This window comes from Bradyrhizobium sp. (assembly GCF_035309285.1).
Taxonomy (GTDB): Bacteria; Pseudomonadota; Alphaproteobacteria; order Rhizobiales; family Xanthobacteraceae; genus Bradyrhizobium.
Genome location: NZ_DATGFH010000167.1, coordinates 1 through 54,936 on the forward strand (window position 1 = coordinate 1; position 54,936 = coordinate 54,936).

General features: G+C 62.6%; 59 protein-coding genes, 1 tRNA gene and 1 riboswitch (1 of these 61 only partly in view). Of the genes, 34 read left to right on the forward strand and 26 right to left on the reverse strand.

Translation table 11 applies throughout. The features are described from left to right. Positions 1–73 precede the first annotated feature (73 nt). Positions 74–1,471 carry an MFS transporter gene (locus VKR55_RS29305; protein ID WP_324408885.1) on the reverse strand — a complete coding sequence of 466 codons (1,398 nt, stop codon included), beginning with the start codon at positions 1,469–1,471 and terminating at the stop codon, positions 74–76. Positions 1,472–1,862: 391 nt separating this feature from the next. On the opposite strand from VKR55_RS29305, the gene VKR55_RS29310 reads away from it, so the two are divergent. The 8 genes from VKR55_RS29310 to phoB all read left to right on the forward strand — a co-directional run bounded on the left by VKR55_RS29310 (position 1,863) and on the right by phoB (position 9,786). After that, complete coding sequence (locus VKR55_RS29310; protein WP_324408886.1) at positions 1,863–2,918, forward strand: putative bifunctional lysylphosphatidylglycerol flippase/synthetase; 1,056 nt, start codon at positions 1,863–1,865, stop codon at positions 2,916–2,918. Between the two features lie 50 nt (positions 2,919–2,968). After that, entirely contained in the window at positions 2,969–4,273 is a 1,305-nt protein-coding gene (locus VKR55_RS29315) for an ATP-binding protein (protein ID WP_324408887.1), read from the forward strand. Positions 4,274–4,413: 140 nt separating this feature from the next. Next, positions 4,414–5,424 carry a phosphate ABC transporter substrate-binding protein PstS gene (gene pstS / locus VKR55_RS29320; protein WP_324408888.1) on the forward strand — a complete coding sequence of 337 codons (1,011 nt, stop codon included), beginning with the start codon at positions 4,414–4,416 and terminating at the stop codon, positions 5,422–5,424. Between the two features lie 242 nt (positions 5,425–5,666). Continuing rightward, entirely contained in the window at positions 5,667–6,665 is a 999-nt protein-coding gene (gene pstC / locus VKR55_RS29325) for a phosphate ABC transporter permease subunit PstC (RefSeq protein ID WP_324408889.1), read from the forward strand. A gap of 1 nt (position 6,666) precedes the next feature. Further along, positions 6,667–7,518, forward strand: coding sequence for a phosphate ABC transporter permease PstA (pstA, locus tag VKR55_RS29330; protein ID WP_324408890.1), 852 nt, complete (start codon positions 6,667–6,669; stop codon positions 7,516–7,518). Next, entirely contained in the window at positions 7,515–8,327 is an 813-nt protein-coding gene (gene pstB / locus VKR55_RS29335) for a phosphate ABC transporter ATP-binding protein PstB (RefSeq protein WP_324408891.1), read from the forward strand. The genes pstA and pstB overlap by 4 nt, the downstream gene beginning before the upstream one ends. Before the next feature lie 11 nt (positions 8,328–8,338). Continuing rightward, complete coding sequence (gene phoU, locus VKR55_RS29340) at positions 8,339–9,055, forward strand: phosphate signaling complex protein PhoU (protein ID WP_324408892.1); 717 nt, start codon at positions 8,339–8,341, stop codon at positions 9,053–9,055. Between the two features lie 29 nt (positions 9,056–9,084). Then, positions 9,085–9,786: a phosphate regulon transcriptional regulator PhoB gene (phoB, locus tag VKR55_RS29345; protein ID WP_324408893.1), complete on the forward strand. Its 702-nt coding sequence runs from the start codon at positions 9,085–9,087 to the stop codon at positions 9,784–9,786. Between the two features lie 86 nt (positions 9,787–9,872). Here phoB and VKR55_RS29350 read toward each other — a convergent pair whose 3' ends face one another. After that, positions 9,873–10,388, reverse strand: a complete 516-nt coding sequence (locus VKR55_RS29350; RefSeq protein WP_324408894.1) for a GcrA family cell cycle regulator — start codon at positions 10,386–10,388, stop codon at positions 9,873–9,875. Positions 10,389–10,877: 489 nt separating this feature from the next. Here VKR55_RS29350 and VKR55_RS29355 point away from each other — a divergent pair, with 489 nt between their 5' ends. The 3 genes from VKR55_RS29355 to VKR55_RS29365 all read left to right on the forward strand — a co-directional run bounded on the left by VKR55_RS29355 (position 10,878) and on the right by VKR55_RS29365 (position 14,214). Further along, entirely contained in the window at positions 10,878–12,083 is a 1,206-nt protein-coding gene (locus VKR55_RS29355) for an aspartate aminotransferase family protein (RefSeq protein ID WP_324408895.1), read from the forward strand. After that, complete coding sequence (argF, locus tag VKR55_RS29360) at positions 12,083–13,018, forward strand: ornithine carbamoyltransferase (protein ID WP_324408896.1); 936 nt, start codon at positions 12,083–12,085, stop codon at positions 13,016–13,018. Before VKR55_RS29355 ends, argF begins: the two co-directional genes overlap by 1 nt. A gap of 188 nt (positions 13,019–13,206) precedes the next feature. After that, the gene (locus tag VKR55_RS29365; protein WP_324408897.1) at positions 13,207–14,214 is read left to right on the forward strand and encodes an Hsp33 family molecular chaperone; all 1,008 of its coding nucleotides are present in this window, start codon (positions 13,207–13,209) and stop codon (positions 14,212–14,214) included. A gap of 107 nt (positions 14,215–14,321) precedes the next feature. On the opposite strand, the gene apaG is transcribed toward VKR55_RS29365, so the two are convergent. Further along, the gene (apaG, locus tag VKR55_RS29370; RefSeq protein WP_324408898.1) at positions 14,322–14,714 is read right to left on the reverse strand and encodes a Co2+/Mg2+ efflux protein ApaG; all 393 of its coding nucleotides are present in this window, start codon (positions 14,712–14,714) and stop codon (positions 14,322–14,324) included. Between the two features lie 220 nt (positions 14,715–14,934). On the opposite strand from apaG, the gene VKR55_RS29375 reads away from it, so the two are divergent. Genes VKR55_RS29375 through VKR55_RS29385 form a run of 3 tightly spaced genes read left to right on the forward strand, consistent with a single transcriptional unit; the run spans position 14,935 to position 18,028 of the window. Continuing rightward, positions 14,935–16,176 (forward strand): OpgC domain-containing protein, encoded by a 1,242-nt coding sequence (locus VKR55_RS29375; RefSeq protein WP_324409040.1) that lies wholly within the window; start codon positions 14,935–14,937, stop codon positions 16,174–16,176. Then, complete coding sequence (locus VKR55_RS29380) at positions 16,176–16,934, forward strand: SGNH/GDSL hydrolase family protein (RefSeq protein ID WP_324408899.1); 759 nt, start codon at positions 16,176–16,178, stop codon at positions 16,932–16,934. The genes VKR55_RS29375 and VKR55_RS29380 overlap by 1 nt, the downstream gene beginning before the upstream one ends. A gap of 11 nt (positions 16,935–16,945) precedes the next feature. Continuing rightward, positions 16,946–18,028, forward strand: coding sequence for an SGNH/GDSL hydrolase family protein (locus VKR55_RS29385; RefSeq protein WP_414642487.1), 1,083 nt, complete (start codon positions 16,946–16,948; stop codon positions 18,026–18,028). A gap of 735 nt (positions 18,029–18,763) precedes the next feature. Here the strand turns inward: VKR55_RS29385 and VKR55_RS29390 are convergent. Together VKR55_RS29390 and VKR55_RS29395 are read right to left on the reverse strand one after the other, a co-directional pair. Continuing rightward, positions 18,764–19,099: a GIY-YIG nuclease family protein gene (locus VKR55_RS29390; RefSeq protein ID WP_324408900.1), complete on the reverse strand. Its 336-nt coding sequence runs from the start codon at positions 19,097–19,099 to the stop codon at positions 18,764–18,766. 45 nt (positions 19,100–19,144) lie between these two features. Continuing rightward, a complete protein-coding gene (locus tag VKR55_RS29395; RefSeq protein ID WP_324408901.1) occupies positions 19,145–20,347 on the reverse strand; it encodes an O-succinylhomoserine sulfhydrylase in 1,203 nt (400 codons plus the stop codon). Positions 20,348–20,419: 72 nt separating this feature from the next. Continuing rightward, a riboswitch (SAM riboswitch) is annotated at positions 20,420–20,499 on the reverse strand. Positions 20,500–20,699: 200 nt separating this feature from the next. On the opposite strand from VKR55_RS29395, the gene VKR55_RS29400 reads away from it, so the two are divergent. From VKR55_RS29400 to VKR55_RS29415, 4 genes are all read left to right on the forward strand, one after another. After that, positions 20,700–21,806, forward strand: a complete 1,107-nt coding sequence (locus tag VKR55_RS29400) for a 2'-deoxycytidine 5'-triphosphate deaminase (protein ID WP_324408902.1) — start codon at positions 20,700–20,702, stop codon at positions 21,804–21,806. A 6-nt stretch (positions 21,807–21,812) separates the two neighbouring features. After that, a complete protein-coding gene (locus VKR55_RS29405) occupies positions 21,813–22,928 on the forward strand; it encodes a hypothetical protein (protein WP_324408903.1) in 1,116 nt (371 codons plus the stop codon). 148 nt (positions 22,929–23,076) lie between these two features. Next, the gene (locus tag VKR55_RS29410) at positions 23,077–24,129 is read left to right on the forward strand and encodes a hypothetical protein (RefSeq protein WP_324408904.1); all 1,053 of its coding nucleotides are present in this window, start codon (positions 23,077–23,079) and stop codon (positions 24,127–24,129) included. Between the two features lie 84 nt (positions 24,130–24,213). Beyond that, positions 24,214–25,668: an MATE family efflux transporter gene (locus VKR55_RS29415; RefSeq protein ID WP_324408905.1), complete on the forward strand. Its 1,455-nt coding sequence runs from the start codon at positions 24,214–24,216 to the stop codon at positions 25,666–25,668. An 11-nt stretch (positions 25,669–25,679) separates the two neighbouring features. Here the strand turns inward: VKR55_RS29415 and VKR55_RS29420 are convergent, their stop codons facing one another. From VKR55_RS29420 to VKR55_RS29440, 5 genes are all read right to left on the reverse strand, one after another. Then, the gene (locus VKR55_RS29420; protein WP_324408906.1) at positions 25,680–26,141 is read right to left on the reverse strand and encodes a hypothetical protein; all 462 of its coding nucleotides are present in this window, start codon (positions 26,139–26,141) and stop codon (positions 25,680–25,682) included. A 144-nt stretch (positions 26,142–26,285) separates the two neighbouring features. Then, the gene (locus VKR55_RS29425) at positions 26,286–26,687 is read right to left on the reverse strand and encodes an SRPBCC family protein (protein WP_324408907.1); all 402 of its coding nucleotides are present in this window, start codon (positions 26,685–26,687) and stop codon (positions 26,286–26,288) included. 120 nt (positions 26,688–26,807) lie between these two features. Then, complete coding sequence (locus VKR55_RS29430; RefSeq protein ID WP_324408908.1) at positions 26,808–27,167, reverse strand: VOC family protein; 360 nt, start codon at positions 27,165–27,167, stop codon at positions 26,808–26,810. A 51-nt stretch (positions 27,168–27,218) separates the two neighbouring features. Continuing rightward, complete coding sequence (locus tag VKR55_RS29435; protein ID WP_324408909.1) at positions 27,219–28,058, reverse strand: helix-turn-helix transcriptional regulator; 840 nt, start codon at positions 28,056–28,058, stop codon at positions 27,219–27,221. A gap of 9 nt (positions 28,059–28,067) precedes the next feature. Further along, positions 28,068–28,643, reverse strand: a complete 576-nt coding sequence (locus tag VKR55_RS29440; RefSeq protein WP_324408910.1) for a methylated-DNA--[protein]-cysteine S-methyltransferase — start codon at positions 28,641–28,643, stop codon at positions 28,068–28,070. Positions 28,644–28,922: 279 nt separating this feature from the next. On the opposite strand from VKR55_RS29440, the gene VKR55_RS29445 reads away from it, so the two are divergent. After that, the gene (locus VKR55_RS29445) at positions 28,923–30,458 is read left to right on the forward strand and encodes an integrase family protein (protein WP_324408911.1); all 1,536 of its coding nucleotides are present in this window, start codon (positions 28,923–28,925) and stop codon (positions 30,456–30,458) included. Between the two features lie 99 nt (positions 30,459–30,557). Next, complete coding sequence (locus VKR55_RS29450) at positions 30,558–31,097, forward strand: DUF2441 domain-containing protein (RefSeq protein ID WP_324408912.1); 540 nt, start codon at positions 30,558–30,560, stop codon at positions 31,095–31,097. 79 nt (positions 31,098–31,176) lie between these two features. Here VKR55_RS29450 and VKR55_RS29455 read toward each other — a convergent pair whose 3' ends face one another. The 7 genes from VKR55_RS29455 to VKR55_RS29485 all read right to left on the reverse strand — a co-directional run bounded on the left by VKR55_RS29455 (position 31,177) and on the right by VKR55_RS29485 (position 35,111). Then, entirely contained in the window at positions 31,177–32,175 is a 999-nt protein-coding gene (locus VKR55_RS29455; protein WP_324408913.1) for a hypothetical protein, read from the reverse strand. 129 nt (positions 32,176–32,304) lie between these two features. Further along, positions 32,305–32,547: a hypothetical protein gene (locus VKR55_RS29460; RefSeq protein WP_324408914.1), complete on the reverse strand. Its 243-nt coding sequence runs from the start codon at positions 32,545–32,547 to the stop codon at positions 32,305–32,307. 46 nt (positions 32,548–32,593) lie between these two features. After that, positions 32,594–32,992, reverse strand: a complete 399-nt coding sequence (locus VKR55_RS29465; RefSeq protein WP_324408915.1) for a hypothetical protein — start codon at positions 32,990–32,992, stop codon at positions 32,594–32,596. A 112-nt stretch (positions 32,993–33,104) separates the two neighbouring features. Beyond that, positions 33,105–33,509, reverse strand: a complete 405-nt coding sequence (locus VKR55_RS29470) for a hypothetical protein (protein ID WP_324408916.1) — start codon at positions 33,507–33,509, stop codon at positions 33,105–33,107. A gap of 102 nt (positions 33,510–33,611) precedes the next feature. Then, positions 33,612–34,247, reverse strand: coding sequence for a hypothetical protein (locus tag VKR55_RS29475; protein WP_324408917.1), 636 nt, complete (start codon positions 34,245–34,247; stop codon positions 33,612–33,614). After that, the gene (locus VKR55_RS29480; protein ID WP_324408918.1) at positions 34,237–34,476 is read right to left on the reverse strand and encodes a helix-turn-helix domain-containing protein; all 240 of its coding nucleotides are present in this window, start codon (positions 34,474–34,476) and stop codon (positions 34,237–34,239) included. The genes VKR55_RS29475 and VKR55_RS29480 overlap by 11 nt, the downstream gene beginning before the upstream one ends. Positions 34,477–34,661: 185 nt before the next feature. Beyond that, a complete protein-coding gene (locus VKR55_RS29485; RefSeq protein WP_324408919.1) occupies positions 34,662–35,111 on the reverse strand; it encodes a hypothetical protein in 450 nt (149 codons plus the stop codon). A gap of 85 nt (positions 35,112–35,196) precedes the next feature. Between VKR55_RS29485 and VKR55_RS29490 the strand changes: the two genes are divergently transcribed. The 4 genes from VKR55_RS29490 to VKR55_RS29505 all read left to right on the forward strand — a co-directional run bounded on the left by VKR55_RS29490 (position 35,197) and on the right by VKR55_RS29505 (position 38,428). Continuing rightward, positions 35,197–35,466: a hypothetical protein gene (locus VKR55_RS29490; RefSeq protein ID WP_324408920.1), complete on the forward strand. Its 270-nt coding sequence runs from the start codon at positions 35,197–35,199 to the stop codon at positions 35,464–35,466. A gap of 101 nt (positions 35,467–35,567) precedes the next feature. After that, on the forward strand, positions 35,568–36,464 hold the full coding sequence (locus tag VKR55_RS29495) for a GIY-YIG nuclease family protein (protein WP_324408921.1): 897 nt from the start codon (positions 35,568–35,570) through the stop codon (positions 36,462–36,464). Positions 36,465–36,651: 187 nt separating this feature from the next. After that, positions 36,652–36,725, forward strand: a tRNA-Gly gene (locus tag VKR55_RS29500). A gap of 179 nt (positions 36,726–36,904) precedes the next feature. Then, positions 36,905–38,428: an FAD-dependent oxidoreductase gene (locus tag VKR55_RS29505; RefSeq protein ID WP_324408922.1), complete on the forward strand. Its 1,524-nt coding sequence runs from the start codon at positions 36,905–36,907 to the stop codon at positions 38,426–38,428. 10 nt (positions 38,429–38,438) lie between these two features. Here the strand turns inward: VKR55_RS29505 and VKR55_RS29510 are convergent, their stop codons facing one another. Then, positions 38,439–38,822 carry a nuclear transport factor 2 family protein gene (locus tag VKR55_RS29510; RefSeq protein WP_324408923.1) on the reverse strand — a complete coding sequence of 128 codons (384 nt, stop codon included), beginning with the start codon at positions 38,820–38,822 and terminating at the stop codon, positions 38,439–38,441. Positions 38,823–39,165: 343 nt separating this feature from the next. Here VKR55_RS29510 and VKR55_RS29515 point away from each other — a divergent pair, with 343 nt between their 5' ends. Continuing rightward, the gene (locus VKR55_RS29515) at positions 39,166–41,052 is read left to right on the forward strand and encodes an aconitate hydratase (RefSeq protein WP_475387382.1); all 1,887 of its coding nucleotides are present in this window, start codon (positions 39,166–39,168) and stop codon (positions 41,050–41,052) included. 95 nt (positions 41,053–41,147) lie between these two features. On the opposite strand, the gene VKR55_RS29520 is transcribed toward VKR55_RS29515, so the two are convergent. From VKR55_RS29520 to VKR55_RS29540, 5 genes are all read right to left on the reverse strand, one after another. Next, positions 41,148–41,513 (reverse strand): nuclear transport factor 2 family protein, encoded by a 366-nt coding sequence (locus VKR55_RS29520; protein WP_324408925.1) that lies wholly within the window; start codon positions 41,511–41,513, stop codon positions 41,148–41,150. Positions 41,514–41,607: 94 nt separating this feature from the next. Next, positions 41,608–41,925, reverse strand: coding sequence for a cupredoxin domain-containing protein (locus VKR55_RS29525; RefSeq protein ID WP_324408926.1), 318 nt, complete (start codon positions 41,923–41,925; stop codon positions 41,608–41,610). Positions 41,926–41,935: 10 nt separating this feature from the next. After that, the gene (locus VKR55_RS29530) at positions 41,936–42,457 is read right to left on the reverse strand and encodes a DUF4142 domain-containing protein (protein ID WP_324408927.1); all 522 of its coding nucleotides are present in this window, start codon (positions 42,455–42,457) and stop codon (positions 41,936–41,938) included. Between the two features lie 84 nt (positions 42,458–42,541). Continuing rightward, entirely contained in the window at positions 42,542–43,231 is a 690-nt protein-coding gene (locus VKR55_RS29535; RefSeq protein WP_324408928.1) for an RNA polymerase sigma factor, read from the reverse strand. A 77-nt stretch (positions 43,232–43,308) separates the two neighbouring features. Next, positions 43,309–44,229 (reverse strand): LysR family transcriptional regulator, encoded by a 921-nt coding sequence (locus tag VKR55_RS29540; protein ID WP_324408929.1) that lies wholly within the window; start codon positions 44,227–44,229, stop codon positions 43,309–43,311. Positions 44,230–44,329: 100 nt separating this feature from the next. Here VKR55_RS29540 and VKR55_RS29545 point away from each other — a divergent pair, with 100 nt between their 5' ends. Then, a complete protein-coding gene (locus VKR55_RS29545) occupies positions 44,330–45,394 on the forward strand; it encodes an aromatic ring-hydroxylating dioxygenase subunit alpha (RefSeq protein ID WP_324408930.1) in 1,065 nt (354 codons plus the stop codon). Positions 45,395–45,486: 92 nt separating this feature from the next. Here VKR55_RS29545 and VKR55_RS29550 read toward each other — a convergent pair whose 3' ends face one another. Next, positions 45,487–45,837 (reverse strand): RidA family protein, encoded by a 351-nt coding sequence (locus tag VKR55_RS29550; RefSeq protein WP_324408931.1) that lies wholly within the window; start codon positions 45,835–45,837, stop codon positions 45,487–45,489. Positions 45,838–46,488: 651 nt separating this feature from the next. Between VKR55_RS29550 and VKR55_RS29555 the strand changes: the two genes are divergently transcribed. From VKR55_RS29555 to VKR55_RS29580, 6 genes are all read left to right on the forward strand, one after another. After that, on the forward strand, positions 46,489–47,028 hold the full coding sequence (locus VKR55_RS29555; protein WP_324408932.1) for a hypothetical protein: 540 nt from the start codon (positions 46,489–46,491) through the stop codon (positions 47,026–47,028). Positions 47,029–47,116: 88 nt separating this feature from the next. Continuing rightward, the gene (locus VKR55_RS29560) at positions 47,117–47,311 is read left to right on the forward strand and encodes a hypothetical protein (RefSeq protein ID WP_324408933.1); all 195 of its coding nucleotides are present in this window, start codon (positions 47,117–47,119) and stop codon (positions 47,309–47,311) included. Positions 47,312–47,329: 18 nt separating this feature from the next. Then, the gene (locus VKR55_RS29565; RefSeq protein ID WP_324408934.1) at positions 47,330–47,920 is read left to right on the forward strand and encodes an SCO family protein; all 591 of its coding nucleotides are present in this window, start codon (positions 47,330–47,332) and stop codon (positions 47,918–47,920) included. Positions 47,921–48,024: 104 nt separating this feature from the next. Next, positions 48,025–48,978: a transporter substrate-binding domain-containing protein gene (locus VKR55_RS29570; RefSeq protein ID WP_414642490.1), complete on the forward strand. Its 954-nt coding sequence runs from the start codon at positions 48,025–48,027 to the stop codon at positions 48,976–48,978. A 124-nt stretch (positions 48,979–49,102) separates the two neighbouring features. Beyond that, positions 49,103–50,743 (forward strand): lysine--tRNA ligase, encoded by a 1,641-nt coding sequence (locus VKR55_RS29575; RefSeq protein ID WP_324408935.1) that lies wholly within the window; start codon positions 49,103–49,105, stop codon positions 50,741–50,743. A gap of 220 nt (positions 50,744–50,963) precedes the next feature. After that, a complete protein-coding gene (locus VKR55_RS29580; RefSeq protein ID WP_324408936.1) occupies positions 50,964–51,749 on the forward strand; it encodes a class II aldolase/adducin family protein in 786 nt (261 codons plus the stop codon). A 186-nt stretch (positions 51,750–51,935) separates the two neighbouring features. Here the strand turns inward: VKR55_RS29580 and VKR55_RS29585 are convergent, their stop codons facing one another. Beyond that, complete coding sequence (locus VKR55_RS29585; RefSeq protein ID WP_324408937.1) at positions 51,936–52,688, reverse strand: carbonic anhydrase; 753 nt, start codon at positions 52,686–52,688, stop codon at positions 51,936–51,938. A 99-nt stretch (positions 52,689–52,787) separates the two neighbouring features. After that, positions 52,788–53,441, reverse strand: a complete 654-nt coding sequence (locus tag VKR55_RS29590) for a S24 family peptidase (RefSeq protein WP_324408938.1) — start codon at positions 53,439–53,441, stop codon at positions 52,788–52,790. Between the two features lie 196 nt (positions 53,442–53,637). Here VKR55_RS29590 and VKR55_RS29595 point away from each other — a divergent pair, with 196 nt between their 5' ends. Both VKR55_RS29595 and VKR55_RS29600 read left to right on the forward strand, forming a co-directional pair. Continuing rightward, positions 53,638–53,982, forward strand: a complete 345-nt coding sequence (locus VKR55_RS29595) for a DUF952 domain-containing protein (RefSeq protein ID WP_324408939.1) — start codon at positions 53,638–53,640, stop codon at positions 53,980–53,982. Further along, positions 53,979–54,936, forward strand: the 5' portion of a protein-coding gene (locus VKR55_RS29600) for a quinone-dependent dihydroorotate dehydrogenase (protein ID WP_324408940.1). Its footprint extends 137 nt past the window's final position; only the first 958 of its 1,095 coding nucleotides appear in the window; its start codon is at positions 53,979–53,981; its stop codon lies beyond the right edge, outside the window. The genes VKR55_RS29595 and VKR55_RS29600 overlap by 4 nt, the downstream gene beginning before the upstream one ends.

Below are 54,936 nucleotides of genomic sequence, written 5' to 3' on the forward strand. Positions count from 1 at the left end.
ATCTTCGAAAACCCCGTGAAAGCCCATGCGAACGGATATCTGCGGGATGCCTGAGTCAAAAGAAGGAATCAGCTCAGCAGCGCAACCGGCGCAAGCGCAAGCCCGCCAGCGCCGCGAGCAACGCCGGCACGACGAAGCTTGCGGGCACGAACGAGGCGGCGCGAAGCATGCCGTCATCTGCGGTCGCGCCCGATAGACCGCAGGCATTGCCAATCAAGCCAGCAACCGCGGCGCCAAGCGCGAAGCCGGTTTGCTGAATCGTCGGCACTGACGAGGCCGCAACGATCTCGTTGCCAATCCTTGCGCCCTGCATGATGCGGTGCGCGACGAAGGGCCAGCATTGGCCGATGCCGGCGCCCAGCAAGGCGATGGAGGGAATCAGCAGCCATAAAGTGGCGTGCGGTGTCAGGGCCGCGATCGCGATCAGGCCGAGGCCCATGATCAGCGGGCCTGTCAGCATCAGCCGCTCCGGCCAGGGCGTAGCGATCCCAGCCGTTGCAATGGAAGCGGTTGACCACGCCAGCGAGGCACTCGCGACCGCAAAGCCCGCAGCAAGCGGATCGAGGCCATGCAGCTCCTGCAGGAAGATCGGCACGTAGACCTGGAGCGGAGCGAAGCTGATGCAAAGCATCAGAGCCAGCCACGATCCGACGCCCGTCTGCGTCCACCAGGAGAACGCGTCTCTGGGCAATAGCGGAGCCTTTGCCGAACGATTGAGCCGCAGCATCAGCGCGAGACAGGCGATGGCGGCGCCGATCAGCCCCAGTTTGAGGAGCGCCGATGCGACCACCGACGCAAAGGACGTCGCGGCGATGGCGAGGCAGATCAGCGCGACGCGTCCGAACGGCACGCGCGGAGCCGGACCGCGAGAAGCCGCCTCGACTGCGGGCAGGGTCAAGAAGGCGGCTATCGCCAGCGCGCCGGCAGCGGCCGCGGAAGCAAGGAAAGCATGACGCCAACTGCCGAAATGGGCGAACAATCCGCCAACCAGCGGCCCCAACAGGACCGATACGCTCCAGCTCGTGGACATCATTGCGATGGTCCGGGGCCAGACCTGCTCCGGAAAGGTCCGGCGTATCAGCACATAAGCAACTGCCGCCTCCAGCCCGCCGCCAAATCCCTGCAGGAGCCGGCCTGCCACGATCCAGCCCATCGCAGGAGCTTGCGAGCAGATCAGCGCGGCGAGACCGAACGTCGTCACCCCGATGCAATAGACGGTCCGCGCGCCGGCCGCCGACGCCAGCATGCCGGCACAACTTGCGGCGACGATCGAGGAGGCGAGATAGGCCGTCGTCGGCCAGCTCAGCATGGTGACCCCGCCCAGCTCGCCGACGATGGATGGCAGCACGGTCGCCAGCATCAGTACATTCATCGACTGCAGCAGCACGCCGCCGAGCAGCACCGCAAGCGTCGGAAGCCATTCCCGCCTGAGCAGCGATGACCATCCCGGAGGGATCGCGCCCTGTTCCACCTGAGCAACCTCCCTCCGGTTCAAGCGCCGCATTTGCCGGCGATCCACATTCTGGCAGGCGCCCGTCGCTGTGCCTATCGCGTCGTCGCACCGACAAACGGTCGCGAACCGGAGGCTCCCGGTCGGTGGCTGAAGAGCACGCGAAAGCGCGAAAAACGGCAATCCGGAACGGGCCTGACGTTGCGCTCTGCCGCGTCAAATGAGCGCGGTTCGGCGAAAGCGGAACCAATGCGCCAAACCCGTCCATTGAGGTGTCATCTGCTCCGCCTAATATATTGAAGCGGCGCGTCTTTATTCCCACTTAACGAATTCCACTCAGGCTCAAAACGCGCTACCACGTCCACCCCGGGAACATGCCTGGCGGTCGCGAACGCTTTAAACGGGGCACTCGATGCTGGAAGCCATACGCAGAGCAATCTTGGTTCTGCGCCAGAAGCAAATCCTGCACCGGATGGGAGTTGCCATCAGCGTCACCGTGATCGGGATCGCCTGCTATGTGCTGTTTCACATCCTTCGCGGCATCGACGTCTTCGAGGTGCTGGAAGCCATCAAGAGCACCGAGACGCACCAGATCGCGCTTGCCGCGCTGTTCGTAGCCGCCGGCTATTTCACCCTGACATTCTATGACTGGTTCGCGGTGCGCGCGATCGGCCACGGCGAGCTGGCCTACCGCGTCAACGCGTTCGCCGCCTTTACCTCCTATTCGATCGGTCACAATGTCGGCGCCAGCGTTTTCACCGGCGGCGCGGTGCGCTACCGCATCTATTCCGCCTATGGGCTGAACGCGATCGACGTCGCAAAAATCTGCTTTCTTGCCGGTCTTACCTTCTGGCTCGGCAACGCCGCTGTACTGGGGCTCGGGATCACCGTTCACCCTGAGGCCGCCGCCTGGATCGACCAGCTTCCTGTCTGGCTCAACCGTCTGCTTGCGATCGCAATCATCCTGGCGCTGGTGGGCTATGTGATCTGGGTCTCGGCGGAGCCGCGTCATGTCGGCCGCGGTCCCTGGACCGTCGAGCTGCCGGGCGGCGCGCTGACGCTGTTGCAGATTGCGATCGGCATCGTCGACCTCGGCTTTTGCGCGCTTGCCATGTACGTGCTGGTGCCGGACGAGCCCAATCTCGGCTTTGTCGTGGTCGCCGTGATCTTCGTCTCGGCGACGCTGCTCGGCTTTGCGAGCCACTCCCCCGGCGGGCTCGGGGTGTTCGATGCCGCCATGCTGGTCGGCCTCTGGCAAATGGACCGCGAGGAGCTGCTCGCCGGCATGCTGCTGTTCCGCCTCCTGTATTATATTGTTCCCTTTGTCATATCTGTAATCTTGCTGACGTTTCGGGAAGTTATCCTCGGCGCCCGGTCGAAGCGCCTGCACCAGGCAGCGCTCGGGCTGGAAGCAGGTCCGGCGCGCGAAGCCGCCTATGTGCGAGAGCGCGGAGATACGGGCGCCTGACAAGACTTGAGACCGAAGAGGTTTGGGACCGAACCAGGGACGCTGCCGAGATGGCTGTAGAAGCTCCTTCATCGTCATCTTCGTTCTTTTCGCCGTGGCCGGACCGGTTGCGGCACTCCGCCTTCATTTTGGCGGTGGCCGCGGTCGCGCTCGCGGTGCTGGTTGTGTCCCAGGAATTGACGCCGTTGCGCGCCGCCGTGGTGTTTGTCTGCCTTGCCGCCGCCGCGCTGGTCCCCTGGCGCCTCAGTACGGAGGCTGCCTCGCGCGACGATGTCCGCGGTGCCAATCCGGTTGAAACGGCGGCAGTGAGCGCCGTCGTCGCCGGCATGCCGGATCCCGCGGTGCTGCTTGACCGCGCCGGCCGCGTTGTCCATCTCAATGCCGAAGCAGCGCAGCTTGCGCCGGCGCTGCGCAAGAACGAGCTCGCGCAATTTGCGCTGCGCTCGCCCGAGATCATCACCGCCCTGCGCGAGGCGATCGCAACAGGCGAGCCGCGCCGCGCCACCTATCTCGATCACGTTCCGGTCGACCGCTGGATGGAACTGATCATCACGCCGGTGCCGGTGCCGAGCGCCTTCGGCGGCAGCGAGAAATGCATGCTGATGACCTTCCACGACCAGACGCCGCTGCGCCGGGTCGAGGAAATGCGCGCCGACTTCGTCGCCAATGCGAGCCACGAATTGCGCACGCCGCTCGCCGCGCTGTCCGGCTTCATCGACACCCTGCAGGGCCCGGCCAAGGACGATGCCAAGGCGCGCGAGCGCTTTCTCACCATCATGCACGCGCAGGCCACGCGCATGGCGCGCCTGATCGACGATCTGTTGTCGCTGTCACGGGTCGAATTGTCGGCCCATGTGCGGCCCGACACCTCGATCGACATCGTTCCCATCATTCGCCAGGTCGCCGACGGGCTCGAGCCGCTTGCGCGCGAGCGCGGCGTGGTTGTCGAGATCGACCTGCCGGAGCGACCGGTCGCGATCGCCGGCGACCGCGAGGAGCTGCTCCGCCTGTTCGAGAATCTGATCGAGAACGCGCTGAAATACGGCGCCTCCGGCGGCAGGGTGATCGTCTCCCTGACCTCAACCATGACCAGCGAGGGCGCGCCCGAGATCCGTGTCATGGTGCGCGATTTCGGCCCCGGGATTGCGCCGGAACATTTGCCGCGGCTGACCGAGCGCTTCTATCGGGTGGACGTCGGCGACAGCCGCTCGCAGGGTGGAACCGGGCTCGGATTATCGCTGGTGAAACATATCCTTAACCGTCACCGCGGCCGGCTTTTGATCGAAAGCGTGCCCGAGCATGGCGCGACCTTCACCGCCTGCTTTCCCCAGCCAAAAGCCGCCCTTTTGGCCTAAACTATAGTCGAATCAATACATTAGTACTGTCATCCGACTGTCATCCAACCTTCGTAAAAGGAAAACCGACCGCTCCTAAACGGACCGGCGTGGGCGCGATCGGGCGTAAACGACGCTTCGCCCACCAGATGGAGATCAAGATGAAATTCGTTAAGGCAATCGTGGCTGCCGGTCTGGTAGCCGTGGCGACGCCGGCTTTCGCAGCGGACATCACGGGCGCGGGCTCGACCTTTATTTTCCCCGTCCTGTCCAAGTGGGCCGACTCCTACAAGAAGGATTCGGGCAACGGCGTGAACTACCAGTCGATCGGTTCTGGCGCCGGCATCAAGCAGATCCAGGCCAAGACCGTGACCTTCGGTGCGACGGACGCGCCGCTCAAGGTCGACCAGCTCCAGAAGGACGGCCTCGCTCAATGGCCGATGATCATGGGCGCGATCGTGCCGGTGGTGAACATCGACGGCGTGAAGGCCGGCGATATGGTGCTGGACGGTCCGACGCTCGCCGAGATCTATCTCGGCAAGATCAACAAGTGGGATGATCCCGCGATCAAGAAGCTCAATCCGAACGTGAAGCTCCCCTCGGCTGCGATCTCGGTCGTGCATCGCGCCGACGCTTCGGGCACCTCCTTCAACTTTACCGACTATCTCTCCAAGGTCAGCGCCGACTGGAAGAGCAAGGTCGGTAGGGGAACCGCCGTCGAGTGGCCGGTCGGCGTCGGCGCCAAGGGCAACGAAGGCGTTTCCGGCAACATCGCCCAGGCCAAGAACTCGATCGGCTATGTCGAGTACGCCTATGCCAAGCAGAACAAGCTGCCCTACACCGCGCTCATCAACAAGGCCGGCAAGACCATTCAGCCGACCAACGAAGCGTTCCAGGCGGCCGCTTCGAACGCTGACTGGACTCATGCGCCCGGCTACTACCTGATCCTCACCGACCAGCCCGGCGACAAGTCCTGGCCGATCGTCGCCTCGACCTTCATCCTGATGCACAAGGACTCGGTCGACAAGGCGGCGTCGCAGGAAGCACTCAAGTTCTTCAAGTTCGCCTTCGAGAAAGGCAGCAAGAGCGCCGAGGATCTCGACTACATCCCGATGCCCGACAACGTCGTCAAGCTGATCGAGAAAACCTGGTCGGCGGACATCAAGAGCTGAGCTCTTCTGTGACCGACGAAAACTCGACCTTCCCCCGAACCGGGGGAAGGTCTCGGACTTAACCTTGGGAAGCAGCTCGTTGAGTTGATTGATTCCACGACTCCGGGCATGCGGCTTCCTGGAAGCGCAAGCCGGCGTGCCGGGCCTCCCGCCGATAACAGGGAGGATAACCAGAAAGCGGGCTCACCGAACGCGGCCCGGATAGCGTAAGCCAGGGTAGACAGGGGATTGGCGTGGCAGACATGGCCGTTGAGACCAACGCGGGCGAAATGCTCGAAGCCGCCGGACCTTATGATCGCGCCAAGGCGCTGAGCGCGTTCAAGGCCGGTGACGTCACCTTCTACTGGATCACCCGCCTCTCGGCGATCTCGGTGCTGCTGATCCTCGGCGGCATCATCATCTCGCTGATCATCGGCGCATGGCCGGCGATGAAGGAATTCGGCTTTGCATTCCTGTGGACGGAGCGCTGGGCGCCCGAGGCCGATCCGCCGGTGCTCGGCGCGCTCGGCCCCGTCTATGGCACGCTGGTCACCTCCTTCATTGCGATGCTGATCGCGATCCCCGTCGGGCTCGGGGTGGCGATTTTCCTCACGGAGCTTTGTCCGCAATGGCTGCGGCGGCCGATCGGGATTGCGATCGAACTCCTCGCCGGCATCCCCTCCATCATCTACGGTATGTGGGGCTTCTTCGTGCTGGGTCCGTTCCTGGCCTATACGTTCCAGCCGTTCATGATCGGTCTGTTCGCCGACGTGCCCGGGCTCAACGTGGTGTTCGCGGGTCCGCCCTCCTATCTCAGCCTGTTCAACGCCTCGCTGATTCTCGCGATCATGGTGTTGCCCTTCATCACCGCGATCTCGGTCGACGTGTTCAAGACCGTGCCGCCGGTCTTGAAAGAGGCGGCCTACGGTGTCGGTTGCACCACCTGGGAGGTCGTCCGCAGTGTCGTCATCCCCTATACGCGCGTTGGCGTCATCGGCGGCGTCATGCTGGCGCTTGGCCGCGCGCTTGGCGAGACCATGGCGGTCACCTTCATCATCGGCAATGCGTTCCGCATCAACGGCTCGATCTTCTCGCCGGGCACTACGATCTCGGCCGCGATCGCCTCCGAATTTGCCGAGAGCGACGGATTGCATCAATCCTCCCTGATCCTGCTCGGTCTCTTGCTGTTCGTGCTGACCTTCTTCGTGCTGTCCGCCGCGCGGCTGATGCTGCTGCACCTCGAACAGAAGGCGGGGAAGTAAGATGAGCGTCAATCCGATCTATGCCCGTCGTCGCCGCAAGGACATCTTCGTACGCTGGCTTTGCCTCGGCGCCGCCCTGTTCGGCGTGACCTGGCTAGCATCGATCCTGGTCACGCTGCTTTACCACGGGCTGACCGCACTCAGTCTTCAGCTCTTCACCGCGGATACCCCGCCGCCGGGTTCGACCTCGGGCGGCCTGCGCAACGCGATCATCGGCTCGGTCATCATGACCGTCATGGGCGTGGGCATCGGCGCGCCGCTCGGGCTGTTCGCCGGCACCTACCTCGCCGAATACGGCAAGCACGACAAGCTCACGTCGGTGATCCGCTTCATCAATGACATCCTGCTCTCGGCGCCGTCGATCATCATCGGCCTCTTCATTTACGGCTTCATCGTGGTGCCGATGGGCGGCTTCTCCGCGATCGCAGGCTCGCTCGCGCTCGCCGTGATCGTGATCCCGGTCGTGCTTCGCACCACCGAGGACATGCTGGCGCTGGTGCCCAATCCGTTGCGCGAAGCGGCGAGCGCGCTCGGGCTGCCGCGTTCGCTCGTCATCAAGCGCATCGCCTACCGCGCGGCGCGCTCCGGCCTGATCACCGGCGTGCTGCTCGCGACCGCGCGCGTCGCCGGCGAGACCGCGCCGCTGTTGTTCACCGCGCTTTCCAATCAGTTCTTCAGCCTCGACCTGACCAAGACGATGGCCAATCTTCCGGTCACCATCAACAACTTCGTCCAAAGCCCCTACACCTATTGGCAGGAGCTCGCCTGGAGTGGCGCGCTCCTGATCACCATGACCGTGCTCGCACTGAACATCGGCGCGCGCGTGCTCGGCGCCGAGAGGAGCGCAAAATGAACGACCTGTCCGTTTCCGTAAGTCATCCCGCCGCGCAAGCGCCCCTTCCCGAGGCTTCCGCGAAAGTTACCGCGCGCAACCTCAATTTCTATTACGGCGAGCATCAGGCGCTGAAGAACATCAACCTGACGCTCGGCACCAACCGCGTCACCGCCTTCATCGGTCCGTCGGGTTGCGGCAAGTCGACGCTGTTGCGCATCTTCAACCGCATGTACGACCTCTATCCAGGCCAGCGTGCGGTCGGCCAGCTCATGCTAGACAACACCAACATCCTCGACCCCAAGCTCGACCTCAACCTGCTGCGCGCGCGGGTCGGCATGGTGTTCCAGAAGCCGACGCCGTTCCCGATGACGATCTACGAGAACATCGCCTTCGGCATCCGCCTCTATGAGAAGATCCCCAGGTCAGAAATGGACGGCCGCGTCGAGAAGGCGCTGCGCGGCGGCGCCCTGTGGAACGAGGTCAAGGACAAGCTCAACGCCTCGGGCCTGTCGCTCTCGGGCGGCCAGCAGCAGCGCCTCTGCATCGCCCGCACGGTCGCCGTGCGGCCCGAGGTGATCCTGTTCGACGAGCCCTGCTCGGCGCTCGATCCGATCTCGACCGCCAAGATCGAGGAGCTGATCCAGGAGCTGTCCGAGAACTACACGATCGCGATCGTGACCCATAACATGCAGCAGGCCGCGCGCGTCTCCGACAAGACCGCCTTCATGTATCTCGGCGAGCTGATCGAGTTCGACGAGACCAGCAGGATCTTCACGTCCCCCAGCGACCGCCGCACCCAGGACTACATCACCGGCCGCTTCGGTTAGGAGAACAGGATATGGTTTCTGAACACACCGCAAAGGCGTTCGACAGCGACTTGCAGGAGCTTACCCGCCTGGTCGCGGAGATGGGCGGGCTTGCCGAGCGCATGATCGTCGATTCCGTCGATGCGCTGGTGCGCCGCGACGTCCAGCTCGGCCAGCGCGTGGTTGCGGCCGACGCCGAGATCGACGCCCTGCAGCACACCATCGAGGAGCGCGCGGTGCTGACGATTGCCCGCCGCCAGCCGATGGCCGTCGACCTGCGCGAGATCGTCTCCGCCATGCGCGTCGCCACTGATCTGGAGCGGATCGGCGACCTCGCCAAGAACATCGGCAAGCGCGTCGCGGCGCTCGAGAGCGATTTCCATCCGCTGAAGCTGATCCGCGGGCTGGAGCACATGACCGACCTCGTGCAGTCGCAGGTCAAGACCGTGCTCGACGCCTATGCGGCGCACGACCTGCCGGCGGCGATGAGCGTCTGGAAGGGCGACGAGGAGGTTGACGCGATCTGCACCTCGCTGTTCCGCGAGCTCTTGACCTACATGATGGAGGATCCGCGCAACATCTCGTTCTGCATCCACTTGATGTTCTGCGCCAAGAACATCGAGCGGATCGGCGACCACGCCACCAACATCGCCGAGACCGTATTTTACATGATCGAAGGCCAGCAGATCCTCGACAAGCGCCCGAAAGGCGACATGACGACCTTTGCGACCACGGTTCCCGGCAATTAGGACCAGGACGATCAGGAGAAAGTGACACCATGGGCGCACGCATTATGGTGGTGGAAGACGAGGAAGCGCTGACCACGCTGTTGCGTTATAACCTCGAGACCGAAGGCTACGAGGTCGAGACGGTCACGCGCGGCGATGACGCCGATACGCGGCTGAAGGAGCGCGTGCCCGACCTCATCGTGCTCGACTGGATGCTGCCGGGCCTGTCCGGCATCGAGCTGTGTCGGCGGCTGCGCGCGCGGCCCGAGACCAGGCAGCTTCCAATCATCATGCTGACCGCGCGCGGCGAGGAGAGCGAGCGCGTGCGAGGACTGGCGACCGGCGCCGACGACTACATCGTCAAACCCTTCTCGGTGCCGGAGTTGCTCGCGCGCGTGAAGGGCCTGCTTCGCAGGGCGAGCCCGGAGCGGCTCGCCACCGTGCTCGCCTATGGCGACATCGAGCTCGACCGCGAGAAGCGCCGGGTGGCGCGAAGCGGCCGGCCGATCGATCTCGGGCCGACCGAATACCGCCTGCTCGAATTCTTCCTGGAGCATCCGGGCCGGGTGTTCTCGCGCGAGCAGCTCCTCGACAGCGTCTGGGGCCGCGACATCTATATCGATGAGCGCACCGTCGACGTGCATATCGGCCGCCTGCGCAAGCTGCTCAATCCGGGCCGCGAGCAGGACCCGATCCGCACCGTGCGCGGCGCCGGCTACGCGCTGGACGACCGGTTCGCGAAGGCGGAGTAAAGCTCCGGTACGAACAGCAATGACGACGGCTCACAAAAAAACATCCCCGCTTTCGCGGGGATGTTTTTTCATTCTCGGACTTTCGCCTACCGCTGCGCCGGCGGCTTCGCTGTCTGGCGGCGGCGATCGGCGGCCGGCTGGTAGGCGATGCGCGAGTGATGCGCGCAATAGGGCAGCCCCGGCAGCGCCTTGCCGCCGCAGAAGAAGAAATCCGGGCTCGCAGGATCGCCGACCGGCCAGTGGCAGGTGGCTTCGCTCAGTTCCTGGAGCGACAGCCGCTGGCTCATCGGCACCACATTGTCGTAGGCGATCGGATCGGGCTCGAGCTCGACCTCGAAGGCCTGGGCGAGTGCGGTATTGCCGCGCGAGATCGGGCGGGCCACCCGCATCATGTGCTGGGCGGGGCGGGCCTTGCGCGGGCGCGGCGCGGCCGAAGCCGGGCTCTTGGCGCGGCCGGAAAGCCCCAATCGGTGCACTTTGCCGATTACCGCATTTCGCGTCACATTTCCGAGCTCCGCGGCGATCTGGCTCGCGGAAAGGCCGCTCTCCCAGAGCTTCTTAAGCTGCTCGACGCGTTCGTCGGACCAGGTCAATACCGTCATCGCATTCTTCCTTCGCTTAAGCACCACCCGCGGGCGGCTGGCGGTGCTGCGATGCCAAATCTCCAAAAATCCCTGTACGCAGAATCCCTTAGCCCTCGCCGAGCGCAGAAAATGCGCCCGGACGTTTACGCATAACGACCAGAACTCCTTGGGATCAGAACTGCCGCACGAGATGTCGTACCCGACGGACAAGACGCTACAATATGGCGTGACTCTCGCGCAAGAGTCAGGGCTTGCAGTCCACATGTTCCGTTCGTCCGGTGATTGCAATGGCTTTATCCACCACACCGGTATCTCACGGACTCGACATCGGCGAGAAAGCGCTGCTGCGCAGCATTGACAGCGACTGCCTTGCGCATACAATGTTCCAACGTGCCGCCCTGAAAAGGCGGCACGTTTCGTTTTCGACCGCGGGTCATCGATGCGGCAACGCCAGTGCGCGCATCGGGGCAAGCCCAACATTCAAGTGCAACCATTAGAGTGAAGCCCATGAGCACCAGCGCCCCGTCGCATCTGCTTCCTGTTTTCGCCAGGGTCGATCTCGGCTTCACTCGCGGCGAAGGCTGCTATCTGGTCTCAACCAGCGGCGAGCGCTATCTCGACTTCACCTCGGGCGTCGCGGTGAATGCGCTCGGTCACGCGCATCCGCATCTCGTCAAGGCGCTGCAGGAGCAGGCAACGAAACTCTGGCACATGTCGAACCTGTTCAAGAGCCCGGACGGCGAGATTCTGGCCGCGCGGCTCTGTGAGCAGAGCTTTGCCGACTTCGTGTTCTTCTGCAATTCCGGCGCGGAGGCGATGGAAGGCGTGATCAAGCTGGTGCGCCATTATCACTTCTCCAGGGGGCACGGCGAACGCTACCGCATCATCACCTTCGAAGGCGCCTTCCATGGTCGCACGCTCGCCACGCTGGCTGCGACGGGATCTGCGAAATATCTCGAAGGCTTTGGTCCGCCGATGGATGGCTTCGACCAGGTGCCGCATGGCGATCTCGAAGCGGTGAAGAAGGCGATCGGCCCCAACACCGCCGGCATCCTGATCGAGCCTGTGCAGGGCGAGGGCGGCGTGCGCGGAGCGCCGGTCAGCTTCTTCAAGGCGCTGCGCCAGCTCTGCGACGAGCACGGCTTGCTGCTTGCCTTCGACGAAGTGCAGACCGGCATGGGCCGCACCGGCGATCTCTTTGCCTATCGCCGCCTCGGCGTCACCCCTGACGTGATGTCGCTTGCGAAAGCGCTCGGCGGCGGTTTTCCGATCGGCGCGGTGCTCGCGAGCGCGGAAGCGGCCAGGGGCATGGCGCCCGGCTCGCACGGCTCGACCTTCGGCGGCAACCCGCTTGCGGTCGCAGCCGCCAACGCGGTGCTCGATGTCATGCTGAAACCCGGCTTCTTCGATCACGTGCAGAAGATGTCGCTGCTGTTGAAGCAGAAGCTTGCCTCCGTCGTCGACCGCTATCCGTCGGTCTTGTCGGAAGTGCGCGGCGAGGGCTTGCTCGTCGGCGTCAAGGCCGTCGTTCCCTCCGGCGATCTCGTCACCGCGCTGCGTGAGCAGAAGCTGCTGACCGTCGGTGCCGGCGAAAACGTCGTGCGCTTCCTGGCGCCCTTGATTGTCACCGAAACCGAGATCGAGCAATCCGTGCAAGCCCTCGAGAGCGCCTGCGCCGCGCTCTCGGCAAGTCATTTGAAGGCCGCGGGGTGATGACCAAGCCGCGCCACTTCCTCGACATCAGCGAGCTGCCGCTTTCCGAGCTCCGCAACATGCTCGCCGCCGGCCGCGCCATGAAGGCGAAGCTGAAGGCTCAAGAAAAAAATGGCGAGACGGCGAAGAAGCCGCTTCAAGGCAAGACGCTGGCGATGATCTTCGAGAGGCCCTCGACGCGCACGCGGGTTTCGTTCGACGTCGGCATGCGTCAGCTCGGGGGTGAGTCGATCATGCTGACCGGCGCCGAGATGCAGCTCGGCCGCGGCGAGACCATCGCCGATACCGCGCGCGTGCTGTCGCGCTATGTCGACGCCATCATGATCCGCATCCTCAACCACGAGGCGCTGCTCGAGCTCGCAGCTCATGCCACCGTGCCCGTCATCAACGGGCTGACGAGGCGCTCGCATCCCTGCCAGGTGATGGCCGACGTCATGACCTTCGAGGAGCATCGCGGCTCAATCGAGGGCAAGACAGTGGCCTGGACGGGCGACGACAACAACGTGCTGGCGTCCTGGGCGCATGCCGCCGAGCGCTTCAAGTTCCAGCTCAACGTCGCAACCCCTCCGGAGCTCGCGCCGAAAAAGGCGATGCGCGACTGGATCAAGGACACGCGCGCGCCGATCGTGCTCGGCAACGATCCCGAGGCTGCCGTGAGCGGCGCAGACTGCGTCGTCACCGACACCTGGGTGTCGATGGGCGACAAGGATGGCGAGCATCGCCACAATCTGCTCAAACCCTATCAGGTCAACGCCAAGCTGATGTCGCTTGCGAAGCGTGACGCGCTGTTCATGCATTGCCTGCCCGCGCACCGCGGCGAGGAAGTCACCGACGAGGTGATCGACGGCCCGCAATCGGTGGTGTTCGACGAGGCCGAGAACCGCCTGCATGCGCAGAAAGGCATTCTGGCCTGGTGTTTCGACGCGGTGGGGTAGTCGCGTCATCGATCAGTGCAGATTTTTCACTCGTCATGCCCGGGCTTGACCCGGGCATCCATCAAGACAAGCAAGACTCCTTGCCAGGTGATGGATGGCCGGGTCAAGCCCGGCCATGACGAAACTCACGATGAAACAGAGGGATCGAGGGGTTTCGATTCCGTTTGGGGCTCCCCAGATAGACCGCCATGACGTCCGAATCCCCCGACACCAAAATCACGTTCACCAGTCCGATCCGCGCGCCATCGGCGGTGCCGGTCGACGACTCCGTCATTCCGTTCGAGGTCGACGCGCTCGATCTGCGCGGACGCCTGACGCGGATGGGGCCCGCACTCGATGAAATCTTGACCAAGCATGATTATCCCGCGCCCGTCGGCAAGCTCCTGGGCGAGGCGATCGTGCTCACGACGCTGCTCGGCTCGTCCCTGAAATTCGAGGGCCGCTTCATCCTGCAGACCCAGACCGACGGTCCGGTGTCATTCCTGATCGTCGATTTCCAGGCGCCCGATCGCTTGCGCGCCTATGCACGCTACGACAAGCGGCGGCTGACGATGCACGCGGATTCCGGCAGCCTGCTCGGCAAGGGCCATCTCGCCATGACCATCGACCAGGGACCGGACATGAGCCGCTACCAGGGTCTCGTCGCGCTCGATGGTGGCGGGCTCGAAGCGGCTGCGCATGAATATTTCCTGCGCTCGGAGCAGATTCCGACGCGTGTGCGCATCGCGGTCGGTGAGGAATGGCGCGGCGGCGAAGGCGGCAAGCATCGCTGGCGCGCCGGCGGGCTCTTGATGCAATTCCTGCCAAAGGCGCCGGAGCGCGCGCGCCAGGCCGATCTGCATCCGGGTGATGCGCCGGAGGGCACGGTGCCGCACACCGTCGCCGAGGACGACGCCTGGGTCGAGGGCCAGTCCCTGATCTCCACGGTGGAAGACCTCGAGTTGATCGATCCCGATCTCTCCGGCGAGCGGCTCCTGTATCGGCTGTTCCACGAACGCGGCGTCCGCGTGTTCAAGCCGCTGCCGTTGCACGCGCAATGCTCCTGCTCGCGCGAGGCTGTGTCATCGATGCTGAAGAGCTTTGACCCGAAGGACCGCGCCGAGATGGTGAAGGACGGCAAGGTCGTCGTCACCTGCGAGTTCTGCTCCTCGGTCTACGAGTTCACGCCGCAAGAAGCAGGCGTGGAGGAAGTGTAGAGTGATCTTCTCTCGTCGTGGCCGGGCTTGACCCGGCCATCCATCAATCTCAGGAGACTCTTTTTTGAGATGGATCGCCGGGTCAAGCCCGGCGATGACGAGTGATATTAGTTCAACACCCGCTTCCCGTCCGGGCTGTCGAGCGAGAATGTCGGCACGTCGATCTCGAAGCGCTCGCCGGTCTGGCTCACCATCTGGTAGCGGCCTGTCATGATGCCCGACGCGGTCGTGAGCGGCACGCCGCTGGTATATTCAAAGCGCTCGCCGGGCGCGAGCACAGGCTGCTCACCGACCACGCCCTCGCCGCGCACCTCCTGTTTGCGGCCGGAGGCGTCGGTGATGATCCAGTGCCGGGTCCTGAGTTGGACCGTCTCGTCGCCGGTATTGGTGATCACGATGGTGTAGGACCAGAAATAGCGCGAGTGCTCCGCCGAAGAGCGCTCCGGCATGAAGTTCGGCTCGACGGTGACCTCGATCTGGCGGGTGACGGCGCGGTACATGCGACCATCATAACCGAAATGTTTGCAGGGAACCAACGGCAGGCGCGGGCCGCCGCACAGGCTTCATCGCCGTTTCAACATGGTTCCGTTTCAGGCGCGCCACTGCCCGCTTAAATCCGGGCGGTGCAAGCTTCGTTACTTTGCCTCGCCCGGGGCGGACCGGTAAAATCTCCTGGACAATTGCGCTGGCGTATTCGCGCCGGCAATGACACGGTGGCTGATGACGTCCGTTGCCGATCGAGTTGCACGTCCGTCCGCCGATGGAGCGGTGGGGGAGGCTATGCCTGCCTTGGCACCGGCGATCTCGCTGCCGACGGTCGGCGAGCGCGAGCTCAGGCTCGACCTGTTCCGCGGGCTCGCGCTGTGGCTGATCTACATCGACCATCTGCCGCCGAGCCTGCTCACCTGGTTCACCATCCGCAATTACGGCTTCTCGGACGCGACCGAGATCTTCATCTTCATCTCCGGCTACACCGCCGCCTTCGTCTACGGCCGCGCCATGCTGGAGCGTGGCTTTGTGGTCGCAACCGCCCGCATCCTGCGCCGAGCCTGGCAGATCTATGTCGCGCATGTCTTCCTGTTCACGATCTTCCTCGCCGAAATCTCCTATGTCGCCACCTCCTTCGAGAATCCGCTCTACACCGAAGAGATGGGCATCATGGATTTTCTCAAGCAGCCCGACGTCACCATCGTCCAGGCGCTGCTGCTCCGCTTTCGTCCCACCAACATGGACGTGCTGCCGCTTTATATCGTGCTGATGCTGGCGCTGCCGCTGATCCTCGCTCTGATGCGCTGGAAGCCCGACGTGACGCTGGCGCTGTCGACGCTGCTCTATGCCGTCACCTGGGAGTTCGATCTTCATTTCACCTCCTATCCGAACGGCTATTGGGTGTTCAACCCGATGGCCTGGCAACTCCTGTTCGTGTTCGGCGCGTGGTGCGCGCTCGGCGGCGCAAATCGCCTGTCGCGCATCCTGGCCTCTCCCGTCACGCTGTGGGTTTCGGTGGTCTATCTCGTGTTCGCGTTCTACGTGACGCTGACCTGGTATGTGCCGGAGATGAACCATTGGCTGCCGCGCCGGCTCGAGCAATGGATGTACCCGATCGACAAGACCGACCTCGACGTGCTGCGCTTTGCGCACTTCCTCGCGCTGGTGACGATCACCGTGCGCTTCCTGCCACGCGACTGGCCCGGACTGAAATCGCGCTGGCTGAAGCCCTTGATCCTGTGCGGACAGCATTCGCTGGAGATCTTCTGCCTCGGTGTCTTCCTCGCCTTCGCCGGACATTTCATCCTGGCCGAAGGCGGCGGCGGTGCCGCGCTGCACGCCCTTGTCACCGCCTGCGGGATCCTCGTCATGTGGGGCGTGGCGTGGCTGATTTCGTGGTACAAGCACGTGGCCGACAAGAGCGCTCCACGCAAGGGCGCCGCCGGCAACGCCGATCTCGCGGGAGGAGGTTGATGCGGCCTGGATGCTTCCTGGGGCTGATTCTGCTGGCGGCGACCTATGCCGCTGCGCCGCTGCGCGCAGAAGATGCCCCCGCAGGCTGCGACGTGCCGGCCTCCCTGCTCGAAAGCGAGAGCTCGCTGCCCAAGGTGGAAGCCGCGGTCAAGGCCGGCCAGCCGCTCGACATCCTGGTGATCGGCAGCCGCTCCTCGACCATCAGCGGCCCGGATGCGAACGGCTTCGCCTATCCGGCGCGGATGCAGGCCGCGCTCAAGGACAAGCTGCCGCAGCTTGCGATCAACGTCTCCGTAGAAATACAGGCCAAGAAAACCGCCGCGGACGTGGCGGGGGGCCTCGCCAAGCTGATGGAAGGCAAGACACCGACTTTGGTCCTCTGGCAGACCGGGACGGTCGATGCCATGCGGTCGGTCGATCCCGACGATTTTCGCAGCGCAGTTGACGAGGGCGTCGTTGCGTTGCAAAAGACGGGCGCCGACGTGATCCTGATCAATCCGCAGTATAGTCCGCGCACCGAGACGATGATTTCGGTGCCGCCCTACCTGGACAACATGCGCGCGGTGGCGCAGGCGCACGACATTCCTCTGTTCGATCGCTTCGGGATCATGCATCAGTGGAACGATCAGGGCGATTTCGATCTCTTTGGCGCGCACCATGGCCTGGAGACGGCGAAGCGGGTTCATGATTGCCTCGGCCGGGCGCTCGCGACCTTCGTGATCGGCGCCGCGCATCTCGGCCCGGCGCAGCGGAATTAGGGTTTCGATTAATGACTTTTTGGAGTTTTCACCGCCGTTTCCGCGCGCTCGCCATTCCTGCACTTGCGTTGCTGCTTGCGACTGCCACCGCGCGGGCGCAAGTCGCAACGCATGCGGCGCTGAATCCGAGCGCGGCGATGCTGGCGACGCAAGCACAGGCCCAGTCCGAGACGCCATCTTCCGCGGAGACACCCTCCTCACCGCAGACGCAGCCTTCGCAGACTCCGTCCTCGTCACAGATGCAGCCGCTATCGACTGCGCCTGCGACCGCGGCCGGCGATCCATCCACCCCGCCAGCGCAGAAGACGCTGACCGCGAAAGCGATCGACAAGGTGAAGCAGGTCGCAAAACACGCCTCCGACATCTTCAGCCGCGTGCCTTGCCTGCCGCCGAAAGGCGATGTGAATCCCCTGGGCTCGCTGCCGCATGTCGCAAACAAGCTGATCGCGGCCCAGCCGGTGGTGATCATCGCGTTCGGCTCGTCGTCCACGCAAGGCTATGGATCCAGCGCGCCGGAGTTCACCTATCCGAACCGGCTCGCCGCGCAATTGAAGCGCCACTATCCCTCCGCCGACATCACCGTCATCAATGCCGGCGTCGGCGGCGAGGACGCGCCGGAGATGATGAAGCGGCTGCAGAGCGCGGTGATCGACAAGAAGCCCGATCTCGTGATCTGGCAGGTCGGCACCAATGCGGTGCTGCGCGGCCTCGATGCCGGCGAGACGGCAAAGCTCGTGGAGGCGGGCGTGGCGCGCATCCAGGGCGCGGGCAGCGATGTCGTGCTGGTCGATCCCCAATATTCGCCGCAGATCTATCAGCGCGCCGACAGCGCGAGCCGCATGGTGAGAATGCTGGGCCACGTCGCAGCCCTTCGCCATATCGGCATCTTCCCGCGCTTCAATGTGATGCGCGACTGGCACGAGCGGCAGGATCTGCCGGTCGACAGTTTTGTGATCGCCGACGGCCTGCACATGAACGACTGGGGCTACGCCTGCTTCGCCCAGCTTCTCGGCGACGACATCATCAAGTCCGTCGGCCAGATCAAGCTCGGCGTCAACGTGCCGGCAGCCGTGCGGGCGTATCGGCCGATGTGATACACGCGCTCGCCTGGGTGAGTAGATCGTAGGGTGGGCCAAGCGAAGCGTGCCCACCCTTTTCAGCGAAGACCATCGAGGGATGGTGGGTTCGCTGCGCTTGGCCCACCCTACGCGACCTTTCCGGGCTGGCCATCTGCCCGACGGGCAAATCGGTTCGCTCTCTTCGCTTTATCGGAATCTATGTCAAGCCTCCTTTGCAAAAATATTCTTATTCCGTTTCTCGGAAATGCATGATTATGTCTCCGCGTCCCGCTGCCGCAAAGAGGGACGTATCGCGATCGTCACGGACGTTGGCAGCGGGATGCGATGGACGTGTTGGCGGCGTGAGACGAACGCTGCCGGTGCGGACGGCGAAGTCGTGTTGTCCTGACACCCCGACGCTGGTGTCAAGTTTCGCGGTGTCGATCCGCGAGGCGACGGAGGCTAACAAGCCCGGTACTCCGGGGAGTCCACGTATAAGCCGTAAACCATCGCGCAGGGAACGCCGGTTGATTTGGCTGCCCTGTTGTTGCTTGCGTGCGTAAAAGTGCACTTTCTTTGCACGCAAAGCTCGCGGGTGCGGCCTGCACCCGGCGTTCCCTGCGCCCTTGATTACGAGGGCCACGATTGATGCATCACTCGGGCACGTCGTGCCGCGGGAAGGCGGAGCCGTGCTCTCGTGCTGTTCGAAACTTTGAACCGAGAACGTGTTCCGGACTCGTCATGGCCGGGCTTGTCCCGGCCATCCACGTCTTACTTCGAAATGGTCTCGAAAAGGTCATTCCACTCCCGATTGGCCGCAACAATCAGTCGAACTTTCCAAGCACGCGGCCAATGTTTGATATTATGTTCGCGCTGGATTGCATCTTGGATCGTCTCGAATCTCTCGAAGTACACGAGCTGCTTCAATTCATATCGTTTCGTGAAACCCTTGACGAAGCCGGACCGGTGTTCGAACACGCGGCGCACAAGATCGTTCGTCACCCCGACATAGAGGATGCCGTTCCGTCGATTGGTCATGAAATAAACGTAGCCGCTTGCCATGCTGAGATATTGCAAGACGTGGATGGCCGGGACAAGCCCGGCCATGACGACGGAATAGCAACCGCTAAAGTGCTTTTCGTTTCCTCTTCCTCACACCTTCTCCAGCGCCTGCGCCAGATCCTCGATCAGATCATCCGCATGCTCCAGTCCCGCCGAGAAGCGGATGAAGCCGTCGCTGATGCCGAGCTCGGCGCGGGCGTCGGGCTTCAGACGCTGATGCGTGGTGGTGGCAGGATGCGTGACGAGGCTCTTGGCGTCGCCGAGATTGTTGGAGATCCTCGCGAGCTTCAGCGCGTTGAGGCAGCGGAACGCGCCCGCCTTGCCGCCCTTGACCTCGAAGCCGACCAGCGTCGAGCCGGCGCGCATCTGCTTCTTCACGAGTGCGGCCTGCGGATGATCGCTGCGACCCGGATAAACCAGCCGCGACACCTTTGGATGGGTCGCGAGCGCATCCGCGATCTTCGCCGCGTTGTCGGTCTGGGCGCGCACGCGCAGTGCCAGCGTCTCCAGGCCCTTGAGCAGCACCCAGGCATTGAACGGCGACAGCGACGGCCCGGTCTGGCGCATGAAGTTGTGCAGATGTTCGGCGATGAAGGCCTCCGACGAGAGGATCACGCCGCCGAGGCAGCGGCCCTGGCCGTCGATGTGCTTGGTCGCGGAATAGACCACGACGTCGGCGCCGAGCTTAAGCGGGCTCTGCCAGATCGGCGTGGCGAACACGTTATCCACGATCAGCCGAGCGCCGCCCTGGTGCGCGATATCGGCAATCGCGGGGATGTCGAGCACGTCGAGCGTCGGATTGGTCGGGCTTTCCAGGAAACAGGTCCTGGTGTTCGGCCGCATCGCCTTCTTCCAGGCGTCGAGGTCGAGGCCGTTGACCAATGTCGCCTCGATGCCGTAGCGCGGCAGCAGGTCTTCCACCACATAGCGGCACGAGCCGAAGAGCTGCTTCGCGGCCACGACGTGGTCGCCGGCCTTCAGCGGCGCCAGCACCGCAGTCGTCACTGCGGCCATGCCGGTTGCGGCGGAGCGGCAGGCTTCGGCGCCTTCGAGCTCGATCATGCGCCGTTCGAACATCGCAATCGTCGGGTTCGAATAGCGCGAATAGATGAAGCCGGGGTCTTCGCCCTTGAAGCGTGCCTCGCATTGCTCGGCTGTGTCATAGACGTAGCCTTGCGTGAGGAACAGGCCCTCGGAGGTTTCGCCGAATTCCGAGCGGAGCGTGCCGGAATGGACCAGACGGGTTTCGGGGCGGTAGTGGGCCGCAGGCGAGGCGGCGGTGGACTTGGACATGTGACCTCCTGCGTGGCCACGCCGAACGCGGCCACAAAAAAACCGGCCTGGGAGAACTCCTCAAGGCCGGGATCACACGTGTCCCCGGCCTGTTTAGCGATTTATTTAACGTGGCTGCAAGCCGGCCGGCTCAAATCACCACGGGATAAGTCATGCTCTTATTCGCCGCCGCGCTTCCCGTCAAGGCGGCCATCGGATAAGGCCGTAAAAGGTCTTATTTGCGCGCATGATCCGGAAAAGCGTGCACCGGTTTTCCGAAGAAGATCATGCGCAAACAATAGGCTAAAGCACGATGGGGTTCATCCGAACCCCATCGTGCTTTAGGGTTTCAGGGGCTCGAAGGGATCGCCCATTGTCATTTTCTCTCGCCAAAGGTGCCAACGGCATTCTGCCCGACCGCATGATCGCGGCGATGGCGGACAATGGCCTGATCCTGCCGGCCTATCCCTTTGTCGAGAGCCAGATCCAGCCGGCGAGCCTCGACCTCAGGCTCGGCGACATCGCCTACCGCGTGCGCGCGAGCTTTCTGCCGGGACCCGACGCCACCGTCGCCGAGCGCATCGACGAGCTGAAGCTGCACGAGATCGATCTCTCCGACGGCGCCGTGCTGGAGACCAATTGCGTCTACATCGTGCCGTTGCTCGAGAGTCTGGCGCTGCCGAAGGAGATCGTGGCCGCCGCCAATCCGAAAAGCTCGACCGGGAGACTCGACGTCTTCACCCGCGTGATCGCCGACGGCACGCGCCGCTTCGACATGATTGGCGCCGGCTATCACGGCCCGCTCTATGCCGAGATCAGCCCGAAGACATTTCCGGTCTTGCTGCGCGAGGGCTCGCGGCTGTCGCAGGTGCGCTTCCGCACGGGCGAAGCCATCCTCAACGCCGACGAGCTCGATGCGCTGCATGAGGCCGAGCGGCTCGTCGATATCGAGGATGCAGATCTCGCCGGCGGCGTCGCGCTCTCGGTCGATCTCTCCGGCAAGAGCGCGAACGGTTTCGTCGGCTATCGCGCCAAGCGCCACACGGGAGTGGTCGACGTCGATCGCCGCGGCGGCTATCCGGTGGATGATTTCTGGGAGCCGATCAAGGCGCGCGGAGACGCCAGCCTCATCCTCGATCCCGGCGAGTTCTACATCCTCGCCTCGAAGGAGGCGGTGCAGGTGCCGCCGGATTACGCCGCCGAGATGGTGCCGTTCGATCCGCTGGTCGGCGAATTCCGCGTGCATTATGCCGGCTTCTTCGATCCCGGCTTCGGTTATGCCGGCGCCGGCGGCGAGGGCGCGCGCGCCGTGCTGGAAGTACGCTCGCGCGAAGTGCCGTTCATCCTCGAGCACGGCCAGATCGTCGGCCGCCTGGTCTACGAGAAGATGCTGGCGCGCCCCGATGCCGTGTACGGCCAGCGCATCGGCTCGAACTATCAGGCGCAGGGCCTGAAGCTGAGCAAGCATTTCCGGGTGTAGGCGACCATGCGGCGAATGCATCTCGCGCTCTGCTTGCTGTTCGCGCTTGCGTCGTCGGCGGCATCGGCGCAGCCCGCTACGCCGACGCAGATGGCGGAATACCTCGTCAAGCTTGCCGAATATGACGCGGCGCGTGCGGCCTATCAGCTCCGCGCCACGCCGTACTGGAATGCAGGCAAGGCCAAGCGGACATCGCGGTTTGCCAAGCGGCGCGCGCACCGTGAGATCACGCTCGACGATTACGTGCTGACCCAGCCGCCGGACTATACCGGGCCGAAAAAGCCGGTTAATCCGTCAGCGACGGCGCCCGAGGTGCCGGTGGTTTCCGATTTCCTGCAACGCGCCGCTGAGCTGTTCGACTTCGTGCCGGAGCGGCCCAGAAGCGAGATCGAATTCAAACGCGCCTATGCGCGTGTCGCCTCCGCCGCCGGGTTGACGAAGGATCAGGCCGTGCGGGTCTATGCGTTCGAGGCCACCGGCAAGGGCACATATGACCTCGAGGCCGGTCGCGAGTTCGATCCTAACGCGCCGGCGATCACGACCGCGCTCGGCTACAACCAGTTGCTCTCGACCAACAGTGTCGAGCTTCTGGCCGAGCAGGGCCGGCAATTCATCGAGACGCTGAAGGGCCGTGCGGTCGAAGCCTCCGGCGCAAGAAAAGCCGCGTTGGAAGAGAAGATCGCGGTCCTGCAGAAGATGGTGACGCTGGCGCGCTCGGTGCGCGACGACTGGACCGTGCACGAGCGGCTCGGCCGCACGCCGAAGGGCCTTGCCATGCACGCGCTCAATCTCGACATCGATATCGGGCCGCTGCTGCAGACACAGAAGCTGATGAACTCGGTCAATTTCGCCAGGGCGAAGGGATATTCAGCGCGGCTGACCGCGGCCGAGCTCGAGATGATGAACTTGACCGGTGACGGCAACGGTTTCGATATGGTCACGATGCCCCAGGCGATGCGCGCGAAGGTGCCGACTTCGAATTTCTTTGTCCAGTCCGGCTATGAGCATAATCCCGTGGCGCGGAAGCACAACACGGTCGCGGCGCTACTGGCAGCAACTGACGCCGTGATGGACCGCGAGACACAATTACCCGGCGCAAAGGATCTCGCGGCGGCGTTTTAGACCACGACGCGGAATAATCTGCGTCGCGTCGTCATTGCGAGGAGCGAAGCGACGAAGCAATCCATAGTGCTTCTCCGGAGCGAAGTCTGGATTGCTTCGCTTCGCTCGCAATGACAATCTGGCTAGAACGACGCGCACAGGAATGAAAATGACGAGTGGCGACGACAAAGCACAACCCGCACTCTGGGCGAAATGGCGCAGCGTCGCCGAACTCTACCATGCCTATTTCACCGGCCTGACGCTCACCGTGGTGACGCGGCGCGGCACGGGCGAAGCGGCCGAGTTCATGTTCCGCGTGTTTCGCCGCCAGCAGCAGGAGCGTTTCCTGCCCGGCCTGAAAAAACTCGGCATCGATCATCTGCCGCCTGCGGTCGCGGCCGCGCAGTATCACTATCTCTCGAACTGGATCGGCGGCGTCAATGTCGAATACATGGTTGAGAGCGACCGCAAGGCCTGGATCCGCTATCCGCCGCCGCGCTGGGCCTGGAAGGGCACCGCGATCTGCGGCATTCCCGGCGAGGTATCCAAAGCGATGCTGCGCGGCTGGCACGCCAACAATGGTGTTGCACTCGGCAATCTGAAACTTGGCTTCGTCTGCACCAAGCAGAGCGTCGATGGTCAGGATGGGCTCGAAGGCTATTACCACGAATACGATCATCCGCTCGAGCTCGACGCGCGGCTCGTGTTTGCGCGCCATCTCGAGGCGCCGCTGTTCGATCCGGCGAAAGCACCGGCGCTGCCGGTCGAAAGCTGGCCGCGGCCGCGGCTGGAGAAGGCCCATCGCAACTATGCGATGGAGTATGTGAAGACGGCTGCACCCGTGATGGTGCAATTGTTCGGGCCTGAGGAGGCCGGTCATCTCCTGCATCTCACGGGCAAGCTGATCGGCATGCAGTATTTCGACGAGGTCGCGCTCGCGCTCGGGCAAACCAGAGGTGGCGCGAAAGAATATGCGTCGTTCCTGTGTGCGCTATTCGACGCACAGGACGATGCCGCGGACATTCGCGCGGCGGCGGGCGCGTTCGAGGTCACGCAGCAGAGCTGGAAGCTGATGGCCGATGTCCGCGATGATCACCCGGCCTGCGCGAGAGTGCTGGAAGGCCTGTTCGAGGGGCTTGCCGCCGGCTGCGGACGGCATATTCCCGTACGCCTCTCCGCCACCACGGGCGGCAAGCCGCCCTTCACCTGGGTGATCGGCTAGGTTGAGCGCTCGCCTGCAATCCCGGCAGCCCCCCCTTGCGCGCGACGCGGGGGCAATCGTGCCGGACCGTGCTAGGAAACGAAGATGCCCGAGATCGGCGTCGCCGAAATCCCAGTCGACGAAGACGAGCGCCCGCTACCGCCGCCGGCGCTGCCGGTGCGAAATGCGCTGGTCGACGGGGCAATCCTGCCGACCCTGCTGCAACTCGCCTGGCCCAACGCGATCGCATTCTCGGCCGGTACCTGCGTGGTGGTCGCGGAGACCTCCTATATCGGCCGGCTCGGTGTCGAGTCGCTGGCTGCGATGGCGCTGGTGTTTCCCTTCGTCATCCTGACCATGACCATGTCAGGTGGCGCGATGGGCGGCGGCGTGGCGTCGTCGATTGCACGCGCGCTCGGCGCCGGCGATCTCGACCGCGCCTCGACGCTGGCCACGCATGCGCTTCTGAATGCGATCGGCTTCGGCCTCGCCTTCATGCTCGTCATGCTGATCTTCGGGCCACATCTTTTGGAGGTGATGGGCGGTCGCGGCAATGTGCTGGCGCAGGCGATTTCCTATGTGCAGATTTTCTTCGGCGGCGCAGTCCTGCCCTGGCTCCTGAATTCGATGGCCGGCATCTTGCGCGGCACCGGCAATATGAAACTGCCGTCCGCGATGATCCTCAATTCGGCCGTGTGTCAGATCATCCTGGGCGGCACGCTCGGCCTCGGGCTTGGTCCGATACCGCAATTCGGCATGCGCGGCGTGGCGGCGGGCTCGCTGACCGCGTATACGATCAGCATCTCCGTGATGGGCTGGTACATGTTCTCCGGCCGCGCGCGCGTCAGGCCGAAGATCAGGGGCCTGCGCCTTCAATCAGCAATGTTCTTCGATATCCTGAAGGTCGGCGCGGTGTCGTGTTTCTCGCCGCTGCAATCGGTGCTGTCGATCTCGATCTTCACGCACATGCTGGCAGCCTTCGGTACCGCGGTGCTCGCAGGTTTCGGCATCGGCGCGCGTCTCGAATTCCTGCTGACGTCGCTGTCGTTTTCCTTCGGCATCGCCTCGGTTCCGATGATCGGCATGGCGATCGGCGGAGGCAAGGTTGCGCGCGCGAGGCGCGTCGCCTGGACAGCGGGATTGATGTCCTTCCTCGCGGTCGGCTCGATCGGCCTCATCATCGCGGTCTTTCCCGATCTCTGGGTCAATATCTTTACCCGGGACGGGAGTGTGCAGGCCGAGAGCCGGCAATATCTGTCGACGGTTGCGTTCTGTTACGCCTTCATCGGTCTTGGGAGCTCGATGTATTTCTCATCGCAGGGAGCCGCAAAGATGATCGGTCCTGTGCTGGCGCAGACGGCGCGGCTGCTGTTCATCGCGATCGGCAGCTGGTGGCTTTCGACACACGGCGCCTCCGCGCAGAATTTCTTCACGTTCGCGGGCGCGGCGATGGTGGTGCTGGGCACGCTGTCATGTCTCAGCGTGATCCTGACACGCTGGGGACCGAGGCAGGCGACACGCGCGAGCCTGCGTCCCGCGCTCCCGGTCGCTGCCGAATAGGCGAGGTTGGGCTACTTGTGCTTCCGGTGACGGCGATGACCGCCGCCGAAGCCGCCGGAGAAGTTGGCCATCCGCATCATCGGGCCGATCATGCTCATGATGTCGCCGCCACCGCCGCCGCCGAGCATGCCCATCATGTCGCCGCCGCCGTAGCCGCCGGGGATCATGCCGCCATAGCCGTTGCCACCATAGCCATAGCCGCCGCCACCAAAGCCGCCGCCAAAGCCGCCGAAGCCACCACCATTTTCCATCATCTGACTCATCATCGGGCCCATGGTCTGCATCAGCATGGCGAAGCGGCGCTTGCCCATCTTGGCCTTCATCATCTCGAGCATCGGCGCCATCTGGGTCATCATGTCCTCGCCGCCACCACCGCCGCCGAAACCGAACTGGGCCTTGGCGGGCACCGACGTCAGCGCGAAAATGAAAAACACCGCGGCGGCCTGGCAGATCACCTTGTCAGCACCCTTCATGCTTCTTCTCCGTATGTGTGCGCTGCGCCGCGAAGCGGTGCCAACCGGACGCACCCGGCGAGGATTTAAGGGTATCACGCCGGGGCTTCTGTGAGAAAGATCACACTTGTGGATGGCCGGAGACGGCGAAGGGCTTGACGACCGTCACGCGCAGACCTTCTCGAATGCCTTCTGCATCGCGCTTGCGGCGAGATCCATCTGTCCGTTCATATAAGGCGCGATTTCATGCGGCAGCACGTCGACGGTCCAGAGCAGCCGGCAACGCGCCTCGCCATCGGCGATCACCTGCACGGAGGCGGAATGCTGCCTCAGCCGCTCGCTGATCACGGCGTAGACCAGCCGCCGCCGGGCCTCGTCGCAATCGACCAGCAGCTCGCGTGCGACCGTGCCGTTGGCAAAGCTGACGATACGAGCGTCGCCGTCGAGCCTGGTGTCGAGCACGAAGCCCGGCACCAGCCGGGTATGCAGCGCGCCGAAATCGCGCACCGCATCCCACACCTCGTGCGCAGGCGCACTGAGGGGGATGTCCTTGTGAATCGAAGCCATGGTGATGATCCTTTGAACAAAATGCTTGTCTCTCGTCATTGCGAGGAGCGAAGCGGACGAAGCAATCCAGAGTGGATTCGCGACGTGGATTGCTTCGCTTCGCTCGCAATGACAGCGGGATTACGTGGAGACCGCCTCGACATTGTTGCCGTCGGGATCGAGCAGGAAGGCGGCAAAATAGGTCGGGCTGTAGTCGTGCCGGTGTCCGGCGGCGCCGTTGTCGCGGCCGCCGGCTTTCAGGCCCTCGGCGTGAAACTTCTTGATGGCGGCATGGTCCGGCGCGCGGAAGGCGACATGCGCGCCGGTGTTCTTCAGGCCCTTGTGCAGGTAAAGCCACAGCGCCGGCTCGCCCTTCGGCCCGAAACCTGCGCCGTTCTCGTCCTTCGAGCAGAGGACGTAGCCGAGCGGCGCCAGCGCCGCGGTATAGAACCGCACCGCCGCATCGAGGTTGCCCACTTTCAATCCGATATGGTCGTACATGATGATCTCCAGTCGTTGGCGCGTTCCTCGCGCCCCATGGAGATCACCTACTCAATTGAGGCCGAGGCGTTCTTGGAAAATCTTGCGCATGCCGCGCGAGGCCTGCCGGAACTTCAGCGGCGACACGCCGGCGGCGCGATGAAAGGTGCGGACGAAGTTGGAGAGGTCGTTGAAGCCGACATCGTAGGCGATATCGGTCACGGCTTTGTCATCGTCGGCGAGATATCGCGCCGCATGGCGAAGCCGCGAGCGCAGGAGATATTGATGCGGGGTGACGCCGAGCACGGCGGAGAACAGTCTCAGGAAATGGAACGGGCTGATGCCGGCCTGCCGCGCGACGTCTTCCAGCTCGATCTCCCGATGCGAATTTTCATCGATCCAGAGTGCGGCCTCGACCGCGCGGCGGCGGTCCCGCGCGGTCACGCTCGTTCGCTTTCCAGACTTGCCCGAGACCACCTCGACCAGGCGGCTGGCGAGGAGATGCCCGGCCTCGTCGAGCCCGATATCGCTCTGCCCGTCCGCCGCGGCCTGGGCCAATTCGCCGAGCACCATCAATTCCGCGAGCGGCGGTGTGGCGCCGACCTGCCAGGCTTCGGCGCGGTCGCCGATCATGTCCACCAGCTCCTGCTCGAAGAAGAACGACAAACACTCGTCGCCGCAGACATGATCGTGGGTACAGATGAACTCGGTATCGGGGGTGCCGATCAGGAACGACCCCGCCACTAGTTCATGCGATCGCCCGCGGCTGTGGTAGCCGAAACTCCCCTTGCGAACGAAGGAAATGGAATGGCAGCGGTGCAGCTCCGTGAATGGCTTCTCGCCAGGGACCGCAGAACAGCGGAAATCGGACACTGTCACTGTCGGGCGCTGCAGCAGCGTCGTGGAGGTCATGCCCCCTATCTAGTTATGCGGGCGCGGCGGGGCAACGGGCAGCAGCACGTCGAACAGCGTCTTGCTTGCGATCGGGTGCGTGCCCTCGAGCGACAGCAGATGGCGCTTGGAGATGGTGCCACCGAAAGGGGAATTCTTGTCGGCGTAATGGCCCACCTCAAGGACGCGGTGGCAAGGCACGATGATCATGAATGGATTTTTGGCGAGCGCCTGTGCTACGGAAAATTCACCCCCGGCACGGCGCATCTGGCTCGCGACCTCGCTATAGGTGCGGGTTTCGCCGCGCGGGATGGTGCGGACGAACTCGTAGATCCGTTGGCTAAAGACGGATTGGCCGGTCATGTCGAGGCTGATCTCGGAGAGATCGCCTGCGCCGCCGCGCGATTGCACGACAATGCCTTCAATGGCCATTTCGACGTTCAGCGGGGGGCGTTGCTCGCGCGCCTCCGGATAGAGGCGAAAAAGCCGCCGGCGCGTCTCCAGCTCACGCGCCTCCGGCAATTGCACGGCAACAATGCCGGCGCCGCTCCATACGATGCCACAACGGCCGATGCCGGTGTCAAAGATCGCGTAACTACGCCCCATAACGCCACCCCTGCCCAGAACCATCATAACACTGTCATGAAGGCGCGCACGTGGAATCTTGGGGATCGGTTAAGGGGCGGCCGGCCGAAAGGGCGAGCGAAGTGCTTGGCGGATCGGCCGGTCTCGGCTAAGCAAGGGGAGCGGCAGGCCGCGCTTCGCGGGCGTAGTTCAATGGCAGAACGGCAGCTTCCCAATCTAAAAGTGCCGTTTTTACCACGTCGCCAGAAACCCCCTGAAAATCGATAGAAGTGCCCGATTTTATGGGCTTTCCGTGATAGAGTGGTTATCGAAGTCCAGCAAAACGGCTGGTTCGAACCCCGGCATCCTGCCACCAAGATGCCACCAAAAACGGAAGCCGCCATGGGCACTCCTGTCCGACGCCAAGAACGCGAATACGATCAAGTTGCGAAGACGTGGATCGTCCGCACGCTCAACGCCGATGGCACAATCAGCCGACGCGAGGAGAGGGGACCAGCGCCGAAACCAAGGCGCAGGAAGTCGAAGTCAACAGACGGCGCGCCGCGTCCGCGTGAACTGACCGATCTGCACATCGAAGCGTTGCGCGAGTTGTGCAATTCCGAAGCCCAGAAGGCGACGTACTATCCCGACAACAAGCTGTCCGGCTTTTTCATTTACGTCGGCCCGCGCAAGGCCACATGGATATATCGCGAGCGCAAGAGCGTGAAGGGCGTCCGCCGCATGGTATTCAAGATGCTCGGCGACTGGCCCAAGATCGATACTATGGAGGCGCGGAAGCGTTGTGCCATCGCTATGGGCTTGACGGCGCAGAACATCGACAAGGAGCCGGAAGGCGCGCCGATCAAATTCGAAGCGGCGTTTTCCGCCTATCTCGATTACCTCAAGGCGCAGGCCGAAAAGAAGGGCAAGCCGCCCCGCTGGCATGATAACGTAAAGAAACTCGGCGACACGATCATCCTGCCCGAATATGCGAAGTGGTCCCTGATCGAAATGTCGGATAATCCCGACGCCGTTGCCGACTGGCACAAGCGCGTGACGAAGAAGCACGGTCCCGTATCGGCCAACCATTGCGCTCGCGTAATCCGCGCGACGTACAAGCGGGCAGCGCGGCGCAACCGCAAGCTACCTGTGCCGCTGCCGACTTCGGCTGTAGATTGGAACGACGAAACGCCATCGCAGAAGGCGCTTGCCTTCAAGGCATTCCCCGCGTGGCTCGCGGCGTGGTGCAAGATCGATAGCGCCATTCGTCAAGCCTACCATCTGACCGGACTATTGACGGGCGCACGCCCGGGCGAATTGGCGCGGCGACACTGGCGCGACTACAGCGACAATGAACGCACCTTGACCATTGGCAAGGCGAAGGCGGGCAAGGATATCGTGATCCCTGTTAGCGAGGAGATCGCCGCCGCGATCAAGATGGCCCGTGCGGACGCGGAAGCACTTGGTTTCGACGTTGGCCCGGACGCGCCGATCTTTCCCGGCTGCATCCAGAAGGGCTATCGGGACAACCTGCCTGCGCGGGGCAACATGCTGCGGCATACCTATCGGACGGTTGCTGCCGATCTTGGCGTTGACGATCTAATCAGTCACTTCCTGCTCGGCCATGCGCCCAAGGGCATTTCGCAGAAGTACATTGCCACCCTGATCTTGGCGAACGGCCCAAAAATGCGGGATGAACAGGGCCGCATGAGCAAGCAAGTATTGAAGCTTCTCAAACTCGACGCTAAAGGCTTGCGCAAGGCCATTAGCGAGGCACTGGCACGATCCCGCGTAGCTGGGCAGGAGCGGGCCAGGATGACACGAGCGCGCTCTTCCGCCGTACAGCATGAGGGCTAGGTTAGGCGCGTCGTCAACAGCCCATTGAAAAAGCCGCCGCGCCGAGATTGAGAAATCGGCGCGACAGCATAACTTGTACGTATCCGGCAAGGCGGGCTCATGACTGATCAGATAAATGACTGGAATGGCAATCCGGTGCGTCTCCGGCCAGGGACATACTGGCATCTTACGCCGCCCAAGGGACTGTTGCTGCACAATGCCAAGCTCGGAAAAGGGGTGATCCACAGCATCAGCTCGATCGCAGAGCAACCCGATCTAGATAAGGTCGTATCACCGTATTCGATAGCGAAGATGAACGATCCCAAGGAGACGCTCTGGGAAAATATCCGAGAAGGGTCCTTCCCTCTTTTGCCATCACGCCTCAAATCCTTCTATTGCTTCGAAAGCCATGAGCTGGCGGATCGTGCCGCCAGAGAATGGTTTGGCAGCGAGGCTCGTATCATCATCGAAGCCAGACTTGCTCATAATGCGAGGATCCACCGGTGCGACGCGAAGTTGCTGGAGGCTAAGCAGGATCAATGGCACGTCAATGCCGAGCGGTATTGGAAAGGTGAAATGACGCAGTCGCCGTTTCCCGAGACGATCGTGCACGGTGCGATTTACACTCCGGCTTGGGAAACATTTTCGACCTTGTGGTGAAGGTCTACTTCTTTATGATGATCGTGCGGATCAGCCATCAACCGCCCCGCTCGTTACGCGAGCGCGGTGTTTCAGCCATTCAAATGACGAGTGGATCAGCGGTCCATGCTTCATTGTTGTTGTCCCGAATGCAGTCGAAACAGATTAAGTTCGGATTGCCTACAGCCGATGTGTTGATTGATCGAATGTAGAAGGTGCTCGGCAAACAGTCGCGCAAACTGATTTCAAACAGTTGGTTGAAGAGAGCGGATACTGTGCCGCCCTCATGGTACAGAGGCAGCGGACTAAATCGCACGCTGAACAAAACCAAATTGGCGCACACCGAACTCAGACAATTGGCCAATGTAGCCTCGGAAAAGTGGCCTTGCCTGTCATGCTTTGTCAGATTGTATGCATGGTACCAAGGAAGAGATTGCGTTGGCTGTTGAGTACTCCATCCCTGAAAGGGTCGAACCGGGGCAATGGATGGATACGCTTTGAGAGATATCTCATATTCCGACAGAAAGAGCTTAGGATGCAATTTTGCATAGTCGTTAGTAGTGTAGTCTCTACCGTTTATTGGCGCGACATTCGCAGCCTGCAAATACCGCTTCCAATTATTTTCGACCTCGGTACATGCGAGAATAAGAAGTTCGCGTGCCTTATGACTGTAGTTTAGCAAACCGGTATGGCTCGGTTCGATGTAGAGGAATAATTCGTCCAATCGCTCGACGAGCAACCGAATGGACTGCAAGTGCTCATGACGTTCGGCATCGGTTGTGCCTAGCCCCTGTCGTATGTCGTCATAGTTACTGATGCCGGGACGCCACACACCCGCGATTGAATGACCAACAATGTTTACAGACGGAACTACATCTTCCGCACCAAAAGTATTCACGACCCAATCAGCTAAAGTACCTTGCTTCTTCTGACTTACCGTCAAACCCGGTGAGATCACCCACAAGCCTCGGTCCGTACCGTAAAAATGAACAAAGTGTGTCGCGGTCTCGTACCCCATACCCCTTGGCTGGTTTTGATGAACAGTAGAAACCCAGCCGGGCAAAGTCGTTTTAGTGTTTCGATATACGAGAGCGTTCATATTCATCCCGGGCGGTTAGGTCTTTGCGGTCGCCACCGGACAGCGGGGCAGGGTGATGTTTCGGAGCCATGCCGAGATCGTATCACGGCCCGAACGGTTGCGCGGCCTGTGATTTGATGTCCGCTGGCTTTAGTGATGCCACGTGCGCGCGGTAATTGGATCGCTTTCATCGTCGTATAGAGCCAGAACCTCGCCCGCCTTTAGGCCAAGGTCCCTCATCGGCTCCTCGCCGAGTTCGCGATTTACCACCGCTGCCTCACCCTTGCAGGCTTTCAGCGCAGCATTCACGGCCTCCGTTGGATCAGCGATTGCGACCGCGTAAGTGATATGCCCGACCGTGCCGTCGTCCTTGAAGATGGCGACGGTGATCATCCAACCTGCCGCCATCATCGCCCGGGCCTTTTCCTTTGTCGCATGCCTACCGCCTGCGGATGCGATTTAACACAACTGGGTCGTGTTCGTTAGCCATCCGAGAAGCTTCGAACTCGGCAGCTATTGCAGGGGGAAGAGACCGGCTCTTAATGATCAACTCGCGAGCGGCCCGGCAAACATCCTGCCACATCGGTCCCGAGAATTGCTTGTGAACGCGGCGCACCGCTTCCATAAACTTCCGGTCCGCCTCGCCCGGCTCCGTCCGTGCCATCTGCCAATCAGTTTCGGACATGGCGCAATGCTCGCCCCAAAATGACGGCTCGTTTAAGCAGTGATCTTCGCCGCGCCAGATGTATTCGGCGATTGGACCGGCCACGGCGATCAGACGACTATTCGCCGTGCTCGTCGGCTCCGACATCGTCTGTCCAAGCCATGTCTGGATCATCTGTCCATCGCTGCTGGTTGGCCAGATGAGCGGATACGCTCTTCGACGCGGATGCGTTCGACGCGCTGCTGTTCGGTCTCTTGGACAGGCTGGTTCTGTTGCTCAGCCATGATCAAGCCTTCTTCCCCGAGCCCGTGCTCGGGAGCGGCTTGCCGAGACGTGCGGCCTCCTGCAAAACCTCGTTGCCGAGGCCCGTGTCGTGCGTGCCACGCAACGCATCATCGACATTTGACTTCGGATGCGTGACCATTCCCCCATGCGTCGGCACATTGCCCTTGCCCTGCCAATTCTTTTCAAGCGGTTCGTCATCAAGCGGACGCTTCGCGTTCGGCAATAACGGATGGCCCCCCTTCTCTTCACGGCGCTTCATACCGTGGCCGATCTCCAGGTCTTTCAGGAACGATTGCTTCGGCACGCGGCCATCGCGGCCAACAGCGTCACCCCGCTCATTCTTCGGCGCACTTCGGCGCTGCATGATCCTTTGAAGCGCGTGTCTCTGCAAATCGTCGTTTGCCATCTGAGTGTCCTTTCGTGCGGGGAAAAGCTGTCCGTGCGATATCCGGCTGCCGTTCGGCAAGCGGATGGCCTTCGCGGGCGTTCTGTATGCTGGAGCCATGGATCACTTCCGTAACGGACGACCGATCGTCGTGCCCGCTGCCTTTGCCATGCCCTCTGCGAACTTCGTTCCAGTCCGAATTATAGAGGCGATGCGCGATTGCCGAGCTTCCTCATCCCCACGGAAATTCTTCGACCACGGATTGTTCGTGAGATCGCCTTCGGCTTTCTTGTCTTTGCTTTTGTCGTCTCGTCCGCTGCTCGCGTCGGATGGCTTCGTGCCGATCTGCGTCGTGAATGGTTGCGTCACGCCGTAGCGAGCCGCCTCTTCCGCGAAAAGAACCCTCGCGGCTGCATCGCTGCCACAAAACTTCTTGATCTGTTCGAACCGCTTGCTGCGGAGGGTCATATTCCCCGAGGTCCAAACCTCGTCGGCCTCATCTTCAAGCACGACAGGCATAAGCCAATGAGGCCGGGTTGCGAGCGTGAACTCCAAATGCTGCTCAAGAGTTTGCCCTTTGGCACTGAGCGGCTTCCCGTCCTCCTGGTCCACCGTCCATTCGCCGCGAGCGACTTCGTTCGATAGGAAGTCCGAATATTCCTCGGGAACGCTCGGCTGCAATCGCGGAGTGCGGGATGCTGCGAGATTTCTGCCGAGCAACGGCACATTATGGATTTCATAGCGGATTTCATCGGGCATCGCTGAGGACCTTTCGTCTGGATTGTCGCTTCGTCGGTTGCCGCCATGACCGAACCCAAGTTTCAATATCGCTCACGAGCAGGCGCTTCTTCGCTCCGATCTGACGGATCGAAATTTCGCCCTTCTCGATTGCATCGCGGACGCGCTCGGGACGGATGCCGAGCGCGGTCGCTGTTGCCGCTGGGCTGAGCGCGAGATAGACGACAGGATGTTTGCTCACGCGCGGCATGCGGCCCTCACTCGAAAGAGCTGGCAGCCCGATTACGCGGGAAGACAAACCACGTTCACGGGTCGCCGGAGTTTTTAGACAGGGGGATTTGAATTTCGTGAGCGCGACACATGCCGCCGAACGCTGCCCATGCAGCAATGAAATTCTGTCGCAAGATTACAGCACTAAATTCAGAAGAACAACTGTCAATATGAAGAGATTGCACCAGCGCATAAATGACGCAAGAAAACGCCCGGCACGAGGCCGGGCTCTGTCGTTTCGTACAGCGATGGTTTTGCCCGCGCGGGGCCTGATGCCAGCGGCGCGGACAAGCACACCCTGAGCAAGGGCCGCGCGTCGCAGCTATTCAGCGCCTCGCGGAGCCGCCACGCCTTCCAAGCCGTGAGCAGTGCAAAGAAGACGACGAGCGTCTGCATCACGCGACCCCATTGTGTCGTAGTGATGGCTTCTGTGTTTTCGCCGATACCGGGATGACCTCGGGCCGTCCCCTTGCGCCGCGCAAAGCTAAAATCGCCATCCCCGACACGACGTTCTTCCGTAATGGTCGTCACTCGGAAGTAGGATATGCTGCGGTTCTTTTGCCCAATCGTCACGGCGAACAATTGAAAGCGGAGACCGTCAACGATGATCACCATAACGGATTGCAGTTCGTAAACCTTGCGTTAAGCTCGGCTAGCGGATGATATGCGACAGGATCAAGAGCGAGTTGGAGATGCGACAATGTCAAAGCCGCTAAAGGCGCACTGGTTCTTACAATACGTGGTTCAGCAAGAAGTAGTGCGCCTTGCTCCAGACCTTCCGATTATTCCTGTCGTTCAGTGGGACGACGAACGGATCGTCTGGGACGACCAATGCGAAGGCTTGGGTAGCGTTTCTTGGACTTGCAACTATTTTATCCCGCAAGATCATCCTGCTCGGGCACTCGTACCAACGCTCAATGCTGCGATTGCTCCGCTGCAAGCGCGCTATGATCTAGGTTTGGTAAGCTAGTAGCCCGCTAAGCGCAGCGATATGCGGGATCAGGAATGAATTAAGCCCCGGATGTCGCTTTGCTCATCCGGGCTTCGCTATAGTGAAGCCGAGTGAGCACTATGCTCTTCAACAATCTTCTAGCCGAACAAAACATCGATCCGGCCAGCGTCCTTGTGCTTCGCCACACGCCTAAGCCAGAAGATGGAGAACTTAGAGAAAATTTGCCGTTGCTGGCCGATGAGCGCCCGGAAATTTTCAACGCATATCAGTCAACGCAAACTAAAAAAGTCGAAGCCAAAATGCTTCGGGCGAAGTATGTGGCATCGTTCATTGGCTTGGAGAAACGAAAAAACAGTACCGAACAGGCTGCGGTCTTCGTCGGCCTGTACGAGATCGGCGATCGCAGACCGCTGACGTATAAGCAATTTTGGGAAGAGCCAGCGTACCAGCAGTTGAAGGAATACGGTATGCAAGGCTTCGTCGAAGGAAGCCGATCTTTTGTGCTCTGGTTTGATTTGACCCTCGTCAACTTCTATGAAAAGTGGAAAGGCAAGTTGATCATCGAGTGGCCTCGGCCTGCGGTCACGTGGTCGAGGTTTGCCAGCAATGCACAGTTTCCGATTGCGTCCATTTTAGAAGATAGCGCGTTGCATAAGCCAATGCCGGACTGGAAGGATTTCATCCGAACAAGCGCCCAGCTTAGGACGCTGCCGAGAGCTTGGCGCGAGCGGCTGTCGCAGTGGCGCGGCATCTACTACCTTTTCGACCGAAAAGACGGGAAGGGTTACGTTGGATCAGCTTATGGAGAAGAAAACATTCTTGGCCGGTGGGAGTATTATGCCGCGTCAGGTCACGGCGGCAACGTGCATCTCCGAGGACGTTCGCCCGAAAACTTCGAATTTAGTATTTTGGAGCTCGTGTCACAAAGTTTGGACAAGAATGCTGTGATTGACCTTGAAAACAGTTGGAAGGACCGCTTACACACTCGCTTGCCATTTGGCTTGAATGGTAACTAACGTCGGCTGGGCTCCGCCATCATCATCGATGTGGTTGAGCGAGCCGGGGCGGAAATCCTGTTGCGCCGACCGCGCGGTCGGGTAGGGTGAGCCAGTCGACGCGGCCTGCCACCAAAATGGCACCAAATGCGGACCGAATAACGAAGCCAAAATCTGGCGTAACGCACTGATTTGTCTGATAAATATCGCGGGCGTAGTTCAATGGCAGAACGGCAGCTTCCCAAGCTGCATACGAGGGTTCGATTCCCTTCGCCCGCTCCAATTGCTTGCATGCAGCGAGAAATCGCAATTGCCAGGCCGAAGCAGGCCACCGTCCATATTCACTGTATCCATGCGCTCCCACGGGTTCGCCTGCAGGAACCGACGACGGCCGTGCGGCTTAGTGGTTCGGCGGGAACTTCCTGATGAGATAATCATCTAGACCCGAGGAGGACGCCGACATGGCCCAAGAGCAAAACGCGCCTGCAGGTCCCGACCTCGCACTTGGCGTTACGCCTGCCGAATTCAAAAACGACATGCTGCTCGGCCATGTCGGCGACCAGGATGTGCTGGTCGTGCGTTCAGGGGCGAGCTTCCTCGCGGTCGATGCGTATTGCAGCCATTATCATGGGCCGCTTGCCGACGGGCTTGTGGTCGGCGAGAGCGTCCGTTGTCCCTGGCATCATGCCTGCTTCGATCTGCGCACCGGCGAAGCGCTGCGCGCGCCGGCGCTGTCGCCGCTGTCGGTCTGGAAGGTGGAGCAGGAGGGCGGTCGCCTCTTCGTCCGTGGGAAACTGGATCAGAAGCCGGCGAAGCGGGCGCCCGCCGGTGCACCGCGCCGGATCGTGATCATCGGCGGCGGGGCGGCGGGCTTTGCAGCCGCGGAGATGCTTCGCCGCGATGGCTATGGCGGCGAGATCACCATGCTGAGCAACGATGCGGCACCGCCGGTCGACCGGCCGAACCTGTCGAAGGATTATCTCGCCGGCAGCGCGCCGGAAGAATGGGTGCCGCTGCGCTCGGATGATTTTTATCCCGAATCCAACATCGATCTCCGGCTCTCGACCGGCGTCGAAGCGATCAACGTCAAGGCGAGCGAGCTCGTGCTCGGCGACGGCAAGACCGTGCCATATGATCGCCTCCTGCTTGCGACTGGTGCCGAGCCGGTGAAACTGCCGATCCCCGGCGCCGATCAGCCGCACGTGCACACGCTGCGCTCGCTCGCCGATTGCCGCACCATCATCGAGCTTGCGAAGAACGCAAAACGCGCGATCGTCATCGGCGCGAGCTTCATCGGGCTCGAAGCCGCCGCAGCCTTACGCGCCCGCGAGATCGAAGTGCATGTCGTGGCCCCCGAACAGCGGCCGATGGAGCGCATCCTGGGGCCCGACATGGGCGACTTCGTGCGCGCGCTGCACGAGGAGCACGGCGTGATTTTCCATCTCGGCGATACGGTGGCCGTGATCGACGGCAAAAAGGCGACGCTCAAAAGCGGGCGCGTGCTGGAGGCGGAGCTGGTCGTGATCGGCGTGGGCGTGCGGCCCCGACTGACGCTCGCCGAGCGGGCGGGACTGGCGATCGATCGCGGCGTCACCGTGAACAACCAGCTTGAAACCAGCGCGTCCGGCATCTTTGCAGCCGGCGATATCGCGCGCTGGCCCGACCCGCATTCGGGCGGCAACATCCGCGTCGAGCACTGGGTCGTGGCCCAGCGCCAGGGACAGACCGCCGCGCGCAACATGCTAGGCATGCGCGAAACCTTCGATGCCGTGCCGTTTTTCTGGAGCCAGCACTACGACGTGCCGATCAATTATGTCGGCCATGCCGAGACATGGGACGAGATCGCCATCGACGGCGACATCAAGGGCAGGGACTGCATGCTGCGCTACAAAAGCAGGGGACGCGTGCTTGCGGTTGCCTCCATCTATCGCGATGTCGAGAGTCTCAAGGCCGAGATTGCCATGGAGCGCAGCGACAAGGTCTGAATATGCGTGCTCACTTGCCCTTGACGTAACCCTGGGCTTCGACGATGCGTCCGCCGCGGACGCGCATCAAGTTGACGCCGCGCACGGAATCCATGTGCTCCGGTCCCCAGACCAGCCGCCACTTGATCTCGCCGCGGTCGCGACGCGCAACGATGCTCTCCGGCTCGAAGTGGATGCCGGGCGCGGTTGCGATCTGCGTCCACAGCGCAATACAGGCTTCCTTGCCTTCGTAACGCGCGCCGTCGGGCGCGGGCTGGGTGTTCTCGATCACGCAATCGTCCGCGACCAGCTCGGCGAGTGCATCCGGCTTATGGCTGAGGAAGACCTGGTTGAAGCGGTGCAGGATCGCCTCGGTCTCGGCGCTCTCCGCGTCACTGAAACTGCCCTCTGACATCCCTGTCTCCATTGCGATTTCGCTCCGGCCTCCGCCGATTTTTGTTCATCTTTATATTGTTCAATTTGGTACAAAAAGCCAGTCAACTGCGGGTGAACGAGTCAACTGCGGGTGAACGAGTTGTGTGGGAATATCGGCATCGCGCTGACAATCGCTGACGTTCGCAGCGCTTGTCCGAACGGAACGGAATGCGTCGACGCGCATTGCCTTGGTATCAGGTGTCACGCCTGAGAATTGTCATCCAAGACCACTGAGAAGCGGGGCATCGCAGTCCGAGAGGCTCTCGGAGATGCCGCAGAATGTGACCCGGAAGCTGATCTCGGCCCACCTCGCTCGCGGAAGAATGCGCGCAGGCGAGCCCATCTCGATCCGCATCGATCAGACACTGACGCAGGACGCGACCGGTACGCTGGTGATGCTGGCGCTGGAGTCGATCGGTCTCGACCGGGTTCGCACCGAGCTCAGCGCGCAATATGTCGATCACAACCTTCTGCAGGTCGATCATCTCAATGCGGACGATCACCTTTTCCTGGAGAGCGCGTGCCGCCGCTTTGGCCTATGGTATTCGCGCGCCGGCAATGGCATCAGCCATGTCGTGCATATGCAACACTTCGGCAGACCCGGCAAATCGCTGTTGGGCGCCGACAGTCACACCCCGGCGGCGGGTGCGCTCGGAATGCTGGCGATCGGGGCTGGCGGTCTTGATGTTGCGCTCGCCATCAGCGGCGAACCATTTCCCACGACCATGCCGGCCGTACTCGGTGTCAGGCTCACGGGTGAACTCCCGCCCTGGGTCAGCGCCAAGGATGTGATCCTCGAAATGCTGCGGCGACGCGGCGTTGCCGGCGGCATCGGCAAGGTGATCGAATATTTCGGACCAGGCCTCAATTCATTGTCCGCGATGGACAGGCATGTGATCGCCAATATGGGCGCAGAGCTTGGTGCGACCACCACGGTGTTTCCGTCCGACGCGCGGACGCGCCGCTTTCTCGAAGCCAACGGCCGGCCGCATGATTGGCTGGAAATCATCGCCGACCATGGATGCAACTATGACAACGAAGACGAGATCGATCTGTCCAAGCTCGAGCCGCTGATTGCAACGCCGTCGAGCCCGGGCAACGTCGTCAAGGTGAGCGACGTTGCGGGTCAGCCGATCTATCAGGCCTATGTCGGATCGTCCGCCAATCCCGGCTGGCGAGACTTTGCCGTCGCCGCCGAAATCGTGCGCGGCGGCAGCGTTCCCGCCGACGTGTCGTTCGACATCAATCCGACCTCGCGCGAGACGCTGGAAGCGTTGATCGTCGACGGCCGCCTTGGAGCGCTCGTTGCGGCGGGCGCGCGGATCCATCAGACCGGTTGCAACGGCTGCATCGGCATGGGGCAGGCGCCTGCGGTGGGACGCAATTCACTTCGCACCACGCCGCGCAACTTTCCCGGCCGGTCAGGCACGGAGGAGGATGCGGTCTTCCTCTGTTCGCCGGAAACCGCAGCAGCCTCGGCGCTCGCCGGACGCATCACCGATCCGCGAACGCTGGCAACGGCCTGCCCGGAGCTCCACGATCCGATCCGCCCGCCGGTGAACAAGAAACTCCTTGAAGCCCCGCTTGCGCCAGAGCAGGCGCGAGCGGTCCAGCTCGTCAAGGGTCCGAACATCCGCTCGCTGCCGGATTTCGATGCGCTCCCCGATCAGCTTGCGCTGCAGATACTCCTGAAAATGGCGGACAATGTTTCAACGGATGAAATTCTCCCCGCCGGCGCACGGGTCCTTCCCTATCGCTCGAACATCCAGAAGATCAGCGATTTCGCCTTTGAGCGCATCGATCGCGGCTATGTCCAGCGCGCGCGCTCAGTGCAGGGCGGCCACAGTCTGGTGGCAGGGCGCAACTATGGCCAGGGCTCTTCGCGCGAGCATGCCGCGGCGGCGCCGCGAAACCTCGGCCTCAGGGTCGTGCTGGCGAAAAGCTTTGCACGCATTCACCGCCAGAACCTCGTCAACTACGGCATTCTGCCACTTATCTTCGTCAACGAGGCCGACTACGACCGGCTGCATAAGGACGACGTCCTGCGTATCGACAATTTACGCCGCGCGCTCAAGAGCGGCGAGGACATCACCCTCGATTGCAGCGGACCGGTGCGGACGCGCCACGGCCTCACCGCGTTGCAGATCGACGTGATCCTCGCCGGTGGCCTGATCAACTGGCGCAGGAAGGAGTCCCAGGCTGCGGCGTGACTGCATCCGCAAATGAGCACGCAAGAGCCCCGCCAGTCGATCAGCCGCGGAGTGATGCGGCCGCCGCCGGGAAGACGGGGCGGCCGCAGCTGTGGTCACGCGCTCTGCGGCACCTGATCGAGGAAGCCGGTGATGGAGCGGATGCGTCCCTCCTTCAGCAAGGCGAAATCGGTGCCCTTGATCGGGCTGTCGACGCCGTCGGGCCCGAGGCCCCACGAAAAGCGCACGTGATCGCCATAGCCGTTGGGCTCGCCGATCAGCTTGAACCTGAAATCCGGAAAGCGCTGCTGCACGCCCGCGATCAGCGCGTCGACGCCGTCGTGGCCGTCGCCGCTCATCACCGGATCGACATATTTCGCATCCGCCGTCCAGTCCTCGCTCAGCATCTCGCGGCGGCGGCTCGGCATCCGCTCGTTCCAGAGATCGATATAGCGGCGGGCAATGCTGTTGATGTCGGTCATGTCTCATCTCCTCTCGTTGAGCCGTCTTGATCGGCAGCCCAACTATCGGAGGGACGCGCGGCGAAATCGATTACTTCGAAGGTCAAGCCTGACGTTACGGCGCGATCTTCAGCGTTGCTTTCATGTTGGGATGAAAGCGGCAGTAATAGTCGACGTTGCCCGCCTTTTTCAGAACAGTGCTCGCCGTCTGCTTCGGCTGGATCATCACGTCGAAGTCGCCGTTTCTAGCCGTGGCGGTGTGCGCGACCACGTCCTTGTTGACCCATGCGACGGTGTCGCCGACCTTGGCCGAGACCTCGGCCGGCGAGATCACCAGGTTCTCCATCACGATCGTAACCGTCGCTGCATGCGCCGGGACCGTCATCGCGCCGAAGGCGACAGCCGCGATCAACAGGCGAAAGCGTCTCGGCATGGGATGCTCCTTATTTCAAACCAGCCTCGACTTGTTCAGCATGCTGCTCGTGGCCCTGAAAGATCTTCAGGCCGGTCTGCAGCAGGCTCTTCAGCTCGGCGTTGCTGGCGGACGGGATGAGCTGCGTCTCCAGCGCCTTGTTGACTGTTTTGTGGTAGGCGACCTCGTTGGCGATATAGGCCTTGTCGAAGGCGGAGCCGGAGAGTTTGCTGAGCTCGGCGTGCTTCTCGGCGGCCTGCTTCGACAGCGCCTTGGAGGTGTCGTTGTCCTCGGGCGTGACTTTGAGCTTCTTGACGAGGTCAAGCGCCTGCTTGTTCACGGCCTCATGGTCGCGCACCATCTCGTTCGCAAATGCCTTGACTTCCTTGCTTTTGGCTTTGCTCTGCGCCTGCTTGGCTGCCGCGATATCGATCTTGCCTGCAGTATAGGCGATATGGGCGATCTGCGGATCGGTGAGCTTGGCCTCTGCTGCGAGCGCCGCGCTGCTCAATAGCGTCATGGCGGCGATTGCCGCACCCAATCGAACGAACATGTTTGATCCTCCTGTGGCGCCGCATCGGCGCATGCTGTTGCACAGGAGTTGGATGGGCGAGCGCGCCCGAGGTTCCGAAAAAAATTACACGTAGCCGAGGCGTTTCAGCACAGCGTTCGTCAGGCGATCGCAGCGACGGCCGGCGAAGGGAAAGGCCTCCATGATCACCGGGCCGATCTTCTTCTCGACATTGTCGCGCAGCATGGCGCGGGCGCGGTGCAGCCGCGTCTTCACCGTCTCCGGTTTCAGATCGAGAATCTCGGCGGTTTCCTCGATATTCATGCCCTCCAATACGCGCGTGATGAAGACGATGCGGAATGGTTCGGGTAATTCGTCGATCGCGCCTTCGACGACATGCTGGATTTCGCGCTGGGCCATGGATTTTTCCGGATCGTCTGCGGCGGACATCAGGGGAAACTGGATGATCTGCGCTTCCAGCGCGCCTTGCGGCAGCGAGGAAAGCTCGATCGAAGGCCGCTCGCGGCGCAGCCGGCCCAGCGCCTCGTTCATCGCGATCCGCGACAGCCAGGTCGAGAGGCTGGAATCGCCACGGAAGTCGGCGAGATGCGTGAAGGCGCGGACGTAAGTCTCCTGGACCACATCTTCCGCTTCGCCATCGTTGCGCAGGATGCCACGGGCGAGCCGGTAAAGCCGCCGGTTATGGGTCTTGATGATGGCGCGCACGGCGAGCTCATCGCGGGCGAGCGCGCGCTGGACCAGCTCGGTGTCGGTGGCGCCAACAGGCGCGCTCTGAGGGGCGGTGGCGTTTGCCATGGCAGCCTCGCTTTTAGCAAATTCGAGAGTTGGATGCGGCAGCGCCGGAAAGGTTCCTGAAAATCGAGCCGAAATCGTTAGCCGGGCAAGGGCTCGGTCACCTCGGCCGCGCCGCCATGGGCGTGGACCTCCAGCGCGTCGAGGAAGCAACGCACCTTGGCCGGCACGAACTGGCGCGCCGGCAGCAGCGCATGCACCGAAAGCGGCTCGCAGACATGGTCCGGCAGCAGGCGCACAAGCGTGCCTGCTTCGATCGCGGCGCGGGTAAAGCTCGCGGTCACCCGCAGCACGCCATGGCCCGCCAGCGCCGCCTGCAGGCGAATATGGGCGTTCGAGCTGACGAGCCTCGCCTTCTCTATCGCGAGATGCTCGGCCTTGCCACCGGGCGCGATGATCGCCCAGGCCGTGTCGTTGGGACCTGCGAGCAGCGGCAGCCTGGCGAGGTCCTCGATCGTTCGCGGCTCGCCAAATTGCTCCAGCAGCCGAGGTGCGGCAAACAGCCCGCGCTCCAGCGTGAACACGCGCCGGATCACAATCCCGGCCGAGGGCAGCGGCGCCTCCAGCATGGCGAAGACGATGTCGTAGTTCTCGGCAACCGGATTGACGATCTCATGCTCGACATCGATCCGGATGGTCAGATCAGGATAGCGCGCCATCAGTTCGCAGGCGACAGGGCCAGCGTGATGGGCGCCGAACTCATAGGGCGACTTGATGCGGAGCGTGCCAGCCACCGCCGTGCTCATCGCGAGCGCTTCGCTCTTGGTCTCGTGCAACGCGATGAACAGTGGCTGGACGCGGCGATAGATGGTTTCGCCAGCGTCCGTGAGGCGCAAATGACGCGTGGTGCGCTCGATCAGCCTGAGTCCGAGCTGGCTTTCCAGCCGCTGCACCGCAGCACTGAGGCTCGACTTGGGATGACCGAGGACGCGCGCGGCCGCGCTAAAGCCGCCGTGCTCGACTACTTCGCAAAACAGCTCCCAATCGCGCCAATCCATCATTGGATTGTCCATCTGCATGGACAGTGTGTCCAGACAAAACCAGTTCTCGGGACAATGCCGTTGACCTAGAAATTCGAACAATTCCAACCGGGAGGATGACATGAACAACGACGGAATCTTTCTCCTCAATTCCTGGTACGTCGCGGCCTGGAATCACGAATTGATCGACGGCAAGAAGCTGGCGCGCACCATCCTGGAGCGGCCGATGGTGCTCTATCGTGGCGCCAGTGGAAAAGTCGTCGCGCTGGACGACCGCTGCTGCCATCGCGCGGCGCCCCTATCGATGGGACGCGTTGAAGGCGACGACCTCCGCTGCATGTATCACGGCATGAAGTTCGCAGCCGATGGCAAATGCATCCAGATCCCGGGACAGGACAAGATTCCGCCGAAGCTCGGCGTGCGCAGCTATCCCGTGGTCGAGCGCTACAACCTCATCTTCATCTGGACCGGCGATCCCGAGAAGGCCGATCCGAATCTGATCCTCGACTATCCGCCGCTCGCCGATCCCAAATGGCGGGGCTTGCCGGGCTACATGCATTACAAGGCGAACTGGCTTCTCATCGTCGACAACCTTTCGGACTTCGCCCATCTCGCTTTCGTGCATACCAACACGCTCGGCGGCTCCGAGGAATATGCCTACAAGACCAAGCCGGTTGCGATCGAGAAACTGGATGACGGTTTTCGTGTCGAGCGCTGGCACATGGGCGCCGAGCCGCCGCCGTACCACAAGAAGGTCATTGCGAACAAAACCGACAAGATCGATCGCCGTAACATCGGCCGCATGATCATTCCCGGCATCTTCACGCTCGACACCACCTTCGCGCCCGCCGGCCAGGGTGCGGAGAAGGGCGTCCAGGTCCCGGGCACGCGCTCATACCGCAACGCGCAGTTCATGACGCCGGAGACGCGCTCGACCACGCACTTCTTCTGGAACTATCTGCACGACTTTGACACCGATAATCCGAACATCGCGCTGTCACTGCGGCACTCGCTCGAAGAAGGCTTCAACGAGGACAAGGACATCATCGAGGCGCAGCAGAAGGTGTTCGACGCCGATCCGAACTACCAATTGCTTGCCATCGGCGCCGACGCGCCGCTGACTTATTTCCGCTGGCTGTTGGGGCGCAAGCTCGAGGCCGAGAAGAACACCGCCAAGGCGGCTTGAGGAAGACGTCGTCATTCCGGGGCGCCTCGAAGAGGCGAACCCGGAATCTCGAGATTCCGGGTTGGATGCTTTGCATCGCCCCGGAATGACGTCTACTTCGCCGCGACCACCATGATCTCGACGAGATAATCCGCCGCCGCCAGCTTCGCCTCGACCGTGGCGCGCGCAGGCGTGTTGCCGGGCGAGACCCATTTGTCCCACACGGCGTTCATCTCAGCGAAGTTCTTCATGTCGGTGATGTAGATGTTGGTCGACAACAGCTTCGACTTGTCGGTGCCGGCTTTCGCCAGATGACCGTCGATGATCGACAGGATCTCCTGGGTCTGCTCGGTGACGCTCTTGCCCTTGGCCTTGTTGGCGACGACGCCGGCGAGATAGACGGTGTTGCCGTGCACGACGGCCTGGCTCATGCGGGGCCCGGTTTCGAAACGTTGAATGCTCATGAGATACTCCGGCTGGAAATAGGAGAGATTACCTAGCGTGTCATGCGCCCCGAGGCCAGCCTCCATCGCGCAAGGCGGGTGCGCGTCCGCCGCTCTTCGAGCTTCCCCGCTAACGCGTCTTCACGGTCTGGGTGTCGTCGTGCAGGACAATCACAGGTGGCGCGGGCTTTATCCACGGCAGGCTCGTGTTGAATGTCCGCGTCAGCTATTCGCGACGATGGTGTCGGCAGGCGCGGGGCTCGCAACAGACGTCGCGGCCATGACGGCAGGCCAACGCATTTGGTGTGGCATGAGATGATCCGGCGGACGCTCCCGAAGCGGCCGCCTGACATTGATTCTGCGCTTTGTCCGAATTTGTTGCGGGAGCGCGAGTGTTCTTGGCGAGCACAAAGAGCCCCGCATTTCTGCGGAAGTTTCGGCATCCATCCGGAAAAGTACGGCCTCAACGAAGTGTTAACCTGTTCCAGTTTGGGACCGCCAGCCGCCCAAAGTGCGGTCCAAACACGGCTTAAGTGCAGCACCTCTGCAACACCCAATTTGAATTTCTTTTGAGGTATCACCTCTGCCTAGACAAAATCACGATCTGGCAACACGCTGCGCCGACATCACCAAGACAGTCAGATTCGATTTCAGATTGAACTGGGGCAGGACATGAGACTCGCGACGGGGTTGTTGGCGGCTGTTCTCTTGCTGGTGGCAATGGCGCCGAGCTATGCCGTGGTCCGGATTGCGGATGACCGCGGCGGGCGGATCGGCACCTACGTCGACAGATATCAGGACCTGCGCAGTTCCGGCCAAGCCGTGATCATCGACGGGCTCTGCGCCTCGGCCTGCACCATCGTGCTGGGTGCGATCCCCCACGACAAGATCTGCGTGACCTCGCATGCGACGCTCGGGTTCCATGCCGCCTGGGACTTCGGAGCCAATGGCCGCGCCATCACCAATCCCGAAGCGACCCAGATGCTGTATTCGATGTATCCGACGCCGGTGAAACGCTGGATCCGGGCGCGTGGCGGGCTCACGCCACACATGATCTTCCTGCGCGGCAAGGAGCTGCAGGCGCTGTTCAGGCCCTGTTACCTCGATGCCCAGGCGTCTGCTGCCAAGACGCCCCTGGATGGCCGATCGTCCGCGATCAAGACGCCGGCGCATGCCCAGGCCTTCGCGACCAAGCCGTCTGCGCCGCGATAAGAATGCGCAACATTCCATCAGCATGACGTGAATGCAGGCGCCCTACGGGCGCTTGCTCTGCTTTGCGCCAGGCCCTAAGTGAAGGCCGATGGCCCAGCCGCTGCCCACCCTTAAGCCTGATTTCGCCTCGTCCCGACGCGGGGACGGGGTGCGGTCGGCCCTTATTTGGGGAGGCACGGGCCTGAGTGCCGCGCTGCTCGCCGCCGCAGCCGTGCTCTGGTTCCGCTATGGCACTGCGGTGTTCTTCGAGATCATCGCCGCCGGCTTCGCCAACTGCTTCTGACCGAAGGATTCTTGAGCCATGGATCGAACCGCCCGCCCATTGGTGATCGTCACGGCTTTCGCCGCGAGCCTGTTGATCGGGCTATTGGTGATGCTGTGGGCGATGGGCGGCGTGCGCGGCGTCACCGCGCCGGCCGCGATCGGCGGCCCGTTCCAGCTCACCGATCAGAATGGCGCCACCGTCACCGAAAAGGACCTGCAGGGCCACCCGAGCCTGATCTTCTTCGGCTTTACCCATTGCCCGGACGTCTGCCCGACCTCGCTGTTCGAGATTTCGGAAATCCTGCGGGCGATGGGCAAGGATGCCGACAAGGTCAATGCCTATTTCATCTCGGTCGATCCCGAGCGCGATACAGAGGCTGCGATGAAAGACTATCTGTCGAGCTTCGATCCGCATCTCAAGGGTCTGACCGGCGATGCCGCGGCCGTCCAGAAGGTCATCACCGAATACCGGGTCTATGCCAAGAAGGTTCCCTTGAAGGACGGCGACTACACCATGGACCATACCGCGCTGATCTATCTGATGGATCGGGACGGCAAGTTCGTCTCCCCGTTCAATGTGAACCGGAAGCCGGAAGAAGCCGCGGCCGACCTGAAGCGCTATCTTTGAGTGCAGCCGGTTCGTTAATGCCAGACCCCGCTCGCATCCTGCGCCGGATGGTCTATAAGGCCCTCTAATTCCAGATATTCCCGGCTAGATCGTTGCAGACCGCCTTGTCGCCCATTCCGAACCTCGCGCTGCCAGCCCGTTGCCTGCGGGCAGGCGCGGTTGCGGCTGCCCTGCTGGCGCTGGCGCTTTCCATCCCGCCGGCCAAAGCCCAAGCCCCGTCCCCGACGCCGGCGGCCAAGCCCCAGACTCCGGCGGCAACGCCGGCCGCGCCTGCAAAGAAGGTCGAGGCGGCGCCGCAGGCCGTGCCCGGCTTCTGGGATCCACGGCGGCGTCCCGAGCGGCCGGACCTGTCGCGCATCTCCGTGATCCGCTTCCTGACCGAGACCGATTATCCGCCGTTCGACTTCACCGGCGCCGACGGCAACCCCGCCGGCTTCAATGTCGACCTGGCGCGCTCGCTCTGCGAGGAGATCAAGGTCACCTGCACCATCCAGATGCGGCGCTTCGAGACGCTGCTCGATGCGATCGCAAGCAACCGCGGCGATGCCATCATCGCCTCCATGGCGGTGACGCCGGAGCTCCGCACCCGCGTCGATTTCACCGATCCCTATTACCGCGTGCCCGCGCGCTTCGTGTCGCGCAAGGATGCCGTGATGCCGGAGATCCGCCCTGAATATCTCGAGGGCAAGAAGGTCGGCGTCATCGCCGGCTCCGCGCATGAGGCCTATCTGAAGGCGATGTTCACCGATGCCGAGCTGCATTCCTATCCGAACGACGAGGCGCTGCGGCTTGCGCTCCGCCGCGGCGAGGTCGACTTCATCTTCGGCGACGGGATTTCGCTGTCGTTCTGGATCAATGGCACCGATTCGGACAATTGCTGCGCCTTCTCCGGCGGGCCGTTCGTCGAGAGCCGCTATTTCGGCGAGGGCGTCGGCATTGCGGTACGCAAGGGCAACGATCTGCTCAGGCAGGCGTTGAACTGGGCGCTGTTTCGCGTCTGGGAAAAAGGCCGCTACACCGATCTGTGGCTGCGCTATTTCTCGGTGAGCCCGTTCTGATCTGTAGGGTGGGCAAAGGCGCGCTTGCGCCGTGCCCACCATTTTTCGCCTCGGTGGGCACGCTTCGCTTTGCCCACCCTACGAATGTCCGCTATTTTCTGCTGTTTGCGGAGAGCCTTATCTGATGTCCACGATCGAACTTTCAGCCAGCCCGGGCGATCTGCGCTCGGTTGCCGAACAATCCAACGCCTGGCCGTTCGAGCAGGCGAAAGCGATTGTCGCACGGCTGAAAAAGCAGCCGAAGGACGAGGTCCTGTTCGAGACCGGCTACGGCCCCTCGGGCCTGCCGCATATCGGCACCTTTGGCGAGGTCGCGCGCACCACCATGGTGCGGCACGCCTTCCGCGTGCTGACCGAGGACAAGATCAAGACGCGGCTGATCGCCTTCTCCGACGACATGGACGGCCTGCGCAAGGTGCCGGACAACGTGCCGAACCGGGAGCTGCTGGAAAAGCATCTCGGCCAGCCGCTCACGACCGTGCCCGATCCCTTCGGCACGCACGGTAGCTTCGGCGCGCACAACAATGCGCGGCTGCGCGCCTTTCTTGATACCTTCAGCTTCGATTACGAGTTCGCGAGCTCCACCGACTACTACAAGTCCGGCAAGTTCGATGCGGCGCTCACGCGCATGCTGGAGCGGCTCGACAAGATCATGGAGATCATGCTGCCGTCGCTCCGCGAGGAGCGCGCGGCGAGCTATTCGCCGTTCCTGCCGATCTGTCCGCGCACGGGCCAGGTGCTGTACGTGTCGATCGTCGCGCATGACGCCAGGGCCGGCACCATCTCTTATGACGATCCCGAGACCAAGGAGCGCGTCACGGTTCCCGTTACCGGCGGCCACTGCAAGCTGCAATGGAAGCCGGACTGGGCGATGCGCTGGTACGCGCTCGCCGTCGACTACGAGATGGCCGGCAAGGACCTGATCGACTCGGTAAAACTCTCCGGCAAGATCTGCGCGGCACTCGGCGGCAAGCCGCCGGAAGGCTTCAACTACGAGCTCTTCCTCGACGAGAAGGGCCAGAAGATTTCCAAGTCGAAAGGCAACGGGCTCACCATCGACGAGTGGCTGCGCTATGCCTCGCCGGAATCGCTGTCGCTGTTCATGTACCGCGAGCCGAAGGCGGCCAAGCGCCTCTACTTCGACGTCATCCCGCGCAACGTCGACGACTATCAGCAATTCCTGGAAGGCTTTCCGCGCCAGGACACGCGGCAGCAATTGTCGAATCCGGTGTGGCACATTCATGCCGGCCATCCGCCGAAGGCGGACATGCCCGTCACCTTCCAGCTCCTCCTGACGCTGGTGTCGTCATCGAATGCGGAGAACGCCGAGACGCTGTGGGGCTTCATCGGCCGCTACCGGCCGGGCGTGACACCCAAGACGCATCCGAAGCTTGATGCGATGGTCGGCTATGCCATCAACTACTATCGCGACTTCGTCGCGCCGACCAAGCAGTTCCGCGAGCCGACCGATAGCGAACGCGCCGCGCTGCAGGACCTGCGCGACGCGCTGTCCAACCTGCCGGCGGATTCCACGGCCGAGGGGATCCAGACCGTGGTCTACGAGATTGGCCGCCGCGAGCCGTTCCTCGACCCCGTCAAGAAAGGCAAGGACGGACGCCCCGGCGTGTCGCTCGACTGGTTCAACATGCTCTACCAGGTGCTGCTCGGCCAGGAGAAGGGCCCGCGCTTCGGCTCCTTCGTCGCCGTCTACGGCATCGTCAACGCAGTGAACATGATCGACGGCGCGCTGGCGCGGTCGGGGTAGGGCACGCGGCAACCCCTTATGGATCGTCATGCGCGGGCTTGACCCGCCTGCGGGGCCGAAGCCCCTTCGGCGCGGCGAAGGCCCGCGCATCCATCTTCCTTTGCAGGGAAGCCCTTCGTTTTTGATGGATGGCCGGGTCAAGCCCGGCCATGACGAAATCCCATGCTTGCGCTATAGTGTCCTCAAGCAACAAGACCGCTAGACCGCAGGGAGACTCCGCATGCAATTCCGCGTTTCGCCGAAGACGCTTTCTGAATGCAGCACCGAGGAATGGCAAGCGCGGGTCGATCTCGCCGCCGCGCACCGCCTCGCCTGGATGCATGGCTTCTCCGAGGGCATCTTCAACCATCTCACCTACGTCGTGCCCGGCGGCAGCGACCGCTATTACCAAATCCCGTTTGGCATGCACTGGTCGGAGGTGACGGCGTCCTCCTTCATGGAAGTCGGTATCGACGATGGTCTGGTCAAAAGCGGCGCGGGGGACGTCGAGCGCTCCTGCTATTGCATCCATGCGCCGATCCACAAGGCGCTGCCGCAGGCCAAGGCCGTGTTCCACACCCATATGCCTTACGCCAGCGCGCTGACGCGGCTGGAGGATCCCTGCATCAAGGAGATTGGCCAGACCGAGGTCGGCATGATCAACGCGATCGCTTATGACGACGAGTACACCGGCCCCGCGCTCGATCCGGCCGAGGGCGCGCGGCTTGCGCGCGTGATCGGCGACAAGACGATCCTGTTCATGGCCAATCACGGCATCTCAACCGTCGGCGAGACCATCGCAGAAGCCTTTGACCGGCTCTACTACGTCGAGCGCGCCGCGCAGGTACAGATCTACGCGATGTGGACCGGCCAGAAGCTGAAGAAGCTCCCCGAGCACGTGGTCGAAAAGACCAAGCGCGACATGAGCGGCAGCGGCGGCACCCACTACAACCCCGGTCCGTCACAGCGGCACTTCGATGCGCTGAAGCGGATCCTGGATCGGAAAGAGCCGGACTACGCGACGTAAGGCTTGCTCAGCTCGTCATGCGCGGGCTTGACCCGCCTGCGGGGCCGAAGCCCCCTCGGCGCGGCGAAGGCCCGCGCATCCGTCACACTTCGCAAGATGCCTTTTTGTTGATGCAAGCCCGGGTCAAGCCCGGGCATGACGAGTTATAGGGCGCCCAGCCGCGACAACCCGTATCGGTCGCCGTCACTAGATCGATTGCAGCACGTAACGTCGATTGTCCTTCTGTGCCGGGCGCGCATTCATCGGATAGAGCTTGGCAAAGCGCGCAATGTCGGCATCGGCCACGCTGATCGGCGTGGTGAGAACAAGCCATTCGACGATCTCGGAGCAGGGCGGCGTCGTCAGCGAACCTGGATAGCGGTAGTAACCGTGCTTGGCCGGAAGCAGCGCGTTGGGATCGATGGCGGGATCCGCTTTCACGGCGGGGCCTTCGGCTCCCGGCATGGTTGCTGTGATCCTCGTGAAGGCCGCGTTCGGCTTGCCCGGAGTCATCAGCACGCCGATCACCGCCAGCGCGCCGCTTTCGGCGCGATGCACGAAATGCGCCTCCATCGCGAAATTCTTGCCGGCGACCAGATGCTCGCTCGGCCGATGGAAGTGAAGTTGCACCAGGCGGTACTTAGCATCGCCCAATAGGAGCGTGTTGCCTTCCGGGAAGTTGAGCTGGATGGTGTGGCCGTTGTTGACGATGGTGTCGGCCCGCTTGGTCCAGTTGATCTTGAGCGCCGGCAGTTGCGCCTTCACCGTGCCGCCAATATCGATCGGCGATTGCTGCGATCCGATCGCGCAGGTCTTGCTGGCGGCATCCAGATCGCCCCACTTGGCGGGGCCGGTGTCGCCCTCATAGCTCCAATGCGCGCTCTCCGCGGCGGCACGTTCAATACAGCATGGGCAGAGAGCGGCTCCCGCGAGGAGCCTCAGCGCTTGACGACGATTCATGAAAAATCCCGACAGTTAAGAGATGCGAGCAAGGAGGGCGATGTGATGGGAACCCTAAGGGAGGGAGCTTGCCTCGGCAAGATCAGGAACCCGGACCCTCTACTGTCTCACCCACACAATCCGTGCGATCCATTCGACCTCGCCGGCCGCCAGCGCGCGATCACCGCCCGCCGCACCGAACGCCGCCAGCTCCAGCACCTTCGCCGTGCGCCGCTTCAACTCCCCGAGCAGCACCTCGCCGCCGCTGGTCTTCACCACGACGCGGTCACCACGGCGGATCGCGGTCGAGGGCGAGACCAGCACGACGTCGCCGTCGCGATAGGCGGGCTCATGGAGGCTTCCGGATATCTCGAGCGCAAAGGCATGCTCGTCGTCGGCCGACGGCAACGTGAGCTTGTCAAAGCCCTTTCCCGCCAGATGGCCGTGCTCGTCGAAATGGCCGCGTTGGGCGGCTTGCGCCAACGTCAGGAGCGAGACCGACGCGGCCGGTCTTGGGCCGTCGCCGATGAGCTGCACGAATGTGTCAATCGAGGTGTCGGCCGCGGCGAGCGCTTTTGCGATCGACTCGGTCGATGGCCAGCGCTCGCGCCCATCGGGCGTGACGCGCTTGGACTTGTTGAAGGTGGTGGCATCGAGACCGGCGCGCCGGGCAAGCCCCGACGGCGACAGCGAGGCCCGTGCCGCAAGCCGGTCCAGCGCGGTCCAGATCTGCTCGTGGGTCAATATCCGCGGCGTTTTGGCATGCCTGGCCATCAGGGCCACGCTTGATAGATCTGCGCTTGGGAATTAATGCCTGAATAAACCGGTTTTCGCTCAATCCGACAAGGGCCATGCGGCCGCCCTTGAGTTAAGCAAAGCCCGCCGATACGGTCGCGAAATTGCTACCTGACGAAGCCGCGCCTAAAAGTGACTTAAAGAACATACTCAACCACTTAACCGATCCACGCCCGTGCCCCTGATCTACAAAATCTGTCCTGCCTCGGCCTGGCGCGAGGCCGAGCGGCAAGGCGTTTACCGCGGTAGCCGCGACGATGCGCGCGACGGCTTCATCCATTTCTCGACGGCCCCGCAGGTGAACGAGACCGCACGAAAGCACTTTTTCGGGCAAACGGGGCTGTTCCTGGTCGAGGTCGAGACCGACGCGCTCGGCGCCGCGCTGCGCTGGGAGCGCTCGCGCAACGACGAATTGTTTCCGCACCTCTATGGCGAACTCGATCTCGGCGCGGTACGGCGTGTGCTCAACATGCACGCGCGCTCCGACGGCACTCACGACATCCCGGAGCTCGAGCCGTGATCCGCGCCTTCGACGCCCTCTCTCTGCCGCTGCTTCGCTGGCTCGATGCCGAGGACGCGCATCGCCTCGCGATCCATGGCTTGAAATTACTGCCGCCGATGCGGCCGCAGACTGACGATGCCAAGCTTGCGATGCGCGCCTTCGGGCTCAACTTTCCCAATCCGGTCGGCATGGCCGCGGGCTTCGACAAGAATGCCGAGGTGCCGGACGCACTGCTCAAGCTCGGCTTCGGCTTTGTCGAGGTCGGTACCGTCACGCCGTATCCCCAGAGTGGCAATCCGCGGCCGCGACTGTTTCGCCTGGAGCGGGATGAGGGTGTCATCAACCGCATGGGCTTCAACAATGATGGTGCGGACGTTGTGTTGCGGCGGCTCGCCTCGCGTGCCAGCCGTGGCGGCATCGTCGGCGTCAACGTCGGGGCGAACAAGGATTCGCCGGATCGTATTGCGGACTACGTCAAGCTGATCGAAACCTTTGCGCCGGTTGCAAGCTATTTCACCGTGAACGTATCCTCTCCGAACACGCCGGGCCTGCGCAATCTGCAGCAGGCCTCACAGCTCGATGATCTGCTTGCGAGAGTGATCGACGCGCGCGAGCGGGTCCGCGAGACGGCCGGCGATACGCCGGTGCTGCTCAAGATCGCGCCGGATCTCGGACTTTCCGAGCTCGACGATGTCGTGCACGTCGCGCGCTCGCGCCGGGTCGATGGCATGATCGTTGCCAACACGACGCTGGCGCGGCCCTCGTCGCTGCGCGAGACATATCGCGCGAAGGAGCAGGGCGGCCTTTCCGGCCGGCCACTGCTGCGGCTGGCGACGCGGATGGTCGCGGAAACCTATGTGCGCGCCGAGGGCGCGTTTCCATTGATCGGCGTCGGCGGCATCGATAGTGGCGGCGCCGCGCTGACGCGCATCCGCGCCGGCGCCAGCCTGATCCAGCTCTATTCGCCCCTGA

Bases quoted from the DNA above. Each gene is read 5' to 3' on its own strand.
- VKR55_RS29310 (WP_324408886.1), top strand. From the start codon at position 1,863: ATGCTGGAAGCCATACGCAGAGCAATCTTGGTTCTGCGCCAGAAGCAA.
- VKR55_RS29315 (WP_324408887.1), top strand. From the start codon at position 2,969: ATGGCTGTAGAAGCTCCTTCATCGTCATCTTCGTTCTTTTCGCCGTGG.
- pstS (WP_324408888.1), top strand. From the start codon at position 4,414: ATGAAATTCGTTAAGGCAATCGTGGCTGCCGGTCTGGTAGCCGTGGCG.
- pstC (WP_324408889.1), top strand. From the start codon at position 5,667: ATGGCCGTTGAGACCAACGCGGGCGAAATGCTCGAAGCCGCCGGACCT.
- pstA (WP_324408890.1), top strand. From the start codon at position 6,667: ATGAGCGTCAATCCGATCTATGCCCGTCGTCGCCGCAAGGACATCTTC.
- pstB (WP_324408891.1), top strand. From the start codon at position 7,515: ATGAACGACCTGTCCGTTTCCGTAAGTCATCCCGCCGCGCAAGCGCCC.
- phoU (WP_324408892.1), top strand. From the start codon at position 8,339: ATGGTTTCTGAACACACCGCAAAGGCGTTCGACAGCGACTTGCAGGAG.
- phoB (WP_324408893.1), top strand. From the start codon at position 9,085: ATGGGCGCACGCATTATGGTGGTGGAAGACGAGGAAGCGCTGACCACG.
- VKR55_RS29350 (WP_324408894.1), bottom strand. From the start codon at position 10,388: ATGACGGTATTGACCTGGTCCGACGAACGCGTCGAGCAGCTTAAGAAG.
- VKR55_RS29355 (WP_324408895.1), top strand. From the start codon at position 10,878: ATGAGCACCAGCGCCCCGTCGCATCTGCTTCCTGTTTTCGCCAGGGTC.
- argF (WP_324408896.1), top strand. From the start codon at position 12,083: ATGACCAAGCCGCGCCACTTCCTCGACATCAGCGAGCTGCCGCTTTCC.
- VKR55_RS29365 (WP_324408897.1), top strand. From the start codon at position 13,207: ATGACGTCCGAATCCCCCGACACCAAAATCACGTTCACCAGTCCGATC.
- apaG (WP_324408898.1), bottom strand. From the start codon at position 14,714: ATGTACCGCGCCGTCACCCGCCAGATCGAGGTCACCGTCGAGCCGAAC.
- VKR55_RS29375 (WP_324409040.1), top strand. From the start codon at position 14,935: ATGACGTCCGTTGCCGATCGAGTTGCACGTCCGTCCGCCGATGGAGCG.
- VKR55_RS29380 (WP_324408899.1), top strand. From the start codon at position 16,176: ATGCGGCCTGGATGCTTCCTGGGGCTGATTCTGCTGGCGGCGACCTAT.
- VKR55_RS29385 (WP_414642487.1), top strand. From the start codon at position 16,946: ATGACTTTTTGGAGTTTTCACCGCCGTTTCCGCGCGCTCGCCATTCCT.
- VKR55_RS29390 (WP_324408900.1), bottom strand. From the start codon at position 19,099: ATGGCCGGGCTTGTCCCGGCCATCCACGTCTTGCAATATCTCAGCATG.
- VKR55_RS29395 (WP_324408901.1), bottom strand. From the start codon at position 20,347: ATGTCCAAGTCCACCGCCGCCTCGCCTGCGGCCCACTACCGCCCCGAA.
- VKR55_RS29405 (WP_324408903.1), top strand. From the start codon at position 21,813: ATGCGGCGAATGCATCTCGCGCTCTGCTTGCTGTTCGCGCTTGCGTCG.
- VKR55_RS29410 (WP_324408904.1), top strand. From the start codon at position 23,077: ATGACGAGTGGCGACGACAAAGCACAACCCGCACTCTGGGCGAAATGG.
- VKR55_RS29415 (WP_324408905.1), top strand. From the start codon at position 24,214: ATGCCCGAGATCGGCGTCGCCGAAATCCCAGTCGACGAAGACGAGCGC.
- VKR55_RS29420 (WP_324408906.1), bottom strand. From the start codon at position 26,141: ATGAAGGGTGCTGACAAGGTGATCTGCCAGGCCGCCGCGGTGTTTTTC.
- VKR55_RS29425 (WP_324408907.1), bottom strand. From the start codon at position 26,687: ATGGCTTCGATTCACAAGGACATCCCCCTCAGTGCGCCTGCGCACGAG.
- VKR55_RS29430 (WP_324408908.1), bottom strand. From the start codon at position 27,167: ATGTACGACCATATCGGATTGAAAGTGGGCAACCTCGATGCGGCGGTG.
- VKR55_RS29435 (WP_324408909.1), bottom strand. From the start codon at position 28,058: ATGACCTCCACGACGCTGCTGCAGCGCCCGACAGTGACAGTGTCCGAT.
- VKR55_RS29440 (WP_324408910.1), bottom strand. From the start codon at position 28,643: ATGGGGCGTAGTTACGCGATCTTTGACACCGGCATCGGCCGTTGTGGC.
- VKR55_RS29450 (WP_324408912.1), top strand. From the start codon at position 30,558: ATGACTGATCAGATAAATGACTGGAATGGCAATCCGGTGCGTCTCCGG.
- VKR55_RS29455 (WP_324408913.1), bottom strand. From the start codon at position 32,175: ATGAACGCTCTCGTATATCGAAACACTAAAACGACTTTGCCCGGCTGG.
- VKR55_RS29460 (WP_324408914.1), bottom strand. From the start codon at position 32,547: ATGATCACCGTCGCCATCTTCAAGGACGACGGCACGGTCGGGCATATC.
- VKR55_RS29465 (WP_324408915.1), bottom strand. From the start codon at position 32,992: ATGATCCAGACATGGCTTGGACAGACGATGTCGGAGCCGACGAGCACG.
- VKR55_RS29470 (WP_324408916.1), bottom strand. From the start codon at position 33,509: ATGGCAAACGACGATTTGCAGAGACACGCGCTTCAAAGGATCATGCAG.
- VKR55_RS29475 (WP_324408917.1), bottom strand. From the start codon at position 34,247: ATGCCCGATGAAATCCGCTATGAAATCCATAATGTGCCGTTGCTCGGC.
- VKR55_RS29480 (WP_324408918.1), bottom strand. From the start codon at position 34,476: ATGCCGCGCGTGAGCAAACATCCTGTCGTCTATCTCGCGCTCAGCCCA.
- VKR55_RS29485 (WP_324408919.1), bottom strand. From the start codon at position 35,111: ATGGTGATCATCGTTGACGGTCTCCGCTTTCAATTGTTCGCCGTGACG.
- VKR55_RS29490 (WP_324408920.1), top strand. From the start codon at position 35,197: ATGTCAAAGCCGCTAAAGGCGCACTGGTTCTTACAATACGTGGTTCAG.
- VKR55_RS29495 (WP_324408921.1), top strand. From the start codon at position 35,568: ATGCTCTTCAACAATCTTCTAGCCGAACAAAACATCGATCCGGCCAGC.
- VKR55_RS29505 (WP_324408922.1), top strand. From the start codon at position 36,905: ATGGCCCAAGAGCAAAACGCGCCTGCAGGTCCCGACCTCGCACTTGGC.
- VKR55_RS29510 (WP_324408923.1), bottom strand. From the start codon at position 38,822: ATGTCAGAGGGCAGTTTCAGTGACGCGGAGAGCGCCGAGACCGAGGCG.
- VKR55_RS29515 (WP_475387382.1), top strand. From the start codon at position 39,166: ATGCGCGCAGGCGAGCCCATCTCGATCCGCATCGATCAGACACTGACG.
- VKR55_RS29520 (WP_324408925.1), bottom strand. From the start codon at position 41,513: ATGACCGACATCAACAGCATTGCCCGCCGCTATATCGATCTCTGGAAC.
- VKR55_RS29525 (WP_324408926.1), bottom strand. From the start codon at position 41,925: ATGCCGAGACGCTTTCGCCTGTTGATCGCGGCTGTCGCCTTCGGCGCG.
- VKR55_RS29530 (WP_324408927.1), bottom strand. From the start codon at position 42,457: ATGTTCGTTCGATTGGGTGCGGCAATCGCCGCCATGACGCTATTGAGC.
- VKR55_RS29535 (WP_324408928.1), bottom strand. From the start codon at position 43,231: ATGGCAAACGCCACCGCCCCTCAGAGCGCGCCTGTTGGCGCCACCGAC.
- VKR55_RS29540 (WP_324408929.1), bottom strand. From the start codon at position 44,229: ATGATGGATTGGCGCGATTGGGAGCTGTTTTGCGAAGTAGTCGAGCAC.
- VKR55_RS29545 (WP_324408930.1), top strand. From the start codon at position 44,330: ATGAACAACGACGGAATCTTTCTCCTCAATTCCTGGTACGTCGCGGCC.
- VKR55_RS29550 (WP_324408931.1), bottom strand. From the start codon at position 45,837: ATGAGCATTCAACGTTTCGAAACCGGGCCCCGCATGAGCCAGGCCGTC.
- VKR55_RS29555 (WP_324408932.1), top strand. From the start codon at position 46,489: ATGAGACTCGCGACGGGGTTGTTGGCGGCTGTTCTCTTGCTGGTGGCA.
- VKR55_RS29560 (WP_324408933.1), top strand. From the start codon at position 47,117: ATGGCCCAGCCGCTGCCCACCCTTAAGCCTGATTTCGCCTCGTCCCGA.
- VKR55_RS29565 (WP_324408934.1), top strand. From the start codon at position 47,330: ATGGATCGAACCGCCCGCCCATTGGTGATCGTCACGGCTTTCGCCGCG.
- VKR55_RS29575 (WP_324408935.1), top strand. From the start codon at position 49,103: ATGTCCACGATCGAACTTTCAGCCAGCCCGGGCGATCTGCGCTCGGTT.
- VKR55_RS29580 (WP_324408936.1), top strand. From the start codon at position 50,964: ATGCAATTCCGCGTTTCGCCGAAGACGCTTTCTGAATGCAGCACCGAG.
- VKR55_RS29585 (WP_324408937.1), bottom strand. From the start codon at position 52,688: ATGAATCGTCGTCAAGCGCTGAGGCTCCTCGCGGGAGCCGCTCTCTGC.
- VKR55_RS29590 (WP_324408938.1), bottom strand. From the start codon at position 53,441: ATGGCCAGGCATGCCAAAACGCCGCGGATATTGACCCACGAGCAGATC.